Origin of the sequence: Agarivorans sp. Toyoura001 (genome assembly GCF_005405585.1) — a bacterium.
Lineage (GTDB): Bacteria > Pseudomonadota > Gammaproteobacteria > Enterobacterales > Celerinatantimonadaceae > Agarivorans.
In genome coordinates this window covers 115344-173014 of record NZ_BJEQ01000006.1, presented here as the reverse complement: position 1 = coordinate 173014, position 57671 = coordinate 115344, and the positions used below count along the sequence as shown (strand labels likewise).

Annotated in this window: 51 protein-coding genes (2 of these 51 cut by a window edge); 34 read left to right on the top strand and 17 right to left on the bottom strand. The window is 44.2% G+C overall.

Annotated elements, in window-relative coordinates:
• A protein-coding gene (locus tag FFR00_RS10120; RefSeq protein ID WP_201798727.1) for a serine dehydratase subunit alpha family protein crosses the window boundary here: on the top strand, positions 1 to 562 show its 3' end. The gene continues 728 nt to the left of window position 1, outside the view; the window shows 562 of its 1290 coding nt (coding positions 729-1290); its start codon lies off the left edge, out of view; it ends in the stop codon at positions 560 to 562.
• An 8-nt stretch (positions 563 to 570) separates the two neighbouring features.
• Here the strand turns inward: FFR00_RS10120 and FFR00_RS10115 are convergent, their stop codons facing one another.
• Positions 571 to 1506, bottom strand: a complete 936-nt coding sequence (locus FFR00_RS10115; RefSeq protein ID WP_137673278.1) for a LysR family transcriptional regulator — start codon at positions 1504 to 1506, stop codon at positions 571 to 573.
• Between the two features lie 106 nt (positions 1507 to 1612).
• On the opposite strand from FFR00_RS10115, the gene FFR00_RS10110 reads away from it, so the two are divergent.
• The 4 genes from FFR00_RS10110 (at position 1613) to FFR00_RS10095 (ending at position 6271) form a co-directional block, all read left to right on the top strand.
• On the top strand, positions 1613 to 3070 hold the full coding sequence (locus tag FFR00_RS10110) for an NAD-dependent succinate-semialdehyde dehydrogenase (protein ID WP_137673277.1): 1458 nt from the start codon (positions 1613 to 1615) through the stop codon (positions 3068 to 3070).
• Between the two features lie 18 nt (positions 3071 to 3088).
• Positions 3089 to 4369, top strand: a complete 1281-nt coding sequence (gabT, locus tag FFR00_RS10105; RefSeq protein WP_137673276.1) for a 4-aminobutyrate--2-oxoglutarate transaminase — start codon at positions 3089 to 3091, stop codon at positions 4367 to 4369.
• A gap of 183 nt (positions 4370 to 4552) precedes the next feature.
• Positions 4553 to 5911: a voltage-gated chloride channel family protein gene (locus FFR00_RS10100; protein WP_137673275.1), complete on the top strand. Its 1359-nt coding sequence runs from the start codon at positions 4553 to 4555 to the stop codon at positions 5909 to 5911.
• A 51-nt stretch (positions 5912 to 5962) separates the two neighbouring features.
• Positions 5963 to 6271 (top strand): hypothetical protein, encoded by a 309-nt coding sequence (locus tag FFR00_RS10095; RefSeq protein ID WP_137673274.1) that lies wholly within the window; start codon positions 5963 to 5965, stop codon positions 6269 to 6271.
• A 103-nt stretch (positions 6272 to 6374) separates the two neighbouring features.
• On the opposite strand, the gene FFR00_RS10090 is transcribed toward FFR00_RS10095, so the two are convergent.
• Genes FFR00_RS10090 through FFR00_RS10065 form a run of 6 tightly spaced genes read right to left on the bottom strand, consistent with a single transcriptional unit; the run spans position 6375 to position 22371 of the window.
• Positions 6375 to 7283 (bottom strand): PstS family phosphate ABC transporter substrate-binding protein, encoded by a 909-nt coding sequence (locus FFR00_RS10090; RefSeq protein ID WP_137673273.1) that lies wholly within the window; start codon positions 7281 to 7283, stop codon positions 6375 to 6377.
• Entirely contained in the window at positions 7280 to 7885 is a 606-nt protein-coding gene (locus tag FFR00_RS10085; RefSeq protein WP_201798726.1) for an OmpA family protein, read from the bottom strand. Before FFR00_RS10085 ends, FFR00_RS10090 begins: the two co-directional genes overlap by 4 nt.
• Positions 7882 to 9195, bottom strand: coding sequence for a TolC family outer membrane protein (locus tag FFR00_RS10080; protein WP_137673272.1), 1314 nt, complete (start codon positions 9193 to 9195; stop codon positions 7882 to 7884). Before FFR00_RS10080 ends, FFR00_RS10085 begins: the two co-directional genes overlap by 4 nt.
• Before the next feature lie 16 nt (positions 9196 to 9211).
• Positions 9212 to 10531, bottom strand: coding sequence for an HlyD family type I secretion periplasmic adaptor subunit (locus tag FFR00_RS10075; RefSeq protein WP_137673271.1), 1320 nt, complete (start codon positions 10529 to 10531; stop codon positions 9212 to 9214).
• Positions 10524 to 12647 (bottom strand): type I secretion system permease/ATPase, encoded by a 2124-nt coding sequence (locus FFR00_RS10070; RefSeq protein ID WP_137673270.1) that lies wholly within the window; start codon positions 12645 to 12647, stop codon positions 10524 to 10526. Before FFR00_RS10070 ends, FFR00_RS10075 begins: the two co-directional genes overlap by 8 nt.
• Positions 12648 to 12654: 7 nt before the next feature.
• On the bottom strand, positions 12655 to 22371 hold the full coding sequence (locus FFR00_RS10065; protein WP_137673269.1) for an RTX toxin: 9717 nt from the start codon (positions 22369 to 22371) through the stop codon (positions 12655 to 12657).
• Between the two features lie 596 nt (positions 22372 to 22967).
• Between FFR00_RS10065 and nifH the strand changes: the two genes are divergently transcribed.
• The 7 genes from nifH (at position 22968) to cowN (ending at position 28779) form a co-directional block, all read left to right on the top strand.
• Positions 22968 to 23846 carry a nitrogenase iron protein gene (gene nifH / locus FFR00_RS10060; protein WP_137673268.1) on the top strand — a complete coding sequence of 293 codons (879 nt, stop codon included), beginning with the start codon at positions 22968 to 22970 and terminating at the stop codon, positions 23844 to 23846.
• A gap of 42 nt (positions 23847 to 23888) precedes the next feature.
• Positions 23889 to 25334 carry a nitrogenase molybdenum-iron protein alpha chain gene (gene nifD, locus FFR00_RS10055; RefSeq protein ID WP_137673267.1) on the top strand — a complete coding sequence of 482 codons (1446 nt, stop codon included), beginning with the start codon at positions 23889 to 23891 and terminating at the stop codon, positions 25332 to 25334.
• A 91-nt stretch (positions 25335 to 25425) separates the two neighbouring features.
• Complete coding sequence (gene nifK, locus FFR00_RS10050; protein WP_137673266.1) at positions 25426 to 26997, top strand: nitrogenase molybdenum-iron protein subunit beta; 1572 nt, start codon at positions 25426 to 25428, stop codon at positions 26995 to 26997.
• 54 nt (positions 26998 to 27051) lie between these two features.
• Entirely contained in the window at positions 27052 to 27264 is a 213-nt protein-coding gene (nifT, locus tag FFR00_RS10045) for a putative nitrogen fixation protein NifT (RefSeq protein WP_137673265.1), read from the top strand.
• A gap of 43 nt (positions 27265 to 27307) precedes the next feature.
• Positions 27308 to 27982, top strand: a complete 675-nt coding sequence (locus FFR00_RS10040; protein ID WP_137673264.1) for a NifB/NifX family molybdenum-iron cluster-binding protein — start codon at positions 27308 to 27310, stop codon at positions 27980 to 27982.
• Positions 27970 to 28413, top strand: coding sequence for a hypothetical protein (locus FFR00_RS10035; RefSeq protein WP_137673263.1), 444 nt, complete (start codon positions 27970 to 27972; stop codon positions 28411 to 28413). The genes FFR00_RS10040 and FFR00_RS10035 overlap by 13 nt, the downstream gene beginning before the upstream one ends.
• 81 nt (positions 28414 to 28494) lie before the next feature.
• Positions 28495 to 28779, top strand: a complete 285-nt coding sequence (gene cowN / locus FFR00_RS10030) for a N(2)-fixation sustaining protein CowN (RefSeq protein WP_137673262.1) — start codon at positions 28495 to 28497, stop codon at positions 28777 to 28779.
• 78 nt (positions 28780 to 28857) lie between these two features.
• Here the strand turns inward: cowN and FFR00_RS10025 are convergent, their stop codons facing one another.
• Positions 28858 to 30063 (bottom strand): multidrug effflux MFS transporter, encoded by a 1206-nt coding sequence (locus FFR00_RS10025; RefSeq protein ID WP_137673261.1) that lies wholly within the window; start codon positions 30061 to 30063, stop codon positions 28858 to 28860.
• 98 nt (positions 30064 to 30161) lie between these two features.
• Here FFR00_RS10025 and FFR00_RS10020 point away from each other — a divergent pair, with 98 nt between their 5' ends.
• The 17 genes from FFR00_RS10020 to FFR00_RS09940 all read left to right on the top strand — a co-directional run bounded on the left by FFR00_RS10020 (position 30162) and on the right by FFR00_RS09940 (position 47120).
• Positions 30162 to 30647, top strand: coding sequence for a MarR family winged helix-turn-helix transcriptional regulator (locus tag FFR00_RS10020; RefSeq protein WP_174235940.1), 486 nt, complete (start codon positions 30162 to 30164; stop codon positions 30645 to 30647).
• Positions 30648 to 31185: 538 nt separating this feature from the next.
• Positions 31186 to 33207 carry an RICIN domain-containing protein gene (locus FFR00_RS10015; RefSeq protein ID WP_137673260.1) on the top strand — a complete coding sequence of 674 codons (2022 nt, stop codon included), beginning with the start codon at positions 31186 to 31188 and terminating at the stop codon, positions 33205 to 33207.
• A 237-nt stretch (positions 33208 to 33444) separates the two neighbouring features.
• Positions 33445 to 34851 (top strand): nitrogenase iron-molybdenum cofactor biosynthesis protein NifE, encoded by a 1407-nt coding sequence (gene nifE, locus FFR00_RS10010; protein WP_137673259.1) that lies wholly within the window; start codon positions 33445 to 33447, stop codon positions 34849 to 34851.
• Entirely contained in the window at positions 34848 to 36245 is a 1398-nt protein-coding gene (gene nifN, locus FFR00_RS10005) for a nitrogenase iron-molybdenum cofactor biosynthesis protein NifN (RefSeq protein ID WP_137673258.1), read from the top strand. The genes nifE and nifN overlap by 4 nt, the downstream gene beginning before the upstream one ends.
• Positions 36246 to 36254: 9 nt before the next feature.
• A complete protein-coding gene (locus FFR00_RS10000) occupies positions 36255 to 36725 on the top strand; it encodes a NifB/NifX family molybdenum-iron cluster-binding protein (RefSeq protein ID WP_137673257.1) in 471 nt (156 codons plus the stop codon).
• A 41-nt stretch (positions 36726 to 36766) separates the two neighbouring features.
• The gene (fdxB, locus tag FFR00_RS09995) at positions 36767 to 37072 is read left to right on the top strand and encodes a ferredoxin III, nif-specific (protein WP_137673256.1); all 306 of its coding nucleotides are present in this window, start codon (positions 36767 to 36769) and stop codon (positions 37070 to 37072) included.
• A 12-nt stretch (positions 37073 to 37084) separates the two neighbouring features.
• Positions 37085 to 37561 (top strand): SoxR reducing system RseC family protein, encoded by a 477-nt coding sequence (locus FFR00_RS09990; RefSeq protein ID WP_137673255.1) that lies wholly within the window; start codon positions 37085 to 37087, stop codon positions 37559 to 37561.
• Positions 37562 to 37818: 257 nt separating this feature from the next.
• A complete protein-coding gene (nifU, locus tag FFR00_RS09985) occupies positions 37819 to 38679 on the top strand; it encodes a Fe-S cluster assembly protein NifU (RefSeq protein ID WP_137673254.1) in 861 nt (286 codons plus the stop codon).
• 12 nt (positions 38680 to 38691) lie between these two features.
• Positions 38692 to 39927, top strand: a complete 1236-nt coding sequence (gene nifS / locus FFR00_RS09980; protein ID WP_137673253.1) for a cysteine desulfurase NifS — start codon at positions 38692 to 38694, stop codon at positions 39925 to 39927.
• Between the two features lie 39 nt (positions 39928 to 39966).
• Positions 39967 to 41118 carry a homocitrate synthase gene (gene nifV / locus FFR00_RS09975; protein WP_137673252.1) on the top strand — a complete coding sequence of 384 codons (1152 nt, stop codon included), beginning with the start codon at positions 39967 to 39969 and terminating at the stop codon, positions 41116 to 41118.
• Positions 41119 to 41129: 11 nt separating this feature from the next.
• Complete coding sequence (locus FFR00_RS09970) at positions 41130 to 41411, top strand: nitrogenase-stabilizing/protective protein NifW (RefSeq protein ID WP_137673251.1); 282 nt, start codon at positions 41130 to 41132, stop codon at positions 41409 to 41411.
• Between the two features lie 15 nt (positions 41412 to 41426).
• Positions 41427 to 41885 carry a nitrogen fixation protein NifZ gene (locus FFR00_RS09965; RefSeq protein WP_137673250.1) on the top strand — a complete coding sequence of 153 codons (459 nt, stop codon included), beginning with the start codon at positions 41427 to 41429 and terminating at the stop codon, positions 41883 to 41885.
• On the top strand, positions 41875 to 42762 hold the full coding sequence (gene nifM / locus FFR00_RS09960; RefSeq protein WP_137673249.1) for a nitrogen fixation protein NifM: 888 nt from the start codon (positions 41875 to 41877) through the stop codon (positions 42760 to 42762). Before FFR00_RS09965 ends, nifM begins: the two co-directional genes overlap by 11 nt.
• A 296-nt stretch (positions 42763 to 43058) precedes the next feature.
• A complete protein-coding gene (locus FFR00_RS09955) occupies positions 43059 to 45104 on the top strand; it encodes a PhoX family phosphatase (RefSeq protein ID WP_137673248.1) in 2046 nt (681 codons plus the stop codon).
• 78 nt (positions 45105 to 45182) lie between these two features.
• On the top strand, positions 45183 to 45398 hold the full coding sequence (gene tatA / locus FFR00_RS09950) for a twin-arginine translocase TatA/TatE family subunit (RefSeq protein WP_137673247.1): 216 nt from the start codon (positions 45183 to 45185) through the stop codon (positions 45396 to 45398).
• 419 nt (positions 45399 to 45817) lie between these two features.
• A complete protein-coding gene (locus FFR00_RS09945; protein WP_137673246.1) occupies positions 45818 to 46249 on the top strand; it encodes a hypothetical protein in 432 nt (143 codons plus the stop codon).
• 370 nt (positions 46250 to 46619) lie between these two features.
• Positions 46620 to 47120, top strand: a complete 501-nt coding sequence (locus FFR00_RS09940) for a GNAT family N-acetyltransferase (RefSeq protein ID WP_137673245.1) — start codon at positions 46620 to 46622, stop codon at positions 47118 to 47120.
• Between the two features lie 39 nt (positions 47121 to 47159).
• On the opposite strand, the gene FFR00_RS09935 is transcribed toward FFR00_RS09940, so the two are convergent.
• On the bottom strand, positions 47160 to 47804 hold the full coding sequence (locus FFR00_RS09935; RefSeq protein WP_137673244.1) for a DUF3157 family protein: 645 nt from the start codon (positions 47802 to 47804) through the stop codon (positions 47160 to 47162).
• 278 nt (positions 47805 to 48082) lie between these two features.
• Between FFR00_RS09935 and FFR00_RS09930 the strand changes: the two genes are divergently transcribed.
• From FFR00_RS09930 to FFR00_RS09920, 3 genes are all read left to right on the top strand, one after another.
• Entirely contained in the window at positions 48083 to 48559 is a 477-nt protein-coding gene (locus FFR00_RS09930) for a YcxB family protein (RefSeq protein WP_137673243.1), read from the top strand.
• A gap of 114 nt (positions 48560 to 48673) precedes the next feature.
• Positions 48674 to 49093 carry a hypothetical protein gene (locus tag FFR00_RS09925; protein ID WP_137673242.1) on the top strand — a complete coding sequence of 140 codons (420 nt, stop codon included), beginning with the start codon at positions 48674 to 48676 and terminating at the stop codon, positions 49091 to 49093.
• Between the two features lie 37 nt (positions 49094 to 49130).
• Entirely contained in the window at positions 49131 to 49667 is a 537-nt protein-coding gene (locus FFR00_RS09920; RefSeq protein ID WP_137673241.1) for a GNAT family N-acetyltransferase, read from the top strand.
• Between the two features lie 60 nt (positions 49668 to 49727).
• Here the strand turns inward: FFR00_RS09920 and FFR00_RS09915 are convergent, their stop codons facing one another.
• From FFR00_RS09915 to rsxA, 8 genes are all read right to left on the bottom strand, one after another.
• A complete protein-coding gene (locus tag FFR00_RS09915; RefSeq protein ID WP_137673240.1) occupies positions 49728 to 50267 on the bottom strand; it encodes a flavodoxin in 540 nt (179 codons plus the stop codon).
• A 244-nt stretch (positions 50268 to 50511) separates the two neighbouring features.
• The gene (locus FFR00_RS09910; RefSeq protein ID WP_137673239.1) at positions 50512 to 50778 is read right to left on the bottom strand and encodes an RnfH family protein; all 267 of its coding nucleotides are present in this window, start codon (positions 50776 to 50778) and stop codon (positions 50512 to 50514) included.
• A 2-nt stretch (positions 50779 to 50780) separates the two neighbouring features.
• On the bottom strand, positions 50781 to 51476 hold the full coding sequence (locus tag FFR00_RS09905; protein ID WP_137673238.1) for an electron transport complex subunit E: 696 nt from the start codon (positions 51474 to 51476) through the stop codon (positions 50781 to 50783).
• A gap of 1 nt (position 51477) precedes the next feature.
• Positions 51478 to 52086 carry an electron transport complex subunit RsxG gene (gene rsxG, locus FFR00_RS09900; protein ID WP_137673237.1) on the bottom strand — a complete coding sequence of 203 codons (609 nt, stop codon included), beginning with the start codon at positions 52084 to 52086 and terminating at the stop codon, positions 51478 to 51480.
• A gap of 2 nt (positions 52087 to 52088) precedes the next feature.
• Positions 52089 to 53093, bottom strand: coding sequence for an RnfABCDGE type electron transport complex subunit D (locus FFR00_RS09895; protein ID WP_137673236.1), 1005 nt, complete (start codon positions 53091 to 53093; stop codon positions 52089 to 52091).
• Positions 53086 to 54561, bottom strand: a complete 1476-nt coding sequence (gene rsxC / locus FFR00_RS09890) for an electron transport complex subunit RsxC (protein ID WP_137673235.1) — start codon at positions 54559 to 54561, stop codon at positions 53086 to 53088. Before rsxC ends, FFR00_RS09895 begins: the two co-directional genes overlap by 8 nt.
• Before the next feature lie 8 nt (positions 54562 to 54569).
• Positions 54570 to 55094, bottom strand: a complete 525-nt coding sequence (locus tag FFR00_RS09885; protein ID WP_137673234.1) for an RnfABCDGE type electron transport complex subunit B — start codon at positions 55092 to 55094, stop codon at positions 54570 to 54572.
• Between the two features lie 13 nt (positions 55095 to 55107).
• A complete protein-coding gene (gene rsxA, locus FFR00_RS09880) occupies positions 55108 to 55686 on the bottom strand; it encodes an electron transport complex subunit RsxA (RefSeq protein WP_137673233.1) in 579 nt (192 codons plus the stop codon).
• A 310-nt stretch (positions 55687 to 55996) separates the two neighbouring features.
• Between rsxA and nifL the strand changes: the two genes are divergently transcribed.
• Both nifL and nifA read left to right on the top strand, forming a co-directional pair.
• Positions 55997 to 57553, top strand: coding sequence for a nitrogen fixation negative regulator NifL (nifL, locus tag FFR00_RS09875; protein WP_161985139.1), 1557 nt, complete (start codon positions 55997 to 55999; stop codon positions 57551 to 57553).
• On the top strand, positions 57553 to 57671 hold the 5' end (the start) of the coding sequence (nifA, locus tag FFR00_RS09870; protein WP_137673231.1) for a nif-specific transcriptional activator NifA. The gene runs 1429 nt beyond the window's last position; 119 of the gene's 1548 nt are visible here — the first part of the coding sequence; the start codon lies at positions 57553 to 57555; its stop codon lies off the right edge, out of view. The genes nifL and nifA overlap by 1 nt, the downstream gene beginning before the upstream one ends.

The window sequence follows — 57671 nt, the reverse complement described above, 5'->3', positions numbered from 1 at the left end:
GGGCGCCGCGGCGTCAGATGCGCGCATGGGCGGAGCTCATCAAGCTGCGATGAGCAATTCTGGAAGTGGTAATCAAGGTATATCTGCAACTATGCCAATTGTTGCCTTTGCTGAGTTGCGCGATCTAAACGATGATCAATATGTACGCGCGCTAATGCTTAGCCATTTAGTCGCCATTTATGTTAAGTCTAAACAAAATAAACTATCGGCGTTATGTGCTGCTACCACGGCCGCAATGGGTTCTACCGCAGCACTTACTTGGTTACTAAAAGGTGACTTAGCGGCTATCCATCGGGCTATCAATTCTATGATTGGTGATGTGTCTGGAGTGTTTTGTGATGGAGCAAAAGCAGGTTGTGCTATGAAGGTATCAACCGGTGCAAGTAGCGCAGTTAAATCGGCGATACTCGCTGTTGCGGGCCGCTGTGTGTCTTCTCAGCAAGGCATTGTTTTTGAGTCGGCTGACGACAGTATTACTCAGCTGGGCCTTATGTCTAAAACTGCTATGTTGTCTACCGATGAAGCCATTATTGCTACCATGCAGCACAAGCAAGTTGGTTAACAAAAAGTTTAATGCTTACTCTGCTGATGGTTAAACACTAGAGAAAGCTCAGACATAGCCAATTGCACCTTTTCTTTATCGTTAGAGTTAACCTTGTGTACCAAGCTCAACTCAAAGGGGTAGCAATACTCCGTGGCATTAATCAATCTAATGTCTTGATTGTCTAGGTAGGGTTTAACTTCACTTTTAGGTAAATACCCGATATAAGCACCAGATAATATTAAGGCCAAGCGGCTATCAAATTGGTAGCCTTTGGCGCCAAAGTTTAACTGTTGCAGTTGCTTGCGGCCTTTAGGGTTTAACTCAATGCCAGGGTGAATGGCGGAGTATTGACTCAATATGCTCGGGTCAATGTCGGTATCACTCAGGTGATATAAAGGAGAGTGCTGGCTGGCACATAAATAGATAGTTTCACTAAATATCACTTCACTTTGTAGGCCATCAATACTTCGGTAGGCCGGGTAAAAACCAATATGGGCTGTATTGTTGATTAACGCTGATTCGATATTAGCGACGGTATCCATGTTTAGCGAAACACACAACCGTGGCGCCTTTAGTTTGATAGCCGCAATAGCTTTGCCAAGGTTAATAATGCTGCTTCTATCTAACAAATCTGAATACAAGATAATAAGTTCACCGCTTAAGGTTTTGCCTAAGTTGTCAACTAACGAGTCAAACTCTTGTATCGATGCGAATAGCTTTAAACACGCCTGGTAGACCACTTGGCCGCGCTCAGTTAACGCAAACCCACTGCGCCCACGTACACATAGCTTTAAGTTCATCCTACTTTCTAAACTCGACATATGTACGCTGATTGTTGAACGTGTAATGCCTAAAAACCCTTCGGCGGCTGCAAAACCACCATGTTCGACAACTGCTTTAAACACTCTTAATAAACGTAGGTCGTATTCACTTAATTGTTTACCGTTGATTGGGTCTAACATAGTTTTACCTAGTTCAAACTAAAGTTTTATTGTTTGATATTTAACATTGTTTTTAATTGGTATTCAATAAGTGTTAACGGTCTGAGTCGCTATAGAGAATCACGCAATGGAAGCTATCAAACATCGTGCTTTGTTAAAAATGCAGTCTTACATCAATGGACAGTGGCACGCTTCTACCAAGCAGTTTGCTGTGCATAACCCCGCTAACCAACAGACTATTGCTTTGGTTGATGATGCCGGTATAGATGGAACTGTACTCGCTATTGAAGCGGCTAAGTCGGCCTTTAAGGCTTGGAGCAGCAAACCTGCCAACGAGCGAGGCACATTGCTTAGGCGTTGGTACCAGTTAATGTTAGAGCACCAAGATGATCTAGCGCTAATTTTGACTCAAGAGCAAGGTAAGCCTTTAGCCGAAGCAAAAGGAGAGATAGCGTACGGCGCGGCATTCCTTGATTGGTTTGCCGAAGAAGGAAAACGCTGTTATGGCGATGTAATTCCAGGACCTGCGTCAGATAAACGCATCTTAGTGATTAAGCAAGCGGTAGGGGTTGTGGCTGCGGTAACTCCTTGGAACTTTCCTAACGCAATGATCGCGCGTAAAGCCGCGGCTGCATTAGCTGCAGGATGTACTTTTGTAGTTAGGCCTGCGCAACTAACGCCTTTGTCTGCCTTAGCGATGGCTGAATTAGCCCACCAAGCAGGTATTCCGGCTGGTGTGTTTAATGTTGTAGTGGGTGAAGACGCTCGGGGTATGGGAAAAATACTGACCGAAAGCACCGACGTGGCAAAATTTACCTTTACGGGCTCTACTGCTGTTGGCAAACAGCTTATTGCTCAGTGCGCTGGTAGTGTTAAAAAAGTCTCTATGGAACTCGGTGGTAACGCCCCGTTCATAGTGTTTGATGATGCAGACTTAGACGCTGCTGTACAGGGGGCTTTGGCATCGAAATATCGAAACGCCGGGCAAACCTGTGTCTGCGCAAATCGATTCTTTGTACAAAGAGGTGTTTATAAAGTATTTGCCGAAAAACTGGCTGCTGCATTAGCCCAATTACCCGTAGGTAATGGCTTAGCTAATGATGTAGTGATTGGCCCTATGATTAGTGAGCAAGCCAAAATTAATGTTCATGAATTGGTGACTGATTCGGTGTCTGCTGGTGCCAAAATCCTTAGTGGTGGTGATGCTCATCATGCTGGCAGCCATTTTTATCAACCTACCATCATGACTAATGTGACCAACGATATGCCTATCGCCAGAAATGAAATCTTTGGCCCGGTAGCGCCGCTGATAATGTTTGACGATGAAGCTGAGGTTATCCAGTTAGCTAACGATACTGAGTATGGCTTAGCGGCCTATTTCTATACCAGAGATATAGGGCGGGTGTGGCGAGTAGGCGAGTCACTCGAGTTTGGCATGGTAGGCGTGAACGAAGGGATTATTTCCAACCCTGCAGCACCATTTGGCGGGGTAAAGCAATCGGGAAGTGGCCGTGAAGGCTCACAATACGGTTTAGATGATTACACCGAAATAAAGTATTTGTGTATGGGCGGCTTAAACGCTTAGAAAATAGGGATATTGCTAATGAACAATCAACAACTACAACAAAGAAAACAAAAAGTATTCGCGAGAGGGCAAGGTAATATTTACCCGGTTTATGTTGAACGTGCCTTAAACGCTGAAGTATGGGATGTGGAAGGTCGCCGTTATATAGATTTTGGTACTGGGATTGCAGTTTGTAATACTGGCCATAGTCATCCTAAAGTGGTTGAAGCAGTAAAGGGTCAGCTCGATAAGTTCAGCCATACCTGTGTAATGGTGAATCCTTACGAAAGTGCCGTGGCATTAGCTGAAAAGTTGGTGGAACTTGCGCCTGGCTCAAGTGACAAAAAAGCGATGTTTGTTACCACTGGCGCAGAGGCTGTAGAAAATGCGGTAAAAATTGCTCGTGCTGCCACTGGGCGCAGAGGTGTAGTGGCCTTTAATGGTGGCTTTCATGGTCGTACTAATCTCACCATGGCATTAACCGGTAAAATTACGCCCTACAAACACTTATTTGGCCCCTTTGCAGGAGATATTTACCATGTGCCTTTTCCTACAAAGCTACATGGGCAAAGCACTGAACAAAGCCTATTAGCCTTGAATAACTTGTTTAAAGTAGATATTGCGGTACAAGACGTGGCTGCCATTATCATCGAGCCAATTCAAGGAGAGGGCGGTTTTTATCCTGCGCCTAAGTCTTTGTTGCAAGCGCTACGTAAACTATGCGATGAACACGGCATTGTACTGATAGTTGATGAGATTCAAACGGGGTTTGGCCGTACCGGTAAAATGTTTGCCTGTGAAGGCGCTGGGATCGAGCCTGATTTAATCACGATGGCTAAAGGTATAGCTGGAGGGTTCCCCTTATCGGCGGTGGTAGGTAAAAGCGCATTAATGGATGCACCGTTACCAGGTGGGCTAGGCGGAACCTATGGTGGATCGCCTGTCGCGTGTGCAGCAGCCTTAGCTGTGCTTGATTTAATTGAAAAAGACAAACTAGTGGAGAGGGCACAGCAAATAGGAGTGCAGTTTGGCGAGTACTTGAATCAGTTACAAAAGCAGTTTCCTGATTTGATCGCTGAAGTGAGAATTTCGGGTGCGATGATCGCCATTGAATTAGTGACAGAAGGTAATGCGAATCTGCCAAATACTGCGCTTACTCAGCAACTCATCGCGAAAGCCCCTGAGTATGGACTGATTTTGTTGGCCTGTGGTTTTTACGGCAATGTAATTAGGTTTTTGCCAGCATTAACGATTGAAGACGACATTATTGCTGAGGGTATGCAGCAATTTAAACAGGTATTTACTGACTTAGCTGATTAAGTCAAAGTTATTAAACAAGTACTTAGCGAACCTTTTCGGTTCGCTTTTTTGTTTCCGCAAAACTATACAACTTAGCTTAGCTTCGCTATGTTGTTACTTTAAGTAACAATAAAACAAGCAGCGTTATGTTAGTTTCTTGTTTTGACGTTAAGCCGCACGGCCATATGCTGCAAAGGAATTCTAATGCCAAGCCCGTTACCCAATAGCCCTAGCTCCTTGTTTGTACTATTACGTTGGCTACTATTGCTAATACCACTGGCTTTGGTGGTTGGTTCACTAAACGCGCTGTTTTTATGGTTGTTAGATTACGCCAGCCATACTCGCGCAGACAATCCTTACTTGTTGTACTTTTTGCCTATTGCTGGTGTGGTGGTGGTGTTTATCTATCGCCGTTTTGGCAAAAACTCCGAATCTGGTAATAACTTAATCATTGATGAAATCCATCAACCAGGAGCGGGTATCCCGGCCCGTATGGCCCCGTTGGTGCTTATATCTACTGTAGTCACCCACTTATTTGGTGGCTCAGCTGGTCGTGAAGGCACCGCGGTTCAAATTGGCGGTGCTTGTAGTGCTGCCTACGGAAAGATGTTTAAGTTAACCGGTCGCGACTACCAAATTTTGTTAAGTGCTGGGGTGGCGGCTGGCTTTTCTGCGTTGTTTAGCACTCCCTTGGCAGCCACTATTTTTGCGTTAGAGGTTCTGGCTGTAGGAAGAATTAGATTTGATTCCGTCATACCCGCCTTATTTGCGGCTATTTTAGCCGATGTAGTGTGTACTGCCTGGGGCACGCCGCATACTCAATACAAAATAGATTTCCTAGAGCACGTAATGCTGTTTGAACATGTGGTTCATGTTGATTTACTTATGTTAGGTAAAGTACTCGTTGCCTCCATCGCTTTTGGTATTGTTGGGTATCTATTTGGCGAGTCGGTGTTTATGTTTAAAGACATCTTCAAGCACACCATCAAAAATCCTTACTTGATCGCAATTGTTGGCGGAGTAATTGTAGTCTGTATTGTTAAGCTAATTGGTAACCAGGACTATATAGGTTTGGGGGTTAATAGTTATCGTGAGGGAGGCGTAAGTATTATTAGCGCCTTTAATGAAGGCGGTGCAGAGTGGTATAGCTGGATGCTAAAATTATTACTCACCGCTATTACGTTAGCCGCAGGTTTTAAAGGGGGAGAAGTAACGCCGTTGTTCTTTATCGGTGCCACTTTGGGTAATACTTTAGCCTGGATAATGGGCGCTCCTGTTGATTTATTTGCGGCAATTGGCTTCATCGCAGTATTTGCGGCGGCTACCAACACACCTTTGGCTTGTACCATTATGGGGGTTGAACTTTTCGGCTCTGACCACTTGCTGTATTTTGCTGTGGCTTGTTTTGTTGCTTACTATTTTAGTGGACACACCGGAATATACTCATCACAACGTGTGGCGGTACCTAAATCGACTAATTTTGCCGCTCATGAAAAAACCTTAGGTGAAATTAGAATGGCTAATAACAAGCTAGTGCAGTGGCTAAAAAAGCGGAAAAAGTAGATGGGCTCTTCAGTCAGTAAGAAAACCATAATAATTTCTGCGGCTCTTTGCTTGAGCCCGTCTATTGTGTTTGCTTACCCTGGAAACCTGACCACCAACTTAGAAGGGAACGAGTTAAAAGCCACGGTAACCTCCAACTCTGATCAACCGATACGCTGCCAACTTTCTGCTGGTCCAGATATTGTGTGGATGGAGATTGAAGATAAACAAGAAAACTTCAAGCTGGCAGAGGGTTATCGAACCCATGATTTAAGTTTATATTGCAAAGTTATTAAGCAAAAAACTAAGCCAAGACCATGGCGAATTAACCCTTACAACACGCCAATTCCTGAGTGGAACAAAGTTATCTACCCTGATTAGTGACCTAATCAATGACCATTTGATCTCTCCTAAACCAACATCCAAGATATGAATAGTAAAGGCGGCATGGCCGCCTTTACTATTGGCTATTTATAGCCTCCAGCTATTTATAGCCTCCAGCTATTTCTGGACTGGTTTGCTGCAATGTCACCAGATTTCGGTGTAAAGCCTCTTCTGGTAACGGGATAAAGCCGTACTTAAGCATTCGCTGTTGGGCATCATCTGTTTGTACGTACTGAACAAACTGTCTATATGACGAATGAGAGTAGTTGCCGTTGGGGGCTATGTTAAGATACATATAGTAAACATTGGCCAAAGGGTAGCGACCCGACAATATGGTCTCGTGATTTAAATCGAAATAGTCGCCTTGCTTATCGATTAACTGTAGTGCTTTTGCTTGGTCAAAATTATTTTGGTAAAGCGTATAAGCAATCGCATCGGTTTGTTTATCCAGTGTGCTCAGTAGCCGCGTTGTGCTGACTTGAGTTGCGGCATTTTGCTTGCCATCGCTACAGGCTACTAATTCGTTAAACTTTCGATGTTGATCTAGCTCTTCACTAACCGCATAGCGTTGAATAGCGCTTTTAGCATAACTGGAATTTATAGTGTTCCAATTTAGAGTGGTAGCCTCTGTTTGGCAGGCAAATATTTGCTCTAAAGAAACCATATCGATAGCGTTTATTGGATTGTCTCGGTGCACCAGTATGGCAGCAGCGTCGGAGCTAAAAAACAACTCAATAGGTTGATAACCATAACGTTTAACAAACTCCGCCATGTCACTGTCTAACCATCGCTGAGAACTAATACCTACGCGACCTTTTCCTTCAATAAAGCTTTGGCTTACTGTGGTGGTTTTTATAATGCCTAATTGCTCAGCGAGTTCAGCGCTTTTTATCAACTCAATCACGGGTTCTACAAGTTCGTGTTCAACTAAAATACGCTGCTGGGTATCTGCTTGCGCTAAGTAAGTAATCAGCATGGTGGACCAAAGAAAACTATGGATTAGCTTCATTGTTCAACTCCTCGCAATGTTGCCTTTTCAGAACTATAAATAGTCCACTGCGTTTGAGCCTGTAACTGCTGTTCTTTAAGAACCGCAATGACCCGTCGTTTTCGCTGTTTCAGCTGATGAGTGTAATCAGTATCTTGGTAATACTCTTGTATTAGTATTCGCTGCTTATCGACACCTTGTTTTGTTAAGGCTAGGGTAATTGCATCGGTGCGTTGTTTAGCAAGCCGATGATTGTAGGTTTCGTTGCCTTCACTACTTGTATCACCTATCAGTGTCACTTGCAGTTGCGGGTTTTGCTGTAAAGTTAGCGTTAAGTGCTGTATCTGCTCATGTTGATCATTTCTAATCTCGGACTTATCTAAGTCAAATAACACGCTATGAATGGCAAAGGATTGTTCACTTAGCCAAATAGCACAGCCATTGTTATCTATCAGCGTACCGGAAGGGGTTTCCCTGCATTTGTCGCGTTGATTGATAACCCCATCATTGTCATGATCTCTAAGATCGTCGATTTGATGGCGAGTGACTTGAGTATCTGGTTGCTTGGCGCAGGCTATAACCAGCAAACAAACTGACATGAGAATGGTATTTTTAATGCTCATTGTTTAGCCTCCGTTTGCCATTGCTCAGGGTATTCAACTCTCAATGCGTAGGTTAAGCGACCCATCGCATTTAATATTCGATAGGCTGCAAGGGTGTGTTCGTAGTCCGTTTCAATATAGTTTTTGCGGGCTAAAAATACCTCCACCTTGGCATCAAGCACATCAAGCAAACTTCGCCTCCCCACATTAAATTGTTCTACGTAACCCAGCTCAGCGGCCTTGGCTGCATCTACATTTACTTGAAGTAATTGCTTTTGTTGGGCGAGTAATTCATACGCATGCCAAGCCAATGTTGTGCCTTCAACTACTTCGCGTTGGGCACGTATTCGAGTGGTTCTTGCTTGCTCACTGCGCCAAGCTGCGGCTTCCGTATTCGCGGTGGTACGCCCACCACTAAAAATGTCATAGCTCATTGTTAGCATTATTCGCGCGTCGCGGTCAGGTCCACGAATACCACCAACGTTGTCATTTCTGTTGGCTACAGCTTCAAGGTTAAACTCTGGGTAATAGTTGCCTCGTTCACGGCGAGTTTCTTGATGAGCGGCTTCAATGTCTGCCATCGCAGATTGAATCTCTGGATGGGTATCAATTCCTTGCTGTATGGCTAGTTCTTTATTGTTCGGTATTAGCTGATAGTCAAATTGTGGCTTTACTAAGTCTTCGGGAAGTCGACCCACCAACCGCGAATACTGAGCCTGTAGATCGTAAAGATTATTAGTGGCGGCTATCGTAGAGCTTTTAGATGTGGCCACTCGCGCTGATATTTGGGCTAAATCGGAATTACTGCTTAAACCATTTTGGGTACGTTCTAGAATATCGTTATAAATCTCTTGGTGCTCTAGCACGTTTCGTTGGCTAAGCTCCAATACCGTTTGTGCTTTAAGGGTGTTTAAATACACTCTAATCACGTCTAAGGCGACGTTTTCAGCGTCAGACAAAAGCAGCATGCGTTCTGACTCAGCTTCGTAACTTAAACGAGAGATATTGGCGTTGGTTTTTAAACCGTCGAAGATTAACTGAGAGGCTTTTATACCAACTTCAGTTCGATTTAAATTGCGCTCGTCACTAGGGACTTGTACACCACTGTTGTAATAGGTGTCTTCGTAACCCGCAGCAGCATATACATTCAGTTGCGGAAGGTAGTCTGCTTGAGCGCCATCTACATCTCGTAATACTGATTGAAAGCGGGCATATTGGCCGGCCACATCAGGGCTGTAGTCAATGGCATAAGCGACTGATTCTTCGATGGATAATGCAGTTGCATTTACACTTAGTAGCCAAGTAGCGGCAATTATTACAGATGAACGCATTCCTTCTCCTCATCCGTTAAGGTTCACGAAGAGCACTAGCTTTAGCCCTGAGTAAGGGTTTAAGCCAATAGCTCAATACTGATTTTTCCCCGGTTAATATGTCTACCATGGCTTGCATGCCTGGGATTACCTGCAAGTTAGGATTAGCTGTTTGATTGAGTAGAATGTGCGCCCTGTAATAGGTGCTACCATCTTCATCTTGTAAGGCGTCGGGGCTTACGTAGCTAACGGTGCCTTTTTGTCCGCCATACACCACAAAGTCAAACGCAGTAAACTTCACCATCGCCGGCAAGCCTTCGTGGATAAATCCGATATCTTTAGGTGCTATTTTGGTTTCTATAATGAGCCGGCTATCTTGCGGGACAATTTCCATAATCGCTTCGCCGGGGCGAATCACGCCGCCAATCGACCGCACTAGTATGTCTTTTACTGTGCCCTCAATAGGCGAGGTGAGTTTGGTTCGATTAAGTTGGTCGGCTACCGCTCGTTGGCTTTCATCTAACTGCGCTAACTTGGCCGATACCTCATTTAGCTGAGCCTGTGCTTTAGTTCTAAACTCAACGGCAATGTTTCTTCGCTCTAAAATGGCTTCATTAATGGCCGCTCGAAGTTTGCTTGCCATTAGTTTAGCGCTAGTAATATCACCATTAAGCTGAATTTTGTCGCGCTGTAGCTTAAGCAATTCAACTTTTGCTACGGCTCCGCTGGCGACAACATCTTCTAACATCGATATTTCTTGCTCTACCACCACTAGGCTATGTTGCAGGGTTTGTTGATTACCTATGGCATCGTTTAGCGCTTGTTGATGCTGTTCGACACTTAAAGTAGCTTCTTCGAGTTGTGCATTCAGCTGGCGGATACGTTGTGCAAAATTTGCGCTCGAATTAGTTTGTGCGCGATGATTTTGGTTTATAAACTCAAGCGGTTTCGGGCTCACTGTTACTTGCTGTGTCCAATCTTTCGGGCTGGTATTTATGCTTACGCTAGCAAGTTCTGCAATAAGTCTGGTTTCTTGAGCGAGCAGGGTGCTTCGCTGTTGTTCACTTTCCAAAAATGCTGCTCTAAATCGAGTATCTTCTAGGGATAGTAGAGTCTGTCCTTGGCTCACGTGGTCACCTACTTCTACATACAGCTGTTTAACAATTCCACCCTCTAAACTTTGAATTTTACTGATGGCGGAAGAGGGAACGACTTTACCATCGCCTACGACTACTTCATCTAAGGTGGCTAAAGTTGCCCATACAATGAGGCTAATTATCAGTCCCACACAGAGCCATACAATGAGGCGAGATTGTTGGGCTAAGCGTTGCTGTTGCCAGGCAAGTTGACTAGTCATGTTTCGCCTCTCTCACCACACTCACTGAGTGACGTTTTTTGGATTGAAGTCCCAAAATTACTGAAGCCTTGTCATTAGCGACCAAATGTCCTCTTTCAAGTACAATGATTCGGTCGCAAATACTCAATAAGCTTTGTTGATGGGAACTTATTACCATCGTCATATCACGCGGTAGCTTGCTTAAGCTTTGCTTTATCAAACTTTGATTATTGTTATCCAAGGAGCTTACCGGCTCGTCTAACAGCAGCAGTTTGGGTTGTCTATATAGAGCTCGGGCTAGTGCTACCGCTTGACGCTGTCCGCCCGATAACAACATTCCGCGTTCACCCACTTGGCTCTCGAGACCATTACTTAAACGTTCAAGGTGGGTTTGAAGACCAGATTGGCTAATGGCCGATGCGAGTTTTTGTTCGTCTAATTCAGATTCCCCTAACAGTATGTTTTGTATAACACTACCGAATACCAAATGAGCATCTTGTCCTAACCAGCCTATTTGTTGGCGCAGTACGGTTGGAGGCCACATCGACGAATCAATATCTTGATAAAGTATTTGCCCGCTAGTGGGAGAATATTGACCAGCTATTAAAGAAATCAGGCTTGATTTCCCCGAGCCAGCACTACCTATTATGCCCAGTCGCTCGCCTGGCATCACTTGTAGTTCAATATTGCTTAGCGCATTAAAGTTTTGCTCTGGGTAACACAAACTGACTTTATCAAACACCAATTTTCCTTTGAAACTACCGGGCTGAATAATTTGCTCTGGCTTGTGTTCTTGAGGTAATTCCATGACTTGTTCTAAACCTTGAATGGCCGAGCGGCATTGTTGGTAGCGTAAGATAAGCATGGAGAGCTGGTTAATAGCACCAGCCGCGCGCCCACTCAACATAACAATGGCAATTAAACCACCCATGCTTAAAAGCCCTTCAGAAATACGGTATACACCAATGACTACTAAGCCAATAGTGACAACTTGTTGGCTGGTAACGATTGAATGGCTCACTAAGTTACTTAGGTGCCTAGAGCGTATTTGCCAGTCGCTCATTTGGCTGGTGGTTTGCTCCCAAGTTCGTTGGCTAGCGCCTTCGGCGTTGAATTGTTTTACTTCAGTTAAACTAGATAAGGTTTCAAATAACTCTGCTTGCCGTTGAGTTGACAGCTTAGCGGTTTGCTCCATGCTGGCCGCGATCTTTGCTTTCATCAGTAAACTAAAACTGAGTAATCCAATTAACACGCTTAACGGGACAAACACCATTGGCCCACCGAGCCAGGCAATTAGCACTAAGAAAAACAAGGTAAAGGGGAGGTCGACTAAGGTGACAAGGGTTATTGAAGTAAAGAACTCGCGCACACTGTCAAAGTCTTGTATTTGTCGAGAAAACGCCCCTACTGATTGAGGTTTATTCTCTAAGCTCATGCCTAGCACTTTTTGCATAATGCTTGCTGAAAGCTTGTTATCGATTTGCTTGCCGGCCATGTCGGTAATATTGCTGCGTGCTTTACGCAACAACCAATCAAAAAGCAGCGCAACGCTTACCCCTATTGCTAATGTCCACAAAGTATTGAACGCCTGATTGGGCACCACTCGATCATAAACATTCATAGTGAAAAGCGGCACAACCATCGCCAGTAAATTGATAAATACTGACGCTAAGAGTAAGTCTCTAAACCAAGGTTTTACCTCATTGAGTGCTTGTGTTATCCAGTGTTGCTGTTTGGTATCGTGTAACTGTTCCACCCTGGTGTCTTTGGTGATTGTAGGGCTGATGAGCCAAAGCTGTTGTGAGACTTCGGCTTTAAAGTTCTTTAAGGTTTGTTGGCAAGCTGCGTTTTTGTTGGAAAACTGATAATTAACCATTTGTTGGTCGATTTCGGTCACCATCCGTAGCTGTTGTTGTTTATCTAGGGCTACCAATACGCCGCTAAATTGTTTGGTTTGTTCTAGTTTTACTGGAACCGCTTTTAGGCCTGTTTGTTGACACGCACGAGCGAAAAGATCAGCATTTAGCTGTCCATTTTCCAAAGGAAGACCGCGCAATAGGGTTAAGCGATTAAAGCTTTGACCGAAATGGCGACACATCCATTCAATGCTGTCTAACCAGGCGTCCTGCTGTTCCATATTTTCCTTAGCTTATAATGAGATTTTGGTCGTCTATCATTTTTTGTAATAAGTCAGATTGGTCGGCCACGCTAGCATCGCCCTTGTATAAGTCATCTAAACTTACGCCCGATAAATGAATACTTTGCGTAACGTTACTGGCGTCTGGTTTAATTGTCATAAGTGCCGAACCGGAAAGCTCGCTTAATTCAATGTAGGCTTCTGCACTTGTTCCATTGGTTATACCTAATCCATTTAAGATACTGCTTAAGTCAATCGCGTCAGCGTTTTCGGCCGCGTTAAAGTCAGTTATCGTATCAACGCTTGGATCTACAATCGTGCCTTGGTCTTCGCTCCTAAAAGCAAATACATCATTGTTTAAGCCACCAGTAAGGAGATCATTTCCCGAGCCGCCGATAATCAAATCCTGCTGTATACCACCTTCAAGGGAACTGTCGCCCACAGCAACTAATGAAATATCTAATTCTTGACTAATGCCTTCTGCTTTATCGCTATCTATCTTGGCAAAGCTATCTATTGTTAAGGTAAAATCAGTGGCGAGATTGTGTCCACCAGTAATGGCTAAATCAGCCACCTCATTTGAGTTAAAAACCAACTCACCGTTCACTGCCGTTTGCCCCGAAATTTCAAGCCCATCAGGAATCCCTGAAAGGGTCAATTTACCCACTTCGTTAGCAGCAGGGTTGGTCAGTTCCATATTGAGGCCTAATGGGATATCGCCACTTTGTTCAGCAATAATGTGGCTAAATTGCAGGTTAACTACTGGCGGATCGGGTAGAGGTGAAATGTTAATCGTGAGGTTTTCTGTGGCCAGATCCCCAAAATCACTTTGTTGTGTACCTAATACAAAGGCACTGTCTTTAGTTTCGGAGTACAAGCTAACATCGAGTTGTCCGAAGGCATCACCTGCATAGAGCTCGATGCTGGAAACGCTGGAGGCACTAATCAGCAGTGAGGCAATGTATCCTGAACCATTATTAACAAACCGAGCTTCTTGACCATTAATAGAAATACGATCTAAACCAATCAGTGCGCTAGGGTCAGAGTTATTGTTTATTTGAACACCCACTAAAATTTGCTCATTGCTATTGCTTTCAAAACTACTGATATTAACGGGGATGCTAATGGCGTCGTTTTCTAATCCTGTGATGTTATCGGGGACATCGAAAAACTGGCTATCATCGCCAATTGGCATCACCCCAACCACAAAGTCTTGAGTACTGGCTTTGAAGTCATTGGTGCCTGTTTCTACGCTTATAGCTTCAAACACTAAGGGAATGTCGCCGCTAAAATCGAGCGGAGGACTTAAATAAACCTCAGATAGCTGGCTGATATCCACGCCCCAAGCTTGGGTGGGATTACCATTAAAACTACCGCCATCGGCACCATCATTCTCAAGTAGTTGATAGTTATTGCCATCGAAATAACTTAATACTGCGCCCTCAGGGACTCCTCTGATACTGAGCGAAAAGGTTTCCGATCCGTCTTGGTCTACAGCGTTTGCTAATAAGCCCTCAATTTTTATATAGCTATCTTCATTGCCGCTGCTGTTTAGAGCGTCGAGTAGCACGAAGTCAGTGATGGGCTGCACATCTAATACTACGCTGGTTGTTTTAGTTTGATTATCTACTAAGCCATCAGCTTGGTCAGTAATGTTAGCTGAGACGTCGATGGTGAGTTGACCACTAAAATTATTTGGTGGCCTAAACTCAATCTCGTTTAATTTGCTTGGGTCTAAGACTGTCCAGGTATCATTGCCATTGTCTACAATAATCGAAGAGTCACCGATGAACTGGCTGTTTGCCGGTACAGTTAAGAGTAAACTGTTTATCGTCTCGATACCTTCACCAGCGATATTGGAATCGCCAAGAACAAACGCCATGTTTAAGTTTGTTGTGGTGTCTTCTTGAATGGTATTGCTAGAAACCGTTAACCCAATATCGTCAACTACAGGCTGCACTTCAATATTTATGAACTGCTGTTCGCTAATACTGTCACCTGTGCAGGTATCGGTAACAATTACCGTAACTGGGATCTGTAACTGGCCAGCGTAATCTTCGTCTAAACCCACAATGGTCATGGTTTCTATTGCAGTAGCTGAAATCGTATATCCAGTTATTTGGCCTAGCGCGTTGTACTCTGGGTAAATTTCTCCGCCTTCTAACTCTACATTTTCAGGTAGATCATCCACCGAAATATAGAACGAGATAACATCACTTGGATCATTGGCTATATCCCCATCAAGGTGGCCAGCCACACTAATATCTTCTCCCTCTATCGCGTCAACAGTGGATGTAGACATATCACCGGGCTCGGAAGGCGTGCAAGGGATGCCTCCGCCGCCGGAATGCCCAGTAACTTGGACCAGCAAAGGCGCCGAGATGAACCGACCATCTTCGCCGTCTATTACTCTTGCTTTTACAATAATGGTGGTTTCATCGGTATCTAAAGCGCTAAACAGCGTTGCACCTGCGAGTATATCTGCAGCTGTTTCTACTATAGCGTCACTGCTTAAACCATTGGCGGGAATGATCCAATTGTTGCTGGCTCCCATAGTGGCCCCATTGGGGTGGTGTACTTCAAAGAACGCCCCGTCTGGAATCACAATCTCTATGTAGTCTAGATATTCTGAACCATCGATATCCTCTTCAATGAACAATACGCTGCCATCAAGCGAGATGGCGCTTCCGTCTATGCTAGTAAGTGGCTCTGTTGTGGCACTTAAGCGTGTATTTAGCTCAACTCTGGCGGCATCGTTCACTTGTAAATCGGCATTAATGGTTTTTATATCAGTGCTGCCGTTTGGTGCGGTATCAGTGACTTGGTAGGTGATGGGTATGGTAAAATCTCCACTAAGATCGGTATCTGCTTGAATAACCAATTTTCCACTGGCTAAAAACTCTTCCCAGCTAGTGGTATTAAGGTCAAACAAAGTAGACAAATCTAAGCCACCCGCGCTTACGTCTATCGACACGCCCTCGTAAAGCAAATTTATGCCAGTAGGCAAGCTTACAATGGTGTAGCCAGTTACAGACTCACTGCCATCACTATCAGCGCCTAATGCGGGTAATAAATTTAGAGAGGCTTCGCGGTCTTCTATTGCTTGCGATGTTAGGTTATTCCCGTCGTTTTCATCGACTATCGGTGACACTTCAATATTAACGGTATAGTTGAAATCGCCACTGTCTCCATCGGGTTCTGTAGAGATAGCGATAATGTCGAAAGATAACTCGCCACTAAAATCATCGGTAGTTCTTATATAAAGCTCAGACAGAATGTCGTTGCTTATTTGATAGACCCCTCCAGTTACTGGGTCTTTCGCGACCGGCGCTAGGGGGTATGGTGCCCCCATGTTATCAACTAAAGTAATTCCACTGGGTAGATTAGTAATTAGCAGGTTAATGCTCTCAGAGGCGTCGTTATCACTGGTACTAAATTCAAAATCCAAGGGGATTAATTGATCTTCGTTTACACTCACTTGATTGCTAATGATGTTGTTGGCTTGGTCTACTGCCCAATTGCCCGCACCAGAGTCGGCACCTAGAGGCTCATCTACAACACCCTTAAGCTCAATGGTGACAGTTTGAGCAGGCGCTTCTATTGACACAGGGCTTGGTATTAAACCATCTATGGTTGATTCAGTGGCAATTGCCGAAACACTGATGGTCAATGTTTCGCTAACCGAACTGATGTCTTGTTTAGGAATGAGTGTTATTAAACCTGCATCAACCTCATTAGCATCAACTAGGTAGGTATTAGGGCCATCAAGAGCACTAGAACCACCTACAACCTGCCAGCCAGGGTCTACCACTATTTTATAGCTGAGTGTTTCTGACCCATCAGTATCGGTAAGTTGCGCGGCGATAACCTCACTCACATCAATGGCATGATCTTCTAAGCCTTTAATATCTCTTACCGACAAGCTGGGTAAGTCTGCTTCAGGTTGTACATTTACCGTAATGGATTGGCTAGTTTGCGCCGTTTGGTCACTTGGACTCGCGAATACGTTGCCAGACTCAGTTGCGACGGCAATGAGTGTAAATACAAATTGACCCGCTAGGTTGTTGTCTGCTTTAACAGTAACTTGGTCTAATTGTGCTTGTGTATAGCTTTTCCCTTCTTTAATGGCATTGCCGTTTAGACTTAAGTGTAAACCGTTAGGTAAATCGGCAAATTGATAGCTTAGTGATTCAGAACCATCTACTTGATCAACCAAGTTTGCGGCAATGTCTAAAGTTTGCACAGAACCATCATCTTCCACCATGTTGTAGATGGTTTGTGATGCACCGTCCCAAACCGGGGTATCCGCTACCGGTAAAACAGATACCGCAATGTCAGCATTAATGGTTCTGTTTCCAGAAACCGTATCGATAGTGGCGCTCACTAGAATATCTACTGCACTGGTGGTGTCAGACTCATTTTCTGCTGGCTGGTAGGTTAAAATCCCATTCGGTTTGGAGTTACCATCAATAATCTCTAAATCAGTGATGGTAAATACACCTCCACTTGCAATGAGTTGGACGTTGCCTAACCATAAGCTTCCGCCATTTAGTGAAGCTTCGTCGATGAGTATGTTAGTGACAGTTTCGTTTTGATCGGTATCACCAGGTCTAACTTCAATAGACAGAGCGACCTCATTGTCTTCAGTGGTTTGCACGTCTTCGGTTCTAATCACCCCAGGAGAATCTCCCAAGTTCAAAGTGGCGCTACTGGTGACTTGGTCACCATCAAAATCTTCGACTACATAGGTAATCGAATCGACTAACGCTGGGTCCTCGGTTACGTCACTCTCAGTCGTGAGTTCCAACTGGCCGTTAGCATGAATAGTCAACTCGCCATAAACTTCTGTTAATAGATTTGGGTTATATAAGGGGACTGTTTCTGAACCGTTAGCAGGTATGTTGTAATCAGTGCCCATGTAATTGAAGCTGATGATCGTGGCGCCATCAGCGCCACTGACAGTTTCATTGATTAATTGAGTGGTAAAGTTTTCTCCCTCCACTAAATCTAAGGATCTGTTTTCGCTTTGCGGTACATCGTCGGTTACTGCCACTGCTATATTAACTGGCGAGCTAGCATCGCCATCGGCGTCAATGGCGGTCACGCTAAAATCTAAAGAAAGTAAATTCTCACCAAGCCCATCTGGGTGGTCAAGGGGGGCTAAAAGCACAAACTCGGTACTGCCATCTAGGTTGATTCTAATTTGAAATATATCTTCCGCTAAGCCATTACTGGCTATGTACCAACCATCACTATTGGCTGCTGTTAAGCTTATAGGGCTGCCACTGGATTTAAGTCCTAGGGCGTTAAATGCCGCGGTGTCTATTCGCAACTCGGCAATATCATCACTGCCTTGTTTTATGCTTATAACTGGGTCAACACTAGACGCCCCATTAGGCTGATTACCGTCTGCTAAATCGGCTTCATCTACTTCTATTTGGCCTACAGCGCTAATGCTCGGATCTATACCATCAAAAATAGTTACTAATGATGTGGCCGTTTGCGAAGTGCCATCGGTATCACTGGCTTTAATTGGAAGAGCAATAGTTAAGCTTTGTTCTTGGGAGGTGGGTAAGTGATCGACTTGGCTATAGAGATTGATTGTTAAGTCTACATCGGCAGCACTGTCAGCAGCTATGTTTATGTCTTCAGGTAAGCTCACTGTGAATACAACTTCGTTAGTGCTGAGTATGGCGTCATAACTGCCATCTGCGTTGTCGCGCCAAGTAAGTGCTTGGCCATTCTGACTTAAAGGATTGTTATTGGAATCTAAAACTGGGTCGCCATTGGTTATATCTATCGCTATTTGATCAATAGGATCTTGCTTAGAGACTAATGATACCGTGCTAGTGGCAGTGCTAAATGCGTCAACAGGAGTACTTGGATCTCGCGGCGACTCACTTAGTTGAATATCCATGACCGCGATAAATATATCGCTACTATCGTTTATCGTAATGTCTAAATTTACGCTTTGGGAATCATTGTCGGTATCACGCACGTTTAGTGTTATTGGAAACTGAGAGCCATTGTTTTGGTCTATGCCTTTAAATAAGGTGAACTCATAATTAAGTGTTTCGCTTGTTTCACCGTTAAAAGTGTCAAGAATGCTAATGGTAAATACGCGGTCGTTAATGTCGTTAGTATATGCAGTTAATGTGTTTCCTAAAGGGGAAACAGCATAAGATAAAGGCTCGCCACCGCTACTAAGGGCTGGTTGTTGCTCATCAAAAGCAACTGCAGCAATAGCATCACTACCCACGACTAAATCAACGCTACCTATAGCGCTAACTTCACCAGTAATTAAATCGGCTTCATTAAGCATCACTGCTTGGTTATTGTTAAGCTGAGGATTATTACCGTCTGAGAGCACCCACTCAACAATACCTGGTGCATTGTCACTACCGTCTATGTCGCTAGACAATATAGTGAGCTTTAGAAAGGTTAAGTCGCTGCTGTTTAACTGGTTAATGCTATTAAACATGGTTAAGGTGGTTGTACCAATAAGCTCATCACCATTTGCAAGGCCTGTCAGACTCAAAGTAAATACTAAGCCAATAAAAGGCACTTCTGCGCTAATGGTTTTACCGTCGTCACTTAAGGAGTAATCAAGGGATGTTAAATGCGTGCTGCTAGTGAGAAATAGCGATTGTAAATCTACAAGCGTGGCTTCGCTGAAGGCAAGGCTTTCTGGGTCTGGGTTATCACTCCCTGGTTTTATCGTAAAGGTTTCAGTAAAGCTGTTAGGTGAGTTATCTAAATTGCCTTCGGTGCTAACAGCCAAATCATCAACAAAATGACCGGCAGCACCATCGCTAATTACTATGTTGTTAAAAGCGTTGCCTGTATCACCTGAGCTATCGGTGACTTGATACTCAAATCGTAACTCTTGATCTTGCTGGTGGTTTAAATTTCGGTTGGCATTAAAAAACCAGTATCCGCTGTTATCTACAAATAAACGCCCTTGGTCAGTATCAAAGACAACAGGAATTGTCCCCACGTCTTTAGTCACTCCGTCAACGGTGACTTGAGTGACGTTTAAGTCACCGTCTAGGCTAAAGTCATTATCAGTTACATTACCAAAAACCGATTCACCTTCGATAACCTGAGCAAAGTCGTTATGCACTTGAGGAACGGAGTCTTTAAGCGCAATCACTAAGGGGGTAAGTACGGTTTCGCTGGTTCCATCAGAATCATACTGAGTGGCTGAAATGATCGGTGTTAAAAATGATTCATCAGTATTTAAGTCGTTGTCTAGGGCCCGGTAAACTAAGGTCTGAATAGAGTTATTTGCCAGAACAGTAAACTTAAATACCAGTTCGTTGGTATCAACAGTGCGCGCTTCTAGGGTTTTATTGTCTGCCGAGACACTTAAGGCAACCGCGCTGCCTTCTGATTCAACACCTGCCAGTTCAGGCTGGTTCTCTGCAAAACTAATCGCTTGTGCATCGTAGATGTTTACGTTGGAGTTGGTTACCAATACGCCGGTTTGGTATAGGTCGGTTTCGAGTAAAATATGAGGGTCAGGTTCGTTTAACAAGGGCAATGCATCTTGTGCGTTATTACCTGCCACATCATTTACTGAGGTATTGAGTGTCCAAGGTTCTAGCTTTTGTAAGCTACTGGTATCTATGTTGTTGGTCACCCAATTACCATTGTTATCTACGCTGGCTAGTGCTTCAATGCTTAGGTTTCCGTCGCTTATTTGAATACTCACTAGCTGACCTTGTTCAACGCCGGTGGTGGTTCCTTGTAGGCTAGTGAGAGTGCCAGCTTTAAATTGTGCAACATTAAAGCCATCTAAGGTATCGATATCAATGGTAGGAATACCGGTATCTAAGGTGATTACGCTGGTGGCTGTTGTTGGGTTACCTGCTACATCGGTGGTGTGTGCGGTTAAGTTCAATTGGCCATCGGCTAAACTGGCCAAGTTTTCGGTGGTTTGCCATTGATTGTTTAGTGATTGCACTTCAAAGCTAAGGCTTCCCCCTTGTGAGTCAGTAACACTAATGAACACGGTTTGACCATCTTCTACGTCAATTAAGCTTCCTTCTAATAAGGTTGAGCCTACTTCAGACTGATTGATGGCATTGTCTCCATTGCCTTCAAATCGTGCGCTAATGGTCGCTTGAGTGTCTTTAACAATGCTTGAATTGGCGACGGTAATATTACCTGCAATGTCTGTGGTTGAAGCTTCTAGCGTGAGTTGGCCATCAAGCAAGCTTGATAAGTCTGTGCTTGCTAGTTCCCAGGCACCATTAATGACCTGAGTTTCTAGCGTTAATTGATCACCATTACTATCGGTAACCACGACTGTGACTAACTGTCCTTCCTCAACATTGTTTAACTCACCAAACAAACGGGTAGTGGGTGCTTCTACTGCGTTTATATAGTTGTCACCCTGGCCATCAACATTTGCATTTATTTCCGCTAGGGTGTCTTTAACAATACTTGAGTCTGCGGTAGCAATGTTACCGGCAATATCTAGTGTATTAGCGGTAATGCTTAGTGTCCCTTCGGCCAGTGAACTTAAATCTACATTGTTGATTTGCCAGCTATTGTTGCTAACGGTGGTGTCAAAGTTAAGCTGTCCACCATTGCCATCATTTACGCTGATGCTAATGCTTTGACCGTTCTCAATATTCGCTACTTCACCAAATAACCTTGTGGTGGTAACTTCCACGGCGTTTATGTAGTTGTCGCCTAAGCCATCAATATTGGCTTCTATACTTGCTTGGGTATCTTTTGTAATTGTAGATGTTGCTGTTGCTGGATTACCTGCAATATCTATAGCATTTGCGGTAATGCTTAGCTCACCATCTTGTAGACCAGATAAATCGTTATTGGCAATTTGCCATTGGTTGTTAACTACCGCGGTAGTGAAATTAAGCTGGTTACCAGCAAGGTCGGTAATTTGCACAAATACGGTTTGTCCGTTTTCTATGCCAACTATGTCACCGTGCAAAGGAGTGGAGGATTGCTCATACTGATTAACATAAAGATCTCCTTGGCCATCTATTTCAGCTTCTATACTGGCCACTACATCTTTAATTGTTGAATCGCTAGCCTCTACAAATTGACCAAAGTAATCCGTTACGCTGGCATTTACATCTATCTTACCCTCACTCAACAGCTGAATATCTAAGCCTTGGTATTGATAGCTGTTGTTGTCGACCACTGCATTTACGGTAATGGTTTGTCCGCTAGCGTCAGTAAGGGTGATAACCACCACTCGGCCATCTTCAACATCAATGGTGTTTCCTTGTATTACTACCGAGGGCACTTCAAATTGGTTTTCGTAGCCATCACCACCGTCAATAATATTTACTGTTATAACGGCATCGTTACTCAAGGGGGGGATAGCATCGGCCTGAGCCCCTTGGTTTTCAGTGGCGCTAATACTTAAATCACTATTCTGGGTAGTAAAACCCGCTTCTGGAAGTGTCTCATCTAAGGTTGGTTGCACCCTAACCACAAATGAAGCGCCTTGACTAGATTGGTTGGTACTATTGTTAGTGGTGTTTGGAGAATAGAGGGGAGGAGCTGCGGTCTCGCTATCTTCAGCAGTTGTTTCCAATAGCGGATTTTTAGCTAACTCATTAATGACGTTTTTTACTAACGGAACACTGGTGTCGACTATTTCAGAAGGCGTTACTTTCACCCACTGACCATCGGCCATCACTTTCCAAATTTGTCCTTGTATATCTACGTAGACAACTGGCTTCATCCTTTAGCCCTTACTGTAAACAATATCTGTCTAACATAATGTTTAGCACAAAATTTTTACTAATGAGTAATTAGTAAACTATTTACTTAAGAAAGTCGTTATCTACTGTGGTTTAGCCGAAAACCAGGCAGCAATAAACACTCTTTAAAGGGGCTGTATAGGCGTTTAAAAGGCGGATATTTGTTCAAATCTCCTAAAAGCATTATTTAGTTACTTTGAATTTATATAGATTTCATTCTTACTATTTTTATTAATTTTTAGTCATTTCCTTGTTTGCACCATTTAACCCGGCTTGATGAGCTACTAAGACTTATTCCCTAATAGACATTAAGTGCTTGTGTTAAAGGCCATAAAATTAGTTTTAGCTCATGCGCTACACCATCCAAATTACCGAACCATCCCTCCAATACGCTAGTCACCTTTGCTACAAACGCGACATTTGCTCGAGCGATTGTCAGCTAGTTCTATTGTTTAAATACACTTGAAAAATATTTATTTCATAAATTACAGTATCTTACGTGTTTCCTGAAGGTTTGGAACAGTATTCGCAATAGCTACAGCGGGAACCGTTAATCAAGCTAATAGGAAGAAATATTATGGCTATTCGTCAATGTGCAATTTACGGAAAAGGCGGTATTGGTAAATCTACCACTACTCAAAACTTGGTTGGAGCTTTAGCGGAAGCGGGCAAAAAAGTAATGATTATTGGTTGTGATCCTAAGGCGGATTCAACGCGCTTAATCTTACATGCAAAAGCGCAGAACACCATCATGGAAATGGCTGCAGAAGCAGGCTCAGTGGAAGACATCGAATTAGAAGATGTACTTAAAGTGGGCTATGGCGGTGTTCGCTGTGTTGAGTCTGGCGGTCCTGAGCCAGGTGTTGGTTGTGCTGGTCGTGGTGTGATTACTGCCATTAACTTCTTAGAAGAAGAGGGCGCATACGAAGAAGACTTAGACTTTGTATTTTACGATGTACTTGGTGACGTTGTGTGTGGTGGTTTTGCCATGCCTATTCGTGAAAACAAAGCGCAAGAAATCTACATTGTTGTATCTGGTGAAATGATGGCGATGTACGCCGCTAACAACATTTCAAAAGGTATTTGTAAGTATGCTGCTACGGGTAGTGTGCGTTTAGCTGGTCTTATATGTAACTCGCGTAAATGTGATCGAGAAGATGAGCTTATTGAAGCACTAGCCGCCAAAATCGGTACCCAAATGATCCACTTCGTACCGCGTGACAACGTAGTACAACAAGCTGAAATCCGCCGTATGACGGTAATTGAATATAACCCTAAGTGTAACCAAGCCAACGAATACCGCACGTTAGCCAACAAAATCATAGAAAACCAACTGTTTGTTGTTCCTACACCGGTAACGATGGACGAGCTTGAAGAACTATTGATGGAATTCGGCATCATGGATGAAGAAGACGAATCAATCATTGGTCAAACAGCTGAAGAAGCAACGGCTTAATCACTCATCTTAGTGAATATATCAATGCTATAGGAGGCAGCAATGTCAGATAAAAAAGCAGAGACTCAAGCGCTGATTGATGAAGTGCTAGAAGTCTATCCAGAGAAAGCTAAAGCCGACCGAAAAAAGCACTTAGGTGCCAATGACGGAGAAGCTGGTAGTTGTATTACCGCTAACCGTAAATCATTGCCCGGTGTAATGACCGCGCGTGGTTGTGCTTACGCAGGCTCTAAAGGGGTAGTGTGGGGACCAATTAAAGATATGGTACATATCTCTCATGGCCCAGTGGGATGTGGTCAATACTCACGCGCTGGGCGTCGTAACTATTACACCGGTTACACAGGTGTAAATAGCTTTGGCACCATGAACTTCACTTCTGATTTCCAAGAGCGTGACATCGTGTTTGGTGGCGATAAAAAGCTAGCGACCATGGTTGACGAAGTAGAAATGCTATTTCCGCTGGCTAAAGGTTTGTCGATTCAATCTGAATGTCCAGTTGGCCTTATCGGTGACGATATTGAAGCCGTGGCTAAAACTAAGGGCGCAGAAATTGGTAAAACCATTGTGCCAGTGCGTTGTGAAGGTTTCCGTGGGGTGAGTCAATCACTGGGTCACCACATTGCTAACGATACCTTACGTGATTACGTATTAGATAAATCGGAAGGCAAAGAAGTCGCAACTACTGATTACGACGTCGCCATTATAGGTGACTACAACATCGGCGGTGATGCGTGGTCGTCACGTATATTACTTGAAGAAATTGGCCTGCGTGTAGTCGCCCAATGGTCGGGTGACGGTACTTTACCTGAGCTTGAAAACACTCCTTCAGTAAAACTAAACCTGGTGCACTGCTACCGCTCAATGAACTACATCTGTCGTCATATGGAAGAGAAATATGGTGTGCCATGGATGGAGTACAACCTGTTCGGCCCTACCAAGTGTGAAGAGTCGCTACGCGCTATTGCTGCCAAGTTTGATGAAAAAATTCAAGCCAAGGCTGAAGAAGTGATTGCTGGCTACAAAGCACAATGGCAAGCGGTTATCGACAAGTACCGCCCACGCTTAGAAGGCAAAAAAGTAATGTTATACGTAGGTGGTTTACGCCCGCGTCACGTTATTGGAGCCTACGAAGACTTAGGCATGGAGATTGTGGGAGCCGGTTATGAGTTTGGCCATAACGACGACTACAGCAAAACCGTGCCTGAAGTGAAAGACGCCACGCTTATTTATGATGACGTGACTGGTTACGAGCTAGAAGCCTTTGCTGAAAAGCTTAAACCTGATCTGATTGGTGCTGGAGTTAAAGAGAAGTACATCTTCCAGAAAATGGGTATTCCTTTTCGTCAAATGCACAGCTGGGATTACTCTGGTCCTTACCACGGCTTTGATGGCTTTGCGATTTTTGCCCGCGATATGGATATGACCTTAAACAACCCATGTTGGGACAAATTGACACCACCATGGAAAAGTGCCAAAGCTGCGGCTTAAGTGCTAGGCAAGATCAGGATGAGTGCACTAGCGCTTTACACATTAACTCAATTCGTAGTTCACAGATGAGTGGCGCGAAAGGAGAGAGAAAATGAGTCAACAAGTAGACGATATCAAACCTGGCTACCCCTTGTTCGAACAGCCAGAATATAAAGACATGATGGCGCGCAAGCGTAGCGATCATGAAGAGGGGGCAAGCGACGAAAAGGTGAAAGAGGTGTTTGAGTGGACCACCACTCAAGAATATCAAGATCTAAACTTTTCGCGTAAAACCCTAACCGTAGACCCAGCCAAGGCCTGCCAACCTTTAGGCTCTGTGTTATGTGCTTTAGGTTTTGAGAAAACATTGCCTTATGTGCATGGTTCTCAAGGTTGTGTGGCTTACTTCCGCACGTATTTTAACCGCCATTTTAAAGAACCTGTTGCATGTGTGTCTGATTCTATGACCGAAGATGCAGCAGTGTTTGGTGGCCAGAAAAACATGTTTGACGGCTTGCAAAACTCTTTGGCGTTGTACAAGCCAGAAGTGATTGCTGTATCCACAACCTGTATGGCCGAAGTGATTGGTGATGACTTAAATGCTTTTATTGGTAACGCCAAAAAAGAAGGCTACATTCCAGAAGAACTACCCACTCCGTTTGCACATACGCCTAGCTTTGTTGGCAGTCATGTCACTGGGTGGGACGGCATGTTTGAGGGTTTTGCTAAGTATTTCACGGCAAAAAGCATGGACGATAAAAAAGTCGCCAGCAACGGTAAAATTAACTTGGTTCCGGGTTTTGAAACCTACTTGGGTAACTACCGCATTATTCACAAAATGATGCAGCAAATGGGTGTTGATTACTGTTTGTTGTCTGATCCGTCAGAAGTATTAGATACGCCAGCCGATGGAGAATATCGTATGTATGCCGGCGGTACACCGCTAGCTGAATTAGAAGACGCACCTAACGCGATTACCACTTTGCTATTGCAACCTGATCAACTGGTTAAAACCAAAAAGTTTGTTGAAGGAACCTGGAAGCATGAAGTTCCTGCCACCAACATTCCAATGGGCTTAGATTGGACAGACGAGCTATTGATCAAAATATCTGAGCTTACAGGCAAAGAAATTCCTGAATCTTTAGCTACTGAGCGTGGCCGTTTAGTCGACATGATGACCGATTCCCATACCTGGTTACACGGTGTGAGCTTCTCTATCTATGGCGATCCTGATTATTTGATGGGCTTAACCAAGTTCCTACAAGAACTAGGCTGTGAAGTTAAACACATTTTGTGTAACAACGCAGCCAAGCGCTGGCGCAAGAAGATGGAAGTTCTGATTGCGCAATCGCCATCTACTGCCAATGCTGAGATCCACGTTGGTAAAGACTTGTGGCATTTCCGTTCATTGATGTTCACCAACAAACCAGACTTTATGATTGGTAACTCTTACGGCAAGTTTATTCAGCGCGACACCAAAGCAAAAGGTGAAGAGTTTGAAGTGCCGTTAATTCGCTTAGGCTTTCCGATCTTCGATCGCCACCATTTACATCGCAACACAACCTTAGGTTACGAAGGCGGTATGTACATGTTGACGACCTTAGTCAACGAGGTGCTGGCCAAGCTAGATCTTGATACCAGTGAAATGGGTAAAACAGATTATGGCTTTGACCTAGTCCGTTAAGCTCCACTACCAAGCCTGGCTGGGAGTTGTTCCCAGCCAACTTAAGGAACAGCAATGCCTAATTTAATCATAAGTCGCGAATCGTCCGGAGCGTTACAAGCCTATATCGCTAAAAAGGATCTAGAGCTTCCCATTAACTCATTGCAGTTTGATCATGCTGATCAATGGGGCGGGGAGATAGAGCTAGGCGACGGCAGTAAATTCTATATCGAACCGGTTAGTCCAGCGCCAAGCTTGCCCAAAACATTTAGAGCTAGGCGAGCTTAGTGTGAGTTAGTGAGGTAAGCCCCCATAAATCAAGGAAGCAGTTATGAAACAGCCAATGAGTGATAAGCTGGCCTTGCGGCTGGCAATGGCATCTAAAGCGGTGCCGGAAATAGGCTTAAAACAGTTTATTAGTTTGCTGGTAAAACAATGTAGCGAACCGCTAACCGAAAAGAAACTGCGAACGTTAAGCCCAAAAGTATTACGTGGTGTACTGGAAGATTCTCGATTAACCATAGAGCGTGGCCAAGTAAATCAAGTACACGCAATATTAACCTCTGATCAAATAAGCCAAATGCAGGCACCCAGCGTGCCTGCGGCAAAAGAGCTAGCAGGGCCAGTGGTGCAACTGGCTGTTAGCTCCAATAATTTAGAACAAATAGATGGTCATTTTGGTTCTTGTTTACGTTTTTTGGTCTATCAAATTAACGCAAGCGGCTATCAGTTAGTTGATGTACGCCCGGTAGCGGAAAACCTCAGTGGCGATGCGCGTACCTCTTATCTCATTGAGTTAATAAAAGATTGCCAATTATTAGCGACTTTGTCGATAGGTGGACCGGCTGCAGCCAGAGTCAGCCGTGCTGATATCTTGCCGTTAAAACAACTCACGCCACAACCTAGCCAAGATATCCTTCAGCGCTTACAAAGCGTAATGGATACCCCTCCACGTTGGTTAGCGCGACTATTAGAAAAGCAGGAGGTGGAATTATGTCTACCTTAGAACCCGATGTACCGCATGCGACTAAGCAATGTAATTGTAAAGGCGATGGTAAGCTTCACCAGCCCCAACAAGCGGGGACTTGCCAATGTGGGAATGACAATCCGTCAACTGCGAATCTAAAACATAATCGTTGTGGCTGTAGCGATAAAGCCCAACAAACGAATGAAGCTCTGAGTCAGAGTTTGATTGATACCTTTATTGCCAAATTAGCTAACCAACACGACTACCAGCAGCAACTTGCTTGTTTTAAAAAGCATCATCCGAGTATTCGAATTATTGAATGCAGTGAAGACGATATGGCAGAACGTGAACCGTTTATCAGTGCCAGCTATTTTGATCTGTTCTTAATGGCGAACGGAACGAGTTGTGCGCGATTGACTAATAGTGTCGATCTTGCCATAGGCCTCGTTGTCGCCCTGCATGAAGAGTAATTAAGGACACATTTTCAATTTAATTTACTAAAGCTGCCTAGTAATAACTGCTAGGCGGCTTTTTAGTGAGGTGGCTTAACCATGAACAATACACGTACCGACCGTTATGTTTCATTTTGCAACATTCGTTGTGATGAAAATGCAGATCGTTTAATCACCCTTTTAGACCAGCATTTAGCGGCTGAGCATGGCGGCAAGCTTTGGCAAGACTACTTTAAAGGTAAAAGGGCAGAACAACTAAAAATGAAGCGTGACAACCTTAACTTTATTGGTAACCAAACGAATCCTTTATACGAATATTTTGCGCTTTGCGATGATAAGCAGGCCAGCGAGTTACTCTATACCATTGAACAAGAATGCTGTTAGCTTAGGCGTTATTACAAATCTGTAGAGAAAGCCAAATACAGCAAGATATTTGGCTTTGTGGAGATTCGCCGGGTCAGATTAGCCGATTCCATGTTTTAGTTGACGATGTAAGTCATGGGCATTTAAGGCATTAGCTTTTAAGGTCGACAGCAAGGCAATTAGCGCTGAACCTGCAATGATGAGAACCATCGCCCACAAGCTATTTGTCGAAAGCATTGCCGCGATAGCGCTGATGGCAGCGCCAGCAAAAAACTGCGTTGCGCCTAGAACGGCTTGCGCTGTGCCAGCTCCTTTAGCAAAATGTTTTAAGAAACACGCATTAGCGTTAGACATGGTTCCGCCAGTAGCCGCCATTACAATGATAAAACCACTTGCGGCAAACCAAAGATTTGTAGGCGCAATAATTAGCGCGCTAATTAATACCACACCACCAAACAACTGAAGGGCTAAAAAGCTCACCAACATATGCTCAGGTTCTGTATGGTTAAGTCGATAAGAGTTATAGCGGTTAACCATTACTACTCCCACTACGTTTGCAATAAACAGTAGTGAGAACAGCTCTTCTGAAATTCCAAAGGTGACAATGTATGCAAAAGGCGCATTTGTGATAAAAGTCATCAAAACGCCATAAGCGAACGCTTGGGCTATTAAGTATCCTAAAGCCTGCTTGTTCTTTAATACATCCAAAAAGCCTATCGAACTCGCATGAGGGGCTGTGCTTTTAACTTGTTTGGGCATAACAAATATCGCCCATATCGCAACTACACAAGCAAATATGCCAGAGCTTATGAAAATCCAATGCCAGTTAGAGATTTGTAGAATCAAGGTACCTATTGAAGGAGCGATAGAGGGAGCAATCATCATGATCAGCATAACCAATGAAAACAGCTTTGCAGCTTCTTTACCTTCAGCGTTGTCCCGTATAACAGCCGGCACTCCTACCACAGCAACGCCACCGCCAATCGACTGAAGTATTCGCCATAACCAGAATAGTTCCAGGCTGTTAGCTAATGCCAAAAATACGCTGCATAGTGCAAAAATCAATAATCCCGCTACCATCACCGGTTTTCGCCCGTATTTATCGGATAAGGGCCCACCAATAAGCTGGCCTAAGGCCATACCAAAAACGTAAATGCTGACAGTTATCGCCACTAACGAGGTATTTACGTCAAAATCATTAGCAATAATTGGAATAGCGGGCAAATAACTATCAATGGCGTAGGGCGTCATCGCAAATACCGATGCCAGCAATAAAATCAGTTTTTTAGAAATCTTGTGTTGCATAATCTTCTCGCATTTATCTTTCTAGAAAGATACTATCTGGAAATTACCTTTCCAGCAAGATATATTGTTAATATTGCTTAGCGTTTAGAGAATTCAAATTGAAGCACCAAGAAAGCATCGACAGTATTTTGCGTTCAACCCAGTTAAACTGGCCAGAAGCCTACGAGACCATGTCCCCGGCTGTATTACGTATGGTTCGCGTTCATCATGGCTTTAATCAAACCCTGGAGAGTGCAATAGGGCAATATCAGTTGCAGGTGGCAGACTTTGGCATTTTGGTCACTCTTCGCCGTTATCCCGCCCCTTATTGTCTGTCGCCAACCACCTTGTACTCAGCGATGTTATTTAGCTCTGGTGGCTTAACTAAAGTGTTAAACAGAGTCACCCAAGCGGGGTTAATCGAGCGCGTAGATAACCCTGAAGACAAACGTAGCAAGCTAGTACAATTGACCACTTCCGGTAAGACCTTGATTGACAAAGTAGTTTTAGAGTTACACCTGCAACAACAACGTCGTATGGCAGTGTTAACTAGCGACGAGCAGGCACAACTAAATCATTTACTCAGTAAACTAGGTGGCCGTTAAGCCGTTTAATTCACTGTCAAACCCGAAGCTCTTTTTAACTACGTTTTGTACCGGTTCCTCTGGTTATGTTGAGTAATACCACTGCCGATACAAAGCCAATAGCCAACCATTTGTGAGGGAAACCTCTACTATTTTAGCTTTAAGACTTCGAGCTAGAAACGTTTAGCGAAGTCTATTTCTAGTAAATCCTGGCTTTTACCTTATTAATTAAAAATAAATTTAAAAATATTTTTGTTATGTGGTTTTGTAATACCTATTGGTTATTTTAATTCTAAAATTTATTTACTTGCCTATGAAAATGTTTACTTTGTGATCTGTTCATTGTGAATACTATGGTTGTTCATTATGTAGTATTTTTAGTTTTCTGTGTTTTGTTGTTTTTAATATGTTTTCAGTTGTTCTAAAGGGGATTCTTGAAATAAATTAGTCTTGTTATTTAGTTTCTCGTATGAATTAATAATTGGTTTAATCGACTCCATTGTTGGCCAGTATTGTTTTCAATACTTTAATGGATTAACTAATATAAAATGGGAACAACATGATTTTTAGAAACAAGATATCTCTGGGTGTCACCATGGCGTTTGTTATGTCAGCCCCCTTGTCGGCGGCTACGGTTAGCGACGCAGAATACCGTAATGTTGAGGTTCGCCATAGCGGTAAATGTATCGATTTGTCTGCCGGTAACACAGCTAACTTTGCCCCTTTCGCTCAATGGACTTGTGGTGAAAATAATGCCAACCAACGATTAGCTTTTGTTAACCAAGGTAATGGTTTTTACAGCATAAAAACTAAGGCCAGTAGTAAGTGCTTAGAAGTTAAAAATGGTGATGTAAGTAATGGCGCTGATATTCAACAGTTAGATTGCCAAGTAAACGATGAAAAACAATATTGGTCGTTGCTAGACATGAATAATGGCTGGTTTAAATTAAAAAACCAACAAACAGAAAAATGTTTAGACGTAGCAGGTGCCTATACTGAAAACGGTGATGAATTTCATCAGTGGGCATGTTTAGCCGATCATCCTAATCAAGAATTTAGATTTATTTATGATGTGGACAATGGCGACAACGCTAATCCTGAAGACGTTGTTGGCACTATAAATATCGAAGCCGAAGATTTTGTCAGTCAGGGTGGCACTTTTGACGATAACCAGCAAACACCGGTCAGTAAATATACCGTCGCTGGGCAAGGTGCTATTAACTACATAAACAGCGGTGATTTTGTCGATTACGACGTTAATGTAGACAAAGCCGGTATGTACTTAGTGAGTTTTAATGTTGCTACCGCCATCACCGAAAACTCAAGCATTGAGTTACTGGTAATGGAAGGTGGAGCATGGCGTTCTTATGTTCAAGCTCAAGTACCAGCCAACGGTTGGGATAACTTTTCACCACTTACTGCTAATACCGAAGTAGCGTTACCAGCGGGTGTTCAACAAGTGCGTATTCACGCACTTGGTACAAATGATTGGCAATGGAACTTAGAATCTTTCAAATTGGTTTGGCAGGGTGAGTTAACTGGCCCCACAGAGCCTCCATTGTTAGATGACGACGGTGACGGCGTTCTAAATGCTAACGATTTATGCCCAAATACGGGGCTAAGTGAAGCCGTAGACCAAAATGGATGTTCACCATCACAGTTAGATGACGATAACGACGGTGTGAATAACGCCATCGATCTTTGTCCAAATACGCCACCTGGAACCTCGGTAGATAACAGCGGTTGCGAAGTTTCCTCACCAAACGTCATCGACGTAAATACAGCCGATGCTACTTTACCTAGTTTTGTGTCTTTTAATAACACAACTCCACAAGGTAAACGTTGGGAAAAAGTAGATAACTTATCTGATGAGTTTGAATTTTGGAATGGTGCTAAGTGGTTAAAAACCAATTGGAACTATGGAAATACACCAGTCAACATGCTGAACAAGAATTCAGGTGTGGCCGACGGTAACTTGTGGATCCAAGCAACCTTAAATGCCGATAGCCCTAACCAGTGGTTTGAATCATCTAGAGTACGCTCAGTAGCCAAAATCAAGTTCCCGATGTATACCGAAAGCCGGATAAAAGTGGCTAACATTTCGGCCTACTCAACATTCTGGTTAAACAATGGTGATATTAACAATCGCGATGAGATTGATATCATCGAAATCAACCCAGTTCCTACCTGTAACTGTCAGCCAGACTTTCCTTGGAAAATGAACTCGCAATACTTTATTGCTAAAAACGGCTCAACAGAGCGTAATCATGGTAACTCTGATAACCGTACCGATCTATCGGATCAAAATACCTTGCAAGGTGTTTTATGGACCGAGGATTATCATGTATTTGGCGCATGGTGGAAAGATGAGCATACCGTACAGTTTTACCTAAACGGTGAACCAGTAAACAAGGTAACCACCCAGCAACCATTCACGCTTGAGCAATTCATTATTTGGGATTTATGGAGCCAGGATTCAAGTTGGGTAGGGGGTCTTCCTCAAAAAGATGACCTATTAAACAACGACAATAACATTATGAAAGTTGACTGGATCCGTACCTGGAAATTAGTCAACGATTAATCCTTTGGCTTAAACAACATTCATAGTTTTAAAGGGCTTACCTTCACGGGTAAGCCCTTTTTTGTTGGTGATTAAGGTGTACGAGATACCTATACATTGTGTTGTTTGGCAGTATTTTGTTGTGTTTGCTACAAGAGAATATTCATATATATCAACACCTAAGGCTTTGGAATGTCTGTTGCAACTAGATCTGCTGAGTGCTTTAACAAGCAAAGTTGCAAGTGATGAGGAGTAAGCATGAAGCGAAGTGATATTGCTGAATTATTAGATGAGCCAGCTTGTGAGCATAACCAAGGAGAAAAAAGCGGCTGTGCTAGGCCGGTGCCTGGTGCAACTGCGGGTGGTTGCAGTTTTGATGGAGCCCAAATAAGCCTGCTACCGATAGCCGACGTTGCCCATATTGTTCATGGGCCTATAGCTTGTGCTGGGAACAGTTGGAATAACCGAGGTACTCGCGCCTCTGGTCGCAACTTGTTTCGATTAGGGTTTACCACGGATTTAAACGAACAAGACGTGATAATGGGGCGAGCAGAAAAACGGCTACTTCACGCAATAAAAACCGTTATCGAGAAACATCAGCCGCCAGCTGTGTTTGTTTACGTTACTTGTGTTCCTGCCTTAGAAGGTAATGACGTTCACGCTATATGCAAAATGGCCCAGCAGCGCTGGAAACTTCCCGTTGTTGCAGTAGATGCAGCCGGTTTTTACGGGAGTAAAAACCTAGGTAACCGCATTGCGGGAGAGGTAATGGTAAAACAGGTTGTGGGAAGTGCTGAGCCACCAGCAAAACCCTTAATGCGCCACGATCCAACACGCCAAGTAAACGATATTGTGCTGATAGGTGAATACAATATTGCTGGAGAATTTTGGCACGTATCACCCTTACTAGAACGTTTAGGGTATCGGGTATTAAGCTGCATGTCGGGAGATACCCGCTTCCACGAAATTCAAACCATGCACCGAGCCGACGCGGCCATGGTGGTGTGCTCTCGCGCGCAAATAAACGTCGCACGTATGCTAGAAGAACGCTGGGACATTCCCTGGTTCGAAGGCAGTTTTTATGGCGTAGAGGATACATCAGCAGCATTAAGAAGCTTCGCTAAATTGATTAATGATCCCCAAGTGATCCGCGAAACAGAGGTATTGATAGCTGAGCAAGAAATTACCATCCGCAAGAAACTGCAGCCTTATATTAATCGCTTAACTGGTACTAAGGCCCTGCTGTATACCGGCGGAGTAAAGTCGTGGTCGATAGTCTCAGCATTGCAAGAGCTAGGTGTTAGCGTAGTGGCTACAGGGACCAAAAAATCCACTGCTGAAGACAAAGCCCGTATTAAACAAATAATGGGTGATGAAGCCTTAATGTTAGACGAAGGCGGTGCAAGAAACCTATTAGACATTGCTAGTCAGCAACAGGCCGACTTATTAATAGCAGGTGGGCGCAACATGTATACCGCGCTTAAAGCGCGATTACCGTTCCTCGACATTAACCAAGAGCGTGAACACGCCTACGCAGGCTACGAGGGCATGCTTACTTTTGCTAAAGAACTGTGCCGCACCTTAGAAAGTCCAATTTGGCCGCTGGTTGCTAGTACTGCGCCGTGGCAGCAAACAGTACGATTAAGCAGCGAGGAGCAATTATGAGCAAAGATAACCATCACATCGCTATAAATCGCAGCGCCTTAGTAGAACAACCGTTAAAAACCAGTGCGGCTACCGGAGCAACCTTAGCCTGTATGGGATTAAGCAATGCGATCCCTTTAATGCATGGCTCCCAGGGATGTGGTGCGTTCGCTAAGGTTTACTTGATACAACATTATCGCGAACCCATACCGCTACAAAACACCGCCATAGACCACATTGCTGCAGTAATGGGAGGTGACGACAACTTAAACAAAGCATTGGCACTGTTATGTGAAAAACATCAGCCTCAATTAATTATGGTGGTGACTACAGGCTTAACGGAGATGCAAGGCTGCGACGTAGCCAGAGTTATTCGTGAATTTAAAGCTAACCATCTGCAGTATTTAAAAAGCAGACTGGTTTCTGTATCAACCCCTGATTTTAGCGGCTCGATGCAAAGTGGTTTTGCACATGCTGTTGAAGCTTGCGTGCAACAGTTAATTGTAGAGCCTACCGTTGATAGCAAACTTACGGTTGCGGTACAGCCACAACTTAATGTGTTTTGCTCAGTGGCCTTAACCAGCGCAGATTGTGAGTTAATTGAACGGTATTGCTCAGCGTTTGGATTTAACGCGGTGTTACTCCCGAATTTAAGTGATTCCTTAGATGGCCACTTGGCCGATGAAGATTTTTCTAACACCAGTACTGGCGGTACCGGGGTAAATCAAATTACCAGCATGGTAAATAGCGTAGCGAGTTTGGTGATTGGCGAATCTCTATTACCCGCAGCAAAATTGTTGCAAGAACACTACGCGGTGCCTTATCACTCATTAGGTCTGGTTATGGGCCTAGAGAAGTGTGACAAACTGGTGATGTTGCTGTCTAGGCTATCCAATCAAGCAGTGCCCGATTGGATAAATCGTCAACGTAAACGGCTGCAAGACGCCATGTTAGATTGCCACTTTCTGTTATCGGCTAGCCAAGTGTCTATGGCCTTAGAGCCAGACGCAGCAGCAGGTTACGCAACATTGTTAGCCGAGAATGGTGCAGTGTTAAACAAACTTGTCACAACCCTCAATGTGCCAGAACTTAAAGCGATTAAGGCAAATAACGTGGTAGTAGGGGATCTATCAAACCTTACCAATGTTATTGCCGATAGTGAGTTTGTTATAGGCAATACCCATTGCGCCAATTTATGCGAGCCCTCCACACCGGTATTACGAGCAGGCTTCCCTTGCCATGATCAGTTTGGTAATAGCGATGCGCTGCAAGTGGGATACGAAGGTGCCAGAAATCGCTTATTTGCCATGGCTAATTTACTAAAAGCCAATCATCAAGACGAAGTACCTGCCCATGTAAGTGCTTACCGTTTTGAACCAGAAAGTTGTGTTAAACATCCACTGCCCATTTCCTAAGGTGCTGCTATGAATGCGATGGAAAGAAAGCTTTCAATTATCGAAGACGGCCAACAACGCGAGCACTGTTTTAAAGTGGCTTTTGCCAGTGAGAGTAAACACAAGGTTGACCAACATTTTGGTAGCGCACATACCTTTTTGATTTACGGTTTTGGTGAGCAACATATTCAACTTATTGAAGCGCTGCAGTTTGAAGTGACTAAACCTGGTCACGACGCCGGGCGCTTGAGCCAACGCATCGAAGCCCTTAAAGGCTGTGCAGCCGTATTCAGTAACGCTTGTGGCCAACGAGCAATAGAAAAACTTAAGCAATCGGGTATCAGTAGTTTAATGGTTGATAGCGATATAGAGCTTAGTGTTTTGTTGGGAGAAATTCACTTGCAGTTTGTTCATCAACCGATGGCGTGGATGCAAAACAAACAGACTGATTCAGCCGAACAAACCCAACGTTTAAACGAACTATTAGATGAGCCTTGGTAACAAGGTAATGGAATGTAAATTAACTAAAAAAGGAAAGAGTAATGAGCGATAAAAACTTTATGGGGCTCACCAGAGACGGATCACCTTGGGAACCGCAGTTTGTTACGGCATTAGATCAAGACGCATGTATTGGTTGCGGGCGATGCTACAAAGTTTGCCCACGTGATGTGTTTGATTTGGTTGAGCGAGAAATAGACGAAGATGACGAAGCCTATGACGATTATGACGACGATGTAGTGATGGTGATGGAGCTGAAAAACGCCGGTGATTGTATTGGTTGTGCGGCTTGCTCTACCGTATGTGCTAAAAATTGCCACACCCATACACCCGCTAGCGCTTTGGTCTAGGAAGCAGATCTTATGGCACAAGTAAGCTTAAATGTGGTTAGCGTGTCAGGTGATAAAGTTGTTTTAGAAGGACAGCGGCAAAGTGCCTGTTCTTCTTGTGTGAGTAAAAATAGCTGTGTCACTGTGAACAGTGACACAGCTACCTTGCTACGGGCAGAACTTACCAGCCCAGCGCACTATAAGGTTGGGCAGCAAGTAGACATGAATTGCCACGACAGCTTTTTACTAAAAGCCATTATGGTGATGTTTGCTCCTGCTTTATGTGGTTTGCTTGGTTTTGCTTTATTGGCTAACTATTTGTTTGCGGCCGCTCATCCTCATACGGTCGAATACATTAATTTAGGGGCCGCTCTATTGGGTTTTGTCTCTGGCTTACTGTTAAGTCGGTATTTTGCCCAGCCGCTTATTGGGCAGCTTAATCAGCAGTTGTCATTAAGGCCTACAACATCCTGTAGCAAATCTAACAAGCCATCCGATAATGTGATTTAACTCACACTGAAAATATTTATCCCGAGTTGATAAATCAATATTTATCAGTAGGTTACGTTCATTGGTTGATTGGGTATCCCACTTGCAATACCTAATGTAGGTAATAACCCGTTGTGATTGAGTTTGCGGCCCTTGAGCAAGAAACGCTGTGTTCTAGGTTCCCAATGGCTTATCAACACTCAGTCTAGGGCAGTAATGTTGTCTTATCACCGCGGGTTACTACCACTACCAATTAACTCATCATTGTGGGGTAGCGTATGTGGAACTATTCAGAAAAAGTAAAACAGCATTTCTTTCAACCCAAAAATGCTAAAGCAGTCGATCATGCAAACGCCATTGGTGACGTGGGTTCAATTTCCTGCGGAGACGCCTTGCGTCTTAGTCTTAAAGTAAACCCTGATAGTGATGTGATTGAAGACGCCGGATTTCAAACTTTTGGCTGTGGCAGCGCGATTGCCTCTTCGTCGGCATTAACTGAGATGATCATAGGTCAAACCATCGATCAAGTAATGCGTATTTCCAATCAAGATATTGTTGATTTTTTAGATGGTTTACCGCCAGAGAAAATGCATTGCTCAGTCATGGGAATGGAAGCATTGCATGCTGCGGTAGCGCAATATCGTGGAGAAGAAGTTGCCGAGGAACATGAAGAAGGTGAACTCATTTGTAAATGTTTTGCCATCGACGACGCGCTAATTAAACGCGTGGTAAGCCAAAACAATCTCGAAACCTTAGATGAGGTGATCAACTACACCAAGGCTGGCGGCGCCTGTGCAGCTTGCCACGAGAAAATTGAATGGGTACTCGAAGAATGCTTAGGTACGCCATTGGCAGATCCCATTGTCACGCCAGCTAGCCCGAGCAAAGCTAATACCATTGTTGGCAAGATACGTCTTATTGAACAAGCCCTAGAGCAAGTAAGGCCGCAACTTCAAGCAGACGGTGGTGATGTGCAATTGTCAGACGTAGAAGATGACATGGTGTTTGTTTCACTCACCGGCGCTTGCAATGGATGTGGTTTATCAGGTGCCACCCTGGCCATGATTGAGCAAAAGATCAGTGCCGTATTAGGCGAGACCATCACCGTTTATCCAACTGGCGCAGCCAGCTTAGCTTAAGGAAATAACACTATGAGCAACTTAACTACGCTAAACAAAGCCACTCAGCTGGCCTACTTGGATAATAACGCCACCACTCAAGTTGATGCCAAAGTACTGGAACAAATGCTGCCTTATTTAAGTGAGTTTTATGGTAACCCTTCTTCTATCCATCAGTTTGGTGAGCAAGTGGGTAAAGCGATAGAGCATGCAAGGCAACAAGTGCAAGCTTTGATTGGCGCCAGCTATAGTAGCGAGGTCATCTTTACCTCGTGCGCCACAGAAGCCAGCGCAACAGCCATTATGTCGGCCATTGAAGCCTTTCCAAATCGGAAAGAGATCATTACTTCAGTGATTGAACACCCAGCCACGTTAGAGCTTTGTCAAAACCTTGAGCGTAAAGGTTATACGGTGCATTGGATAAAAGTAGATGCGCGTGGTCGATTAGACATGGAAGCTTACAAACAAGCGCTGAGTAGCGAAGTCGCTGTAGCCAGTTTTATGTGGGCAAACAACGAAACCGGGAGTCTGTTCCCAATTCGCGGTATGGCAGAGTTAGCAAAACAACATGGCATTTTATTTCATACCGACGCAGTGCAGGTCGCTGGCAAGTTACCTATTCAAGTTGCTGACAGCGGTATAGATCTGCTGTCTATCTCTGGGCACAAGTTCCATGCACCCAAAGGAGTGGGCGCGTTGTACCTGCGCCGTGGCGCCAAATTCCGACCATTACTGCGTGGCGGCCACCAGGAGCGCGGTCGTAGAGCTGGCACAGAGAATAGCAGCGGCATTGTTGGCTTAGGTAAAGCAGCAGAGTTAGCCATGCAATCTATTGAACAAGATTCTGCGCGAATCAAGATGATGCGCGACCGCTTGGAAATGGGGCTGTTAGCGCGTATTCCACATTGTTTTGTTACCGGCGACCCTCGTCATCGTGTACCTAATACCAGCAACATCGCTTTCGAGTTTGTTGAAGGCGAGTCCATTTTATTGATGCTGGATCAACACGGCATTGCAGCGTCTTCAGGGTCTGCCTGTACTTCGGGTTCACTCGAGCCATCGCATGTTATGCGCGCTATGGATATTCCTTATACCGCGGCACATGGCGCTATTCGTTTTTCGCTGTCTCGCTTTACGAGTGAAGAAATGATTGACCAAGTGCTGGCAGTGTTACCAGGCATCGTGGAAAAATTACGGATGCTTTCGCCTTATTGGGATACCGTAAGCAACCAACCCGCAGAGCAAAGTTTTAGCCCTGTTTACGCTTAATCATCGAGTAGTCAGCGAACGATAAAGGGGGAGGGAACCATGTTAATCATAAACGACACCACTTTGCGTGACGGTGAACAAACAGCGGGCGTGGCTTTTAGCGCCCAAGAAAAACTAAACATAGCCAGTAGTTTACAAGCTGCTGGTGTTGCAGAGTTAGAAGTAGGCGTACCGGCAATGAGCAGCGCCGAACGCGAGGTAATAAGTTCCATTTGCCAGCAGCTAAACACCAGTAAAACCATGGGCTGGAGCCGGCTTAATCAGCATGATATCTCACTCGCTGCTGGCCTAGGTTTAGACTATCTAGACATCTCTATTCCTGCTTCTAATCAGCAACGTGAGTCTAAGTTGGCGCTTAGCAAAGTACAGTTATTTAGCTTGTTAGAACGCGGTATTGCTCAAGCCTTAGACCTAGGTATTAAGGTATGCGTGGGGATGGAAGATGCCTCTCGGGCTACCATAGACGAGCTTCAAACCATTGCTGAGCTGGCGCAAAAATCCGGTGCATCGCGGCTTCGTTTCGCTGACACCTTGGGGGTACTGGACCCGTTTGCCACTGAAGTGTTTATTAGCGCCCTGAAACAAAGCAGTGATTTACACATTGAGATGCATGCCCATAACGATTTGGGTATGGCTACCGCCAATACGCTTGCGGCTATTAAAGCGGGCGTTGACTCGGTGAATACCACCGTTATTGGCTTAGGTGAACGAGCTGGCAATGCAGCCCTAGAAGAAGTTTTAATGGCGCTGAATGTTACGCATTTGGCAGGCCAGCGAACTATTCCCGAAATAGACTTAAAACAGCTTCCTAAAATATGTGAACTAGTGGCTCAAGCCTCTGGTCGCAGTGTGGCGGTAAGCAAAAGCATTATTGGTCAACATGTTTTTACCCACGAGTCAGGAATACACGTAGACGGTCTGCTAAAAGATCCGCAAAACTACCAAGGTTTTTCGCCCGCGTTATTGGGCCGTAACCACACCGTGGTATTAGGCAAACATTCTGGATTTTCGGCCATTGAATCGGTTTATCAATCACTCGGCATCGACTTAACTAAGCCCCAGTGTATGGCCCTAAAATCACTATTGGTGAATTGGGCAGAAAGGCATAAACGTAGCCCCAGTTCCCAAGAGTTATTCGGGTTTTATCAACAATGTGTTAAGCCGCAGCTTTCACAAGCACTTTGTGTTTAAAGGAGTAGGCCATGTTAGTTCACGCAATAGAAGATCCAAAGTTGCAGCAGCAAATAGCTAATTTAAGCAGTGCAGAGTCGTTTCTCGAATTTTTTAAGGTGAGTTATCAACCCAACTTACTACAAGTAAAAAGGGTGGTGTATTTACGCTTGCTTGGCCAAGTGCTTTCCGAGCAACAATGTAGCAATTTTAACGAATTTAAAGCGGCGGTGGCCAAAGCTTACTGCTTGTTAGAAAAAGGCGTGGTGTTGGCGCATGCTGCACCCGCTTGTAAAACGTGTAGCGGCTGTTAAACAGTGAGGTAGCAGATGAATACAGCAAAATTTGGTTACGGATGCAAAGTGAGAGTGGTTGAGAATATTCGCAACGACGGAAGTTTCCCTGGCTGCAAAAAAGGTGCGTTATTAGTACGTCGTGGTGCTTGCGGGTACGTTCGACAATCGGGTTACCATTTACAAAATAACCTTATCTATCAGGTGCAGTTTATTAATCGTGGATTAACCATTGGCTGTAAAGAGGCCGAGTTAATTGATGCCGAATTGGTATGGCAGCCTAATCAATTTGAATATGGTGATAAAGCCGCGCTAAGCCTTTCTTTATCGCAAGAAGGTGAAATTGTGGCCAATAAAGGCAGTATTGTTGATGTATTAGCAGTAAGGCGTAAAGCTAAAACTAGCCCAAGTTATCGAATTCAAATTGGCGAACTCGATGTAGAGGTACCAGAGCGCGCATTGGTAAGCCTTGAGGAGGCCGCTTATGTTGGATAGCGTAGACCTTACTGCAGATAGTCCGTTAACTAGTTCAATAGACAGCCCTCAAGCTTATCTTTGTATGAAAACCAGCATTTCTTTGTTTGAACTAAATCCAGATCAATTAAGCCCAAAACAGGTCGCCGAGTTGCAAAGGGTAGTAAGTAAATCCTTTCATATTCAGCAAAAAGTGCTTGCCTCTAAAGAAGCAAAACTGGTGCATGTTGATGATGCGCAGCTAAACAAAGGTTTAGCGCTTATCAAACAAAATTTTGAATCCGCTGAAGCATTTAATAAAGCGCTACTGGCTAATCAGCTAAGTGAGCCAAGGCTGCGAGACGCGCTACGTTTAGAACTTAGTTGTGAAGCTGTGCTGGCGTATGTCAGTAAAAATGTCGCGCCCGTTAGCGAAGCGCAAGCCCTAGCGTTTTATCAGCAGTACCCTGAAAAATTTCTACAAGTAGAACGGCGAGCGGCCCATCATATTCTGATTACTGTTAATGAGCAGTTTAAAGAGAATGCGCCAACTCAAGCTAAGTCACGTATTTATCAGTTGGCGAAGCAAGTGAATAGTGACAATTTTGAACAGTTAGCCGAGCGGCACTCTGAATGTCCAACCGCGGTAAGTGGTGGCAAGCTGGGTTTAGTCGCACGAGACCAGTTATTACCTCAGCTAGACGAAGCCCTGTTTAATATGGACGAAGCGAGTTTTAGTCAGCCTATTTTTACGGGTATGGGTTACCACTTGTTATGGTGCAAACAAATCATGGGTGAACACAAAATACTCTTTGAAGAAGCAAAATCAAAAATTGAAGAGGCGCTTCTTGGGCAAGCGCAAAAACAGCAACAGCGTCAGTGGTTGGTTAAAACGTGTCAAGGGTCTTCTTTTAACTAATGAGTATTTAAGTCAATAGGCACAAAATTTTGATGATTACTTGGGTATTACTTCAGTAAGCTTTCTAGAGATAAATGTTGAGTATTGTCTATAAAAGCGAAATATTATCCTGGAAATTAATACTATTTTTTTAGAGATAGATGAAACGGCGATTACTGGTTTATTAGTATACTTGTTAATTACTTAGCGCTTAGCAAAGTCACAAAATAATCCATACAAACTTAACGTAAATGTAACATTGTGGAATTAGCTTAATCCGAACAATAAATGAGAGTACTTAACTAGGATATAGCTAAATGAGCAAGGAAACATTTAACCCAACGCGTTTTAACAAAAGTAAAAACCCAAGCTTTGATGAAGTGCTAGATGTGCACCTCTCACGCCGTAAAATCTTAAAAGGCGGCTTAGGCTTAGGCGCAATGGCTACCTTTGGTGCTTTTGGTTTAGCTGGCTGTAACTCTTCTAGCAGCACTGCTGTTGGCAGTGGTGATACACCTAGCGCAACGCTAAACTTCAACTCAATCGCTGGTTCTAAAATTGATGCTGTAAGCGTACCAGAAGGCTACACTGCACAAATTCTTGCACCTTGGGGCCAACCAATAAATGCCACAGCGACGGCTTGGCAAGATGACGGTAGCAACGATGCCGTAGACCAAAACAATGCGATGGGCATGCATCACGACGGTTTGCACTTCTTCCCGCTAAACGATGCCAGTACCGACGGCTTGTTGTGCGTAAACCACGAGTACATTGATCAAAACGCGCTACACCCCACTGGAACAGATGCTGATGCCGATGGCATCCGCAGCAGCATAGACCAAGTACGCAAGGAAATTGCTGCTCATGGCGTTAGTGTTATTCGCATTCAATTGCAAGATAATGGCCAGTGGATGATGCTAGACACCGACCCATTAAACCGCCGCTATACCGGCGCCACCGTTATGGATATTTCTGGCCCCTTAGCGCACTCTAGCAAACTAGCCACGCCATTTTCGCCAGATGGCAGCCAAGCTCGTGGCACGCTAAACAACTGTGGTAACGGCTACACACCATGGGGTACTTACTTGACCTGTGAAGAAAACTGGCCTGGTTACTTTATTAACACTGGCACAACCACTGATGAGCAAGACCGCATAGGTTTAGACACATCTGGCACCACCCGTTATGGCTGGGAGACACTGGCTGGTAACGCTGCTGAGCGTGTAGACGAGTTTGCCCGTTTTAACGTAACTCCTACTGGCGCAACGGCCATGGACGACTACCGCAACGAAGCCAACGGCCACGGTTACATTGTAGAAATTGACCCCTACACAGCAAACTCACGCGCCGTAAAACGTACTGCTTTAGGCCGCTTCCGCCACGAAGGTTGTACCTTTGGAACACTTGAAGTTGGTAAACCCATTGTATTTTACTCAGGCCACGACTCGCGCTTTGAGTACATGTACAAATTTGTGTCTGAGAAAATGTGGGATGCAGCCGATGCAGACCCAACAGATCGCCTAGCGGTAGGTGACAAATACATGGACCAAGGCACACTTTACGTTGCCAAGTTTGACGCTGACGGCGTAGGCCATTGGTTATCTCTTACTTTAGAGAGCGCGACCACTGCTGGCGGCACATTGGCCGACTCGTTTGCAGCACTGGAAGACATTATTTTAAACACCGCTGGCGCTGCTGATTTAGTTGGCGCAACTCCAATGGATCGCCCAGAATGGTGTGCCGTAGACCCAATTACTGGTTCTGTTTATTTAACACTAACCAACAATACTCGACGTGACGACACCACCGGTACAAACCCTGCTAATCCGCGCTTAAACAACAAATTTGGCCATGTAATTCGTTGGGACGAAGGTGACGCAGCGACCGACTTTAGCTGGGACATCTTTGTATTTGGTTCACCAGCAGACGGTGACGCAGACACCAACCTATCTGGATTGGGTGAGTTTAATCAATTTGCTAGCCCAGACGGTTTGGCATTTGATAAGCGCGGCATTATGTGGATTCAAACAGATAACGGTGCAGACGAAGTTAAAAACTACACCAACGATCAAATGCTGGCAGTAGTGCCTTCTGCGATAAAAGACGCCGACGGTAATGCTGATACCATTAACAGCGAAAACCAAGGTGAATTGCGCCGCTTCTTTGTAGGACCAAACGGTTGTGAAGTTACAGGCTTTACCATAAGCCCTGACTACACCACTATGTTTGTGTGTGTTCAACACCCAAGTAACTGGCCTTACAGCACCAACGCAGCAGAAGAAACACCGGTTGGTGTTGATTTGCGCCCGCGTGCATCAGTAGTGGCGATTCGTAAAAACGACGGTAGTGCTCTAGGCGTTTAAGTTACCCGGTAAACGTTAAAACAGGCTCTATCTGAGCCTGTTTGTTGTTTAAGAGCAAGAAAACAAAAAGGAGTGAGCATGGGTTTAGGTGGAATTAGTGTTTGGCAACTGGTTATAGTGGCCGTAATTGTTGCTTTATTGTTTGGTACTAAGCGCTTACGCGGTTTGGGCGGCGATTTAGGCACTACTATTAAAGGCTTTAAACAAGCTATGAGCGAAGACATTAAGGGTAAAACTACTCCAGAAACCGGTTTACGAGTTGAAACTGGCGGCAGCAAAAACCTAAGTAAATAACCGTGTTTGGTTTTTGGGAGCTAATGCTAATAGCCATAATGGGCTTAGCCTTGCTAGGCCCACAGCGATTACCTCAGGCATTGCGTAGCGGTTTTAGCATAAACAGCTTAAACGCTCAATAAATTAGATATCTATAACTCTTGAGAAGAAGCTCACCTTAAGTTGTATTCATCAGTCGCTAATGTCGCCACTAGAACCTACTCATAAAGTGACAGCTACCGCAGTTAGCAATAGACAACATTCAGCAACAGACTCCCACAAATAATCTTAGCTGTTTCATAGGCTGTGTTTTGGGCGAACCTGCTTCTCACTTTTTGGTACTTTTTGAGCTGTTTTGTCAGCCTTGTTACGCTTGAACTGATCCAACCAGATAATGATGCTATTGTATGACTTAACTATCAAGAGGAATGAGGTGACTAATGTATAAAAAGCTAATCATATTAACTCTCACAATGTTTAGTTTATCAGGATGTGTGTCTACGGCACCAACAGCAGAAGATGAGTTTGAGCTAATCGTTAAAACCAACGGCTACTATTCGTCTGAAGGTTACTCAACCAAAGTTGTTGACCAAAAATTGGTAAAGAAAAAACTGTTTTATACGCTTACGTTTGACGATCTTTCCACCAACATGCTTACTTATTTGACCACCAGCACTCCTTTAGCAAATGGCAAAGTAAGCGCCAATGCTGTGGTGAGTAAAGTTAGCAGCAAATACACGGTAGCTTACGATAAGCTCAATGGTGGATATGAAATACGCTTTTACGAAAACAAAGCTGACATGAACACCGACTACATTCTGCACGCTAATGAGCTAGGCGAAATTGAAGACTTTAGGTTCATTGTTAAGTAGCCACTAACACCAGGGTAATACCATCTAAGCTGTTTGCCATTACCAATTAGCGATTGTTAAAGGGCCTAGAAACTTAGGCCTCAAAAGCTAATCCAATAGCCAAGTAAGCCTAATATTCCGCTAAGCTCCTTCTTCTTCAGCCCTATATTCACATTTATGATAATTCTATCAATTTGATAGGTAGAACACTTATTCACCAATTAGTTAGTGCTATTGTTTGGTCTAAGTAAGCCGTATGGAAACTCTTGTTAAACAAATGAGTTTTCGGGTTTTCTTATAGCGGATTTTGATACGTATAATTGCTATGCGGCTTGGGCTAGTTTTGAGCCTTAAAGCTTTTGTTTAACACTCGCAATTTGAGAAGGACATCATGGAGCGCAAAGTAAGGGAAGCACTGTTAGGTGATGTAGCCGCTATTGCTGCTATTCATGTTAACGCTTGGAAGTCTGCTTTTAAGGGCTTAATGCCAAAAGGCTATATTGATAAGTACACGGTTCAGTTAAGGCAACGTGAATGGCTCCAAGCCATTAGTACCGGCGTTGAACATGTATTGGTGGCATTAGACAATAACCAGATTGTTGGTTTCTTATCTTATAGCGAAGCTAAGTCTTCTGCTGCAATTCTCGAACTTCATAAACTCTACCTTTGTCCTAGCGTTTACCGAAAGGGAATAGGGCAACTATTAATGGCGCAACTAGCGTTAAAAGCGAAAGCAAAAGACATAGAGGAAATGAACCTTTATGTGCTGGATACAAATAAGGTAGCGATTACCTTCTATCGTAAACTTGGATTTGAGTTTTCGGCTAATAGCCTTACCGACACTTTTGAAGGTGAAATTATTACCGATCTGCAAATGGTTAAGCGACTTTAAGCTTAAAGCAAGCGCCATTAGCACAGGGTTGAAACAGTATTAGCGTGATTCCATATTGGTGATTTTCAGGCTTAATAATTGTTTATCCCACTGGGTTTTATCTACCCCCTCAAACCAAAGAATCTCACTGGTGCGTGACTGCTCTTTGCGCAAATAGGTGTCTGGCATCCTAAAAATAGCTTGCCAAACTTTTACTTCTTGCTGGGTTAATACGGTACCAGAGTCGGCATATAAACTGACTTCAAGCAATATTTGTACGTAGTTTTTGGTGCCTGTGTTGACCAGTTGGAAATGCAGACCAAGCCGGTCTTTATCATCCCATTGGCTGTTGAGTAGGCTTATTTTTACGCCATTCTTTGCAGTAGACTTTAGTAACTCAGCTTGATTGATCGCTATGTCACTTAAACGCTCAGGTGAATGAGAAGACTCTGAATTAGCCAATGGTGTTTCTGAGGCTGCTACAGCAACCGGTAATACAGCATTGCTTGTTTCAACTGAGGCAGTTGTTTCACTTTGCGTGTTTAACAGCAGGTATTGCCAGGTAAAGTCGTCATTCAACTGTACTTGAGCGCCATTTTGTAAGGTAACTATTTCTAAAGTTTTAGGTTCAAATTGCTCAGCTAGGCTGGGCATTACCCAACACAAGCCACAGATTGCAGCGAAAACGTTTAACTTTTTCAGCATTGTGTTTTGTCCTTCAAACAAAATGGTTTTAGCATAAACAAGCATCGCCAAAATTAACACTGCAGTGGTTATTGCTATGGCGTTTTGTGGTGTAGCTATTTGTTACTTGTTCAATGAGTAATTGCCCACCACCATTGGTTTAGCGTTTCCCTTGTGTCGTTAAAACAGTAAAATAGCCCATTAGCAAGTGGCACTTACAGCTTAAGATTAACGATGACTAATAATCCATTCAACCATTAAGTGTTACTAACAATACTCAACATTTATAAGTGAGTTTTATGCAGGCGTTTACCACTCAATTTACTTTATCTCGCGCTTATCTTGCAGAGTGCTTTGATCAAACTCTACCCTATGGAAAAAATGCCAAGCCCAATTATACGCTTCCTGTAGTGTTTTTTGTTTTGGGCATGGGGTTGCTAGCGTTTATTGAAGACTCAGGCACGGTCGGATTTATGCTAATTGTTTTAGCGGTTATGGAAGTGCTACATATTCGGTTTCGCCGTGCATGGTGGCTAACCCGCCAAATGTGGGGCAGAAGTGCCGACAATGAAGTAAAGTTGAGCCTTGACGAGAACGGCATCAACACGCAAAACCCCTATACAAAAACGTCAGTGTTGTGGAGTGACATTCAGCGGGTGATTGAAACAGAGTTGGGCTTAATTTTGGTGGCTAAGTCTGGCGGCCAACAGTATTTGTCTAAATCATTGTTTTCTGATGCGGTGATCAGCGAAATTCTTGCCATTAGTAATGAGTAGTCAAGACGAATTAAACCAGTACTAGGTGCTAGTTTTAACACTGCCTAAAAACGAGTTTTGAAATGAACAGTGACGATACGGCAGGCTTACATAACTTTAAGCAGAGGGTTATTTATGAATACCTTTCTTGTAGCGGCAGGAACACTCAGTGCTATAGCCGCCCTTATGCACGTGGGTTGTATTGTTTTTGGTGCATCGTGGTATCGCTTTTTCGGCGCGGGTGAAAAAATGGCGCTTCTGGCAGAGCAAAAAAGTATTAAACCTGCCTTAATCACCAGCGGTATTGGTGCAATTCTTTCGGTTTGGGCGCTTTATGCTTTTTCTGCTGCAACGCTATCATTCGCTTTACCTTATCCACGTATTGTTTTAGTACTGATTACATTGGTCTATTTAGTTCGCGGATTGGCTGGTTTGTTGTTGATTAAAAAGCCTATGGGCAATACACCAAGGTTTTGGTTGTGGAGTTCGGTAATTTGTTTGCTTATTGGATTGATTCACCTAGTGGGACTGAGCCAGCAATGGCCTAATCTGTAAGCCATTTTCCTCTTCGATAATTAAGGTAGGTGCAACAATGTTGCTCGAATTATTTAGCGCTAATCAATCACCAGCGGTGATTCAACTTTTTACTGAGGTATTCTCTGATTCAGAAGGAAAAGAAGAGGGGCAACTAATTGGCCATTTGGTCACTGACATTGTGGCTAATACCAAAGCAGAAGACTTGATTGGTTTTGTTGCTCTAGAAGACAAGGAGATCGTCGCCAGCATATTTTTTAGCCGCTTAGTGCTTCCCAATAAGCAAGCTGGTTATATTTTATCACCGGTGGCAGTGGCTACTCGCCAGCAAGGGAAAGGCGTGGGGCAGAAGCTAATTAATGCCGGCATCAAACATTTACGTGCTTTAGGCGGTGAGGTGTTAGTCACCTATGGCGATCCAAGTTTTTACTCAAAGGTGGGTTTTAGTCAGATTAGCCAAGATATGATTAAAGCGCCTTTAGTATTGAGTCATCCTGAAGGTTGGCTAGCTCAGTCTTTGAGCGAAGAACCACTAGTGCCAATCACCGGGGAAACAGCGTGTATTGAGGCTTTAAATCACCAGAAATATTGGTAATAAAGCATGAAATAGAAAGGGCACATTAGTATGTGCCCTAGGTAATGGTTTTATAGGGTGCTACACACCAAACTCTGCTTTAATTTGTTCTAACCAACCGCTAATACGTTCTGGGTGTAACTCGCTCTGATTATCGTTATCTAACACTAGGCCAGCAAACTTACCGTTCTCTAGTAACGCAGATGAATCGTCAAACTCATAACCCTCGGCTGGCCATTCGCCAACAACATCGGCGCCGGTTTCTAGAATCGCATCGTACAATTCACCCAAGCCATCAACAAACTCGCCTGCGTAATTCACTTGATCGCCTAAACCGTATAATGCCACCTTAATACCTGCAAAGTCTGCTACGTCTAGTTGTGGCATAAACTCATCCCAACTTTCTGTTTGGCAATCGGCTGCTAAACCAGGTAGCTGGCCTTCACCTAGGGTTGGTGTACCCAGAATAAGCATTTTGTAAGAGGATAGGGTGTCTATGTCTACGCGATTAATGTTAAGTGGCTTGTCGCTAAGTTCCGCCCCCAATTGTTGATGGATCTGTTTAGCGATTTTGCGAGTAGTACCGGTGTCAGTTCCAAAAAATATGCCTATCTCTGCCATGATTGTACTCCTTAATATGCTGGCTTATTGTTAGTGCTGCAATAAGTAAACCAACCCTTTAATTCATAATTATCAGTGAGTTAAGATTTCGTTTTATTTTGTTACACAGACGATTGTTGCAAAGGTGACAGGGTTTGGTATGCAGATTGTGCTATTTATTACTTAGTGAGTTTGTGCGGGCTTACAGTATCGATAATGAAAAAACACTGCGGGTGCAGTGTTTGATGGAGATAAATGTAGCTTTTTACTCATCTTCGTCGTCATCGTCTACAACGGGAGGGCTCCAGGTAATCGGTCGATAAATTTCGACTCTATCCCCTGCAACTAGCTGGCTCTCCAAGGTAACGAATTTACCAAACACACCTACCTTTTGTTTTTCTAGCTGGATCTCGGGGCACAAATCTAAAATACCTGATTGATGTAAAGCGTTAATCACGCTGCTTTCATTCACTACATCTACATTAATGCACAGCTGTTGCTGTGGGGTGGCATAAGCAATACTCACTAACATTACTACGCTCCTTTTGATTGTGCAGTAGGACTTAGCTCGGGCGTAGCCTTGAGCGCAGCCATAGACTCTAGCTTTTGTTGAATCTGCCTATGCACGCTAAGTAAAATGCCTAATACAATAAAACCACCTGGCGGCAGTATCACTAACAGCAAGCCTCGGTAGTCAGGTACTACGGTAAACTCTATCGCCCTAAATGCTGAACCCAATAGAATATGAGCATCGGCGAACAGCGTACCAGAGCCAATAATTTCTCTAATACCGCCCAAGAATACCAATACCCAAGTAAATCCAATGCCCATGGCTAAGCCGTCGACCACAGCTGGTAACGGCGCTTGGCGACTAGCGAATGATTCAACTCGACCTAAAATGGCACAGTTAGTCACGATTAATGGAATGAACAAGCCAAGCACTTTGTGTAGCGGATGAACCCAAGCATTAAGTACCATGTCGGTTATGGTGACTAAGGTTGCTATCATCAAAATGTTGATTGGGATCCGCACTGCGCGGCTAACATAATCTTTAGTTAAGGCGCTAATTAAGTTAGCTAATACCATAACGACTAAACTGGCCAGTCCTAAACCTAAGCCGTTTGTAGCGCTAGACGTTACGGCTAACAAGGGACACAAGGCTAAACATTGGCCCAGCACAACGTTGTTATTCCATAATCCGTCGGCAATTATGCGTTTGTATTGGCTCATGCTAGCTTCCTTGTTTAGTGTTTAAATCTAACAGTGCTTGATGCACTGCGTTTACCACAGCGCGCGGTGTGATGGTTGCGCCAGTAAATTGATCAAACTCACCACCATCTTTTTTTACCGCCCAGCCTTTGCTTGTAGTATTAGCCAAGCTTTTATCGTTAAAACTTAATATCCAAGGGTTTTTGGCAAGTTCTATTTTGTCTCCCAAGCCTGGTGTTTCGCTGTGGTTTAGTACTCTCACTCCGGTAATGCTTAATTCAGCGTTTACTCCAACTAAAAGGTTTATTGGGCCGGCATAGCCTTTGGCACTTAGTTGCACTACATAACCACTGGCCTGTTGTTGCTTATCTAAGGCGTTGTAAACAGTGTATGTGCGGTCATCAATGCTGAAGCTATGCTCGGTAGCGAGCAGAGAATTACTGTAATGTTGCTGCGGCATGACTAAGTCGATAGCTGCAAGTTTATCTTCGTTCTCTCGCTGGGCGATGGCGGGTTCAGTAATGATATTCAAGCCGACCAGTAAAGCGCTTGAAATACCCACTGCGAAAGCTAAAGATAGTGACTGATAGATACTACTGTTAATGTGTTTTTCTACGCAGGGTAAGGCCATTGTTACACTCCTTTATTGCGTTTAAATAGCGATTGAGCACCAAATATTTTTGGCCGAAGATAGTGGTCTATCACCGGAGTACAGGCATTCATTATTAGCACTGCAAAGGCCACGCCTTCGGGGTAACTACCAACGCTACGGATCAACCAGATCAACAGGCCACAACCGGCACCAAACAACAGTTGTCCGCGCGGACTGGTGGGAGATGTGACCATGTCAGTCGCAATAAAAAACGCCGCTAGCATTGCGCCGCCCGACAATAGATGAGCGATACCAGAAGCGTAATCATTAGGGCTTAGCATGTGAGCGATGGTCGCGGGAACAAATAATCCACCGATTAAGGCTAGTGGGATATAGGGCCGAATAATGCCTCGCCAGATCAAAAAAACACCGCCTAGTGCAATCAGTAGAGCACTAGTTTCACCAAGGCTTCCAGCATGTTTTCCCAGGGCTAGATCTTGCCAATTAGTCAGCTGATTGAGATTGGCTAAAGGTGTAGCAGCGCTAATTCCATCAATGCCTAACCACGCTTGATTTAACATGATTCCTTGAGCCCCGATATCTGGAACTGAGATGGCTTGCCAGTTAGTGAGTTCAACGGGAAAACAAATCAGCAGCATTACGCGGCCTAGCATCGCTGGATTAAAGGGGTTATGACCAAGACCACCATAAACTTGTTTGCCTAAGGTTACGGCAAAACAACAACCAAAACTGGCTATCCACCATGGGGTACTTGCAGGAAGGCTCATTGCCAGCAACAAAGCCGTTAACAAGGCTGATCCATCTAATGCCGCTAGGCTGCGTTTACCTTGTAATTGCAAACAAGCAAGCTCTGCGATTAAAGCGCTCACAATACAGGAAGCCAATACAGTAAGTGCCGGTAAACCAAATAGGTAAACGCCATAGAGCGCGGCGGGCAGTAGCGCCAACACCACTAAATACATAATGTTAGTTGTAGAGGTACCCGAATGAGTATGTGGCGCGGCAATGGGATTGATTTTACTCATTAGTTTCTCCTTGGCTGACTCGAGCGCGCGCAGGGCGTTTACGTTTAGATGCTTTGGCTGCCTTTTTTGCTGCGGCTTCTTTGGCTAAGCGCTGCTGACGCGCCTCGGTTAGCTGGCGAGCTAAATTGGATTTTTGCATCATGCTGCGTTGGGCATTGATATTGGATTTTGCATGCTGAAAATATTGAACCAGTGGAATACTAGAGGGGCATATATAGCTGCATGCTCCGCATAACAAACAGGAATCTAGGCCAAACTGCTGGGCACCCTGCCAATCGTCGTGGTTACTATGGGCTGCCATTTGGAAAGGCATAAGTCCCATGGGGCACACCTTTACGCAGTTGCCGCAACGCACACAATCTTGGCTATTACGATGATTGATTTTGTCTTCGCTTAGCGCTAACAAACCGCCAATACTTTTATCTATGGGCACAAACGGAGAAGGCAGCACTTGGCCCATCATTGGCCCACCTGCAATCATCCGCTTGGCTTCTACTTTTAGCCCGCCACATTCTGCAATTACCTGCGATACTAGGCTGCCAATGGGCACGGTAATGTTGGCCGGAGATTCAATTGCATCACCAGATACTGTGATCACGCGTTCGATCAAGGGGCGTTTGAATCGCACTGCTTGATAGATGGCTTTAGCCGTAGCAACGTTATGCACCAAAATACCTTGGGCAGTGCTGAGTTGGCCCGGTGGGATGGCTATGCCAGTGGCCGCTTTTATTAAATGCCGTTCTGACCCCATCGGATAAAGGCTAGGGACGACTTTTATGCTGAAATTGCTAAAGTCTTCACTAGCTGCATTTATCGCAGCGATAGCGTCAGGCTTGTTATCCTCGATAGCGATGATGGCTTTGTTCGCGCCAATGGCTTTAAGCATGATGTTGATACCCGCGATGATCTCTGCAGCATGCTCTTGCATTAAGCGGTCGTCGCAGGTCAGGTAGGGTTCACATTCACCGCCGTTAATCAGTAGCGTGTGCACCTTGGCTTTGCGCGCCAAACGGAGTTTAATTCCGCTGGGAAAACCAGCACCGCCTAAACCCACTACGCCTGCATCAAGTACCCGTTGTACCAATTGTTCATGGTCTAATTTTTGATAATCGCTTGGCGGGAAATCTTCTCCCCATTGTTTTTCGCCATTACAGGTAATGACCAAGGTTTGGCTTTTAATTCCTGCGGGGTGGCTACTTAGGTAAGGTTTTATATCGACTACTTTGCCGTTTACCGGCGAGTGTAAAGGTACTGTCATGTCGTTACTGCCTTTAGCAATAAGCTGACCTTTAAATACCTCATCGCCTACCGATACTAAGCAACTCAGCATAGACCCATTGCGTTGCTGCATGCCGAGGTAAACCCGGTCAGGAGTAAAGCTTCGGCTAATGCTTTGTTGCTGCGTTAACTCTTTGTACCCTTTGGGATGTACCCCGCCACTAAAAGGCTTGGGTTTTAAGTTGAACATGGCTACTCCTAAGCGATATTGGGTTTTGGCCATTGCCATGTGTTTAGCTGTATGGTTTGTGCTTGCATGGTTAAACAACCTTGAGGACAGGCTTTTTCACACAGCTTACATCCAGTACAAACTTGGCTTATTACCGTATGCATTTGTTTAGTTGCGCCTACAATGGCGTCAAAGGGGCAGGCTTTAAAACAGCGGGTACAACCACTGCAGTTTGACTCGTCAATCACCGCTACTAGGGGAACAGCATCAGGGTCATTGCTTACTTCCACACCCAGTAAACCAGCAATACTGGCCGCCAATCCATTACCGCCCGGAGGGCAACTGGTAGGGGACAGTCGGCCATCTACCATGGCTTCTGCTGCTTGGCGACAACCTGGCTCACCGCATTGGCCGCATTGACCGCCAGGTAACATGGCTTCTAGTTCATCCACCCTTGGGTCACCTTCAACCTTGAGCGCTTTAGACGCCCACCCCAATAAGGCGCCTAAGGATGCGCCAATCAGAATTAGTACAACAACAGATACAATAATCATGGTAATACTCCTACTAACCCACCATGCCGCTAAACCCTAGAAAGGCCATTGATAACAATCCTGCAGTAATAAAGGCGATAGGTAAGCCAGCAAAGGCAGCAGGTACTTTGGCGAGCTTTAAACGCTGTCTTAAACCTGCAAACAACACTATGACTAAACTAAAACCGGCGGCAGAGCCAAAGGCGTAACACAGGGTTTCAAGAAAATTCATGTTGTTTTGCACCACGAGTAGCGCCACCCCTAACACCGCGCAGTTTGTGGTAATAAGCGGTAAAAATATCCCTAGGGCGTGATAAAGTTCTGGGCTATTTTTTTGAATCAGCAACTCGGTGAGTTGCACAACTGCAGCAATCACCAGAATCAGAACTAGAATTCGCATCACCTGAATACCTAGAGGGGCTAATAGCAGGGATTCAATAAGCCATGCGGCTACTGCGGCTAAACACAGCACAAAGGTAGTGGCTAAGCCCATACCTAAGGCGCTATCTATTTTGTTTGAGACACCCATGAATGGGCACAAACCTAAAAACTTTCCTAACACCACGTTATTTACCACTGCGGTGCTAATAAAAATAAGTAGGTAGTCAGCCATTGTGTACTTCCTAAACTTGAGGATGGTTAACAATGCAATTGCAGGCTGTGTACCAAGTTGGTGAATTGCTCCGATATAGGGAGAGAAGCCATGCTATTCATGGCCTTAGATAAAAACGATTCACATTTACCCGGAGCTTAAAGTGGTGATAAATACGACAATAATTACTGATAATTTACTTAAATTTGTTGTAAATCAAACAAAGCATTTCTAACTGAGCCCCGTGGTATGGCGATTTAGTTTCGGGAATACCGCTTGCATTGTGTGCCTATGTTCAGCAGTTAACTCAGCAATGCAAAGGATTGATTGGATGATGAATGAACTTAAATCAACCATGGAGCAAGCTTTTCAAGATTTGGCTCCCGAGAGTAAGAACGAGATCCTTGAACAGTGCTTTCAGATCTTAGAACAAATGCCAATGGCCATGTCGATAAGCGATTTAAAGGCGAACTTCCTGTTCGTAAACAAACGCTTTTCTCAAGTAACTGGTTATTCGCCAAATGATTTGCTTGGCTGCAATCACTCTTTACTCAGTTTTAAAACCACTCCGCTAGACGTTTACCAAGAACTTTGGTCTTGCATAAGCACTGGTGGCAGTTGGCAGGGGCGGCTAATTAACCGCAAGAAAAATGGTCAGCGCTATTTAGCCGAACTGTCTATTACCGGCTTATGCGATTCATCTGGAAACATCACTCATTACATGAGTGTGCATCAAGATATTAGTGAGCGGCACCAACACCAAACTAAAGCCGCTAATCAAAAAGCAATGGTTGAGGCGGTGCTAAACACTGCGCCGGTGGCAATCGCCTTAGTTGACGAATCTCACCAAGTGGTATTAGACAACTTGGCTTACAAAACCTTGCGCAGTGATTTTTCGCAAGAGCCGGTAAGTGTTGCGTTAACCCAATTAGGGCAGCGGATAAACAATGCTCACCATCAAACAGAAGAACCCTTTACCGAAGGACAAAACTTTAATATTGAAGTGGGCAAAGGTAAGCGTAAGCGCTGGTTCTCTTGTTGTTTGTCGTCTGTAAAAATAAGCGGTGCTGAGGTTGATGACTACTTTGTACCAAAGCGAGACCGCTATTTGGTAATTACCTTAAGTGAAGTAAGCCGTGAGCGTCGCCGCCAAGAGCAACAACGTTTAGCAGAGTTACAACGCTCTACCGCTGAGTCAGAAGCTTTGCACAGTATGCAGGAAGCGTTGCATGCGGCTATTCACCAGATTCAGGGCCCGATAAACATGATTGATTCAGCACTGCAGATGTTTTGTGGTGGGGCTAATAGTTGTGCGCGAACCAATGCGATGCAAGCTGGCTTAGCAGCGGGTCATGCTGCCATAGATCAATTACAAAGTGCCTTACCGGAAAAGCCGCAAGAAGCTATACAGTCGGTGAACGTTAATCAGTTGGTGCATGAGGTTACTGAAATGAGTAACCAACGGTTGTTGTCTCGCAGTATCACCATGCAACTGAGCTTAAACGGCACGTTGCCGCCCTTAAGGGGTCAGCCATCTCGATTACGGGTGGCTATAAAACAGCTTATTGAAAACGCCATAGAAGCCATAGATTTAGCCAAGAAAACACGCCGTGAAATTGTATGCAGTACCCAACTGGTTGATGAAGATATTGAAATCACCGTTGAAGACAGCGGTCCAGGTATCAAAAAAGAGCTGCAACTTAAAGTTTTTGAACCGTTTTACAGTACCAAGCCCCTCAATAATAACGGTTGCAGGGGCGTGGGCTTAAGCATTGTGCAGCAAGTGGTGAGTGAGCATAGTGGCACGGTTCAATATCAATCAACCTCTTTAGGCGGCTGTAAAGCCCGCATCGTTCTCCCTCTACGTAGTATTAAGCGAGGTGAATAATGGAATATTCAACAAAACGTGAGTCACATATAGCAGAGAGCCACTTAGCCGCGTTGTACGACGTAAGCAGTGTGCTAACTAATAGTTTAGATTACCAACAAAGTGTCAGTAAAGTGCT

Bases quoted from the DNA above. Each gene is read 5' to 3' on its own strand.
- FFR00_RS10115 (WP_137673278.1), bottom strand. From the start codon at position 1,506: ATGTTAGACCCAATCAACGGTAAACAATTAAGTGAATACGACCTACGT.
- FFR00_RS10110 (WP_137673277.1), top strand. From the start codon at position 1,613: ATGGAAGCTATCAAACATCGTGCTTTGTTAAAAATGCAGTCTTACATC.
- gabT (WP_137673276.1), top strand. From the start codon at position 3,089: ATGAACAATCAACAACTACAACAAAGAAAACAAAAAGTATTCGCGAGA.
- FFR00_RS10100 (WP_137673275.1), top strand. From the start codon at position 4,553: ATGCCAAGCCCGTTACCCAATAGCCCTAGCTCCTTGTTTGTACTATTA.
- FFR00_RS10090 (WP_137673273.1), bottom strand. From the start codon at position 7,283: ATGAAGCTAATCCATAGTTTTCTTTGGTCCACCATGCTGATTACTTAC.
- FFR00_RS10085 (WP_201798726.1), bottom strand. From the start codon at position 7,885: ATGAGCATTAAAAATACCATTCTCATGTCAGTTTGTTTGCTGGTTATA.
- FFR00_RS10080 (WP_137673272.1), bottom strand. From the start codon at position 9,195: ATGCGTTCATCTGTAATAATTGCCGCTACTTGGCTACTAAGTGTAAAT.
- FFR00_RS10075 (WP_137673271.1), bottom strand. From the start codon at position 10,531: ATGACTAGTCAACTTGCCTGGCAACAGCAACGCTTAGCCCAACAATCT.
- FFR00_RS10070 (WP_137673270.1), bottom strand. From the start codon at position 12,647: ATGGAACAGCAGGACGCCTGGTTAGACAGCATTGAATGGATGTGTCGC.
- FFR00_RS10065 (WP_137673269.1), bottom strand. From the start codon at position 22,371: ATGAAGCCAGTTGTCTACGTAGATATACAAGGACAAATTTGGAAAGTG.
- nifH (WP_137673268.1), top strand. From the start codon at position 22,968: ATGGCTATTCGTCAATGTGCAATTTACGGAAAAGGCGGTATTGGTAAA.
- nifD (WP_137673267.1), top strand. From the start codon at position 23,889: ATGTCAGATAAAAAAGCAGAGACTCAAGCGCTGATTGATGAAGTGCTA.
- nifK (WP_137673266.1), top strand. From the start codon at position 25,426: ATGAGTCAACAAGTAGACGATATCAAACCTGGCTACCCCTTGTTCGAA.
- nifT (WP_137673265.1), top strand. From the start codon at position 27,052: ATGCCTAATTTAATCATAAGTCGCGAATCGTCCGGAGCGTTACAAGCC.
- FFR00_RS10040 (WP_137673264.1), top strand. From the start codon at position 27,308: ATGAAACAGCCAATGAGTGATAAGCTGGCCTTGCGGCTGGCAATGGCA.
- FFR00_RS10035 (WP_137673263.1), top strand. From the start codon at position 27,970: ATGTCTACCTTAGAACCCGATGTACCGCATGCGACTAAGCAATGTAAT.
- cowN (WP_137673262.1), top strand. From the start codon at position 28,495: ATGAACAATACACGTACCGACCGTTATGTTTCATTTTGCAACATTCGT.
- FFR00_RS10025 (WP_137673261.1), bottom strand. From the start codon at position 30,063: ATGCAACACAAGATTTCTAAAAAACTGATTTTATTGCTGGCATCGGTA.
- FFR00_RS10015 (WP_137673260.1), top strand. From the start codon at position 31,186: ATGATTTTTAGAAACAAGATATCTCTGGGTGTCACCATGGCGTTTGTT.
- nifE (WP_137673259.1), top strand. From the start codon at position 33,445: ATGAAGCGAAGTGATATTGCTGAATTATTAGATGAGCCAGCTTGTGAG.
- nifN (WP_137673258.1), top strand. From the start codon at position 34,848: ATGAGCAAAGATAACCATCACATCGCTATAAATCGCAGCGCCTTAGTA.
- FFR00_RS10000 (WP_137673257.1), top strand. From the start codon at position 36,255: ATGAATGCGATGGAAAGAAAGCTTTCAATTATCGAAGACGGCCAACAA.
- fdxB (WP_137673256.1), top strand. From the start codon at position 36,767: ATGAGCGATAAAAACTTTATGGGGCTCACCAGAGACGGATCACCTTGG.
- FFR00_RS09990 (WP_137673255.1), top strand. From the start codon at position 37,085: ATGGCACAAGTAAGCTTAAATGTGGTTAGCGTGTCAGGTGATAAAGTT.
- nifU (WP_137673254.1), top strand. From the start codon at position 37,819: ATGTGGAACTATTCAGAAAAAGTAAAACAGCATTTCTTTCAACCCAAA.
- nifS (WP_137673253.1), top strand. From the start codon at position 38,692: ATGAGCAACTTAACTACGCTAAACAAAGCCACTCAGCTGGCCTACTTG.
- nifV (WP_137673252.1), top strand. From the start codon at position 39,967: ATGTTAATCATAAACGACACCACTTTGCGTGACGGTGAACAAACAGCG.
- FFR00_RS09970 (WP_137673251.1), top strand. From the start codon at position 41,130: ATGTTAGTTCACGCAATAGAAGATCCAAAGTTGCAGCAGCAAATAGCT.
- FFR00_RS09965 (WP_137673250.1), top strand. From the start codon at position 41,427: ATGAATACAGCAAAATTTGGTTACGGATGCAAAGTGAGAGTGGTTGAG.
- nifM (WP_137673249.1), top strand. From the start codon at position 41,875: ATGTTGGATAGCGTAGACCTTACTGCAGATAGTCCGTTAACTAGTTCA.
- FFR00_RS09955 (WP_137673248.1), top strand. From the start codon at position 43,059: ATGAGCAAGGAAACATTTAACCCAACGCGTTTTAACAAAAGTAAAAAC.
- tatA (WP_137673247.1), top strand. From the start codon at position 45,183: ATGGGTTTAGGTGGAATTAGTGTTTGGCAACTGGTTATAGTGGCCGTA.
- FFR00_RS09945 (WP_137673246.1), top strand. From the start codon at position 45,818: ATGTATAAAAAGCTAATCATATTAACTCTCACAATGTTTAGTTTATCA.
- FFR00_RS09940 (WP_137673245.1), top strand. From the start codon at position 46,620: ATGGAGCGCAAAGTAAGGGAAGCACTGTTAGGTGATGTAGCCGCTATT.
- FFR00_RS09935 (WP_137673244.1), bottom strand. From the start codon at position 47,804: ATGCTGAAAAAGTTAAACGTTTTCGCTGCAATCTGTGGCTTGTGTTGG.
- FFR00_RS09930 (WP_137673243.1), top strand. From the start codon at position 48,083: ATGCAGGCGTTTACCACTCAATTTACTTTATCTCGCGCTTATCTTGCA.
- FFR00_RS09925 (WP_137673242.1), top strand. From the start codon at position 48,674: ATGAATACCTTTCTTGTAGCGGCAGGAACACTCAGTGCTATAGCCGCC.
- FFR00_RS09920 (WP_137673241.1), top strand. From the start codon at position 49,131: ATGTTGCTCGAATTATTTAGCGCTAATCAATCACCAGCGGTGATTCAA.
- FFR00_RS09915 (WP_137673240.1), bottom strand. From the start codon at position 50,267: ATGGCAGAGATAGGCATATTTTTTGGAACTGACACCGGTACTACTCGC.
- FFR00_RS09910 (WP_137673239.1), bottom strand. From the start codon at position 50,778: ATGTTAGTGAGTATTGCTTATGCCACCCCACAGCAACAGCTGTGCATT.
- FFR00_RS09905 (WP_137673238.1), bottom strand. From the start codon at position 51,476: ATGAGCCAATACAAACGCATAATTGCCGACGGATTATGGAATAACAAC.
- rsxG (WP_137673237.1), bottom strand. From the start codon at position 52,086: ATGGCCTTACCCTGCGTAGAAAAACACATTAACAGTAGTATCTATCAG.
- FFR00_RS09895 (WP_137673236.1), bottom strand. From the start codon at position 53,093: ATGAGTAAAATCAATCCCATTGCCGCGCCACATACTCATTCGGGTACC.
- rsxC (WP_137673235.1), bottom strand. From the start codon at position 54,561: ATGTTCAACTTAAAACCCAAGCCTTTTAGTGGCGGGGTACATCCCAAA.
- FFR00_RS09885 (WP_137673234.1), bottom strand. From the start codon at position 55,094: ATGATTATTGTATCTGTTGTTGTACTAATTCTGATTGGCGCATCCTTA.
- rsxA (WP_137673233.1), bottom strand. From the start codon at position 55,686: ATGGCTGACTACCTACTTATTTTTATTAGCACCGCAGTGGTAAATAAC.
- nifL (WP_161985139.1), top strand. From the start codon at position 55,997: ATGATGAATGAACTTAAATCAACCATGGAGCAAGCTTTTCAAGATTTG.